Source organism: Salinihabitans flavidus (assembly GCF_900110425.1).
GTDB classification, from domain to species: domain Bacteria; phylum Pseudomonadota; class Alphaproteobacteria; order Rhodobacterales; family Rhodobacteraceae; genus Salinihabitans; species Salinihabitans flavidus.
Map to the genome: position 1 here is coordinate 1 of NZ_FODS01000006.1, position 54,017 is coordinate 54,017.

Sequence of the window (54,017 nt, forward strand, 5' to 3'; positions counted from 1 at the left end):
GTAGAGCGTAAAGACAGTCGTCCAGCGGCAGCAATGTGTGCCGCCGGAACGCGACGATCATTGCCTCCTCTTCCTCGCTGAGAACGGTTGAACGCGTGGCTCTCGGGCCGGTCTTCTGATCCTCCACCGTCGCACGCTTGCGCCACTTCGCAACGGTCTTGGGGTTGATGCCCAGCTCCTTGCTCAGCTGCGCGAGCGAAGCTTGCGATCGCTGTATTGCAGCTCTGACAGCGTGCGTGGTCGTGGCGCTCCCGTGACGAACTTGTCCCATAATGCTTCCTTCCATTCCCGAGAAAGGATCGCACCATCAAACCATGGGATCAAACAGCTACCCCGCGCGGCGGCGGTGGAGCCATTGGTCGATGGTCTTGTCGCCCCAGTACCAGGCCCGCGCGAACGGATCGATCCAGAGCGGCGCCCCCGGCCCCACCTTGTTGCGTGTGGACAGGAACGTCACCGGGCGTCCGGAACTGATGTCGATATCCGCCTCCGGCAGGGTCAGCGTGCCCTCCGCCGCGCGTGTGAGCGTGAGCGCCCCGAGAAGCGCCTGATCGTGCATGTGGCGCGGGATGCCCGGATCTGCTGGGCTGATCATGTCCGGGTCCGCGGCGAGCGTTGCCCAATCCTGTAGCAGCGTGCGGATGTCGGCCCGTCTCGCATCGAAACCGCCAATCGTGGCAACCCGTTCGGGCATGTCCCGCGCGGCAGAGGGCACGCCGAGCCGGTCCAGCACGGCGGGCGCGCAGCGCCGGCGCAGCGGCGCCTGCCCGCGCAGCAGGTAGATTCCATGCTCGCGCAGATGACCCAACATCGGGGCGGGAGTGCCGCGCGGAAGCGTCGCGCTGTCCAGCCAGATCAGGGGGGCCGCGCGTTCACCAGCCACGCGATTGATAATCTCCGGCTTCCAGGCATAGGTGCCGCGCGCGGGGGGGTAATGCGCGGGCAGGGCGGAGAAATCCAGCGTCCGGAATTCGGCCCAGGGGAAATGCCGCTCCAGCAGCGCCCGCCGATCGGATTGCAGCCCCATGTCATAGACGATCCAATCGCCCATCCGGTGCCAGCCCTTGCGCCGCGCCGCGCGCAAAAGCTGCCACAGGCAGCGCCAGTAGGGCGCGTTGGCGGCGCTCAGGAAGGTTGGCTGGTCGGGTGCGGTCATGGCACCAGTTAATCATTCACGCGCAGGGGGGCCAGTGCAATTTCCCTGCCGGCTTGCCATCGGGGGGAATTCCCCCTTACATCGCCGCGCGGGACACGGGGCATCATGCCGAGGCGGCACATGACGGAAGGCAGGGTATGATCTGGGCGACAATCGGCGCGGGCGTTCTGGCGCTGATCGCGCTTGTCATGTGGCTGCATCACCTGTTCGAGGGGGAGCGGCTGCTCCGCGATCTGTGGCGCGAATGGCGGCTGTCGCGCAAATCGCTGGCTGAGGTGGACGCGGCCTGGGCCGCCGCGCCGGACAGGTCGGATATCGAGATCAGCCTGACCACCATCCCGAGCCGGATCGGCATGATCGAGCAGACGCTCAAGGGCCTTCTGGACCAGACACGCCCGCCCAAGCGCGTGGTGCTCAACGTGCCGGAGTATTCCGAGCGAGAAAAGCGCCCCTATGAGATCCCGGAAGTCTTGCTGGGGCTGTCCGGCGTGCGGATCCGGCGCTGCCGGGACTGGGGGCCGGCCACCAAGATGATCCCCGCGCTGCTGGAGGCGGAACCCGATGCGCCGGTGCTGGTGGCCGACGACGACCGGATCTATCCCGCGCGCTTCGTGGAATGGGCCGAACGCTGGGCGGCGGAGCGGCCGGATGCGGCGTTGACCTTCGCGGGGTGGGAGGTGCCTGCCGACCTCATCGACCGGCCCACGACGATCTGGTCCAACCTCTTCATGCGTGCCCCGGCGCCGGTGCGCGGTCATCGCCTGCGCAGGCCGCGCGAGACCGATGTTTTCATGGGCGTCATGGGCTATCTGGTGCGTCCGCGATTCTACGATCTGGAGGCGCTGACCGATTTTTCGCGCACGCCGCGGGCGGGGTTTCTGGTCGACGACGTGCGGTCCAGCGCGCTGTGCCGCGCACCGCGACTGGTGATTCCGGCGGGCGGGCTGAGCTTTCTTCCCAAGGCACGCTATGGCGCGTTCAAGGAGACGGCGCTGGCCAACCTCAATCGCGGCTCTGGCGCGCCGGAGGACCGCAACAATTCCATCGCGGTCCGGCATTATGCCGACCGCTGGCGGGTGGGAGGCAGGCCCCGGCCCTGACCCCCCCGCGCGTGTCAGCCGAGCGTGTCAGCCGCGCGGGGTCTTTTCGATCAGGTGATAAAGCTGCGTGAAGGTGGCCGCGCCGAGAATCGGAATCACGAGATTGACCAGCGGCACCGAGAGCGGCATGGCCATCAGCGTTCCGGCGGCCCAGATCGTCAGCGCATGCTTGCGCCGCAGGGTCTTCGCCCCCTCGCGGCCGAGCCGCCGCATGGCCGCCAGCGTGAAATACTCCCGCCCGAGCAGAAACCCGTTCAGCCCCCAGAAGATGAAGATCGTCAGGGGGGGGAAGAGAGCGTAGAGCACGAAGGCCAGAAGGTTCGCCACGATCAGCACCCCCAGAAAGGCGAGCGTGTCGGCCAGATCGTCGAGGATGGACGTGGAGGCGATGCGCGGCAGGCTGGGGTAGTGCCGATCCTCCACCGCCTGCGCCACCTCGTCCAGAAACATCGAGCTGATGGCCGAGGCGACCGGCACCATCAGGAACATCGACAGCACGAGCATGAGCAGCAGTGACGACCAGCCCAGCAGGTCGTCGAGCCATGTCACCGGGCCGATCAGGGGCAGATGCGTCTCTTCGCCCACAAGCAGGGTCAGGCCCCAGATCACCCCGGTGGAGACCGCGATCAGAAGCGCCACCGTCAGCCCGACACCGACGAGGAGAACCTTGCGGAATCGCGGATCGCCAAGCTGTGCGAGCGCGCGCGAAAAGGCGATGAAGATCATGTGCTGACCCATTCGATCCGGGTTTTCGGATCGGGGCGGGGGCGTTCGGGCGGGACAGAAGTCTCGGTGCCGATATGGATGAACCCCGCGACCCGTTCGTGATCGTCCAGGCCCAGCCCCAGCCGCCCGAAGTCGCGGTCATGGGCGGGCCAGCCGGTGAGCCAGTTCGCCCCCCAGCCCGTCGCCAGCGCGGCATTGAGGCAGGCGAGGCAGACCGCGCCGGCGGAGTAGGTCTGTTCGATCTCGGGCACCTTGTCGGCCTTCACCGGGCTTTCGATCACCGCCACGGCGAGAGGGCTTTCCGCAAAGGCGCTGCGACTTTTCTCGATCTGGATGTCGTCGTAGCGCAATGCGAGCCCGCGTTCTGTGATAAGCCGCGCCAGACGGTGCAGGGCGGCGGGTTCCAGCACGATCAGGCGCCACGGCTCCAGCTTGCCGTGGTCGGGGGTGCGAAGGGCGGCGGTCAGGATCGGCTCCAGCGCCGCGCGGTCGGGCGCGGGCAGGCCCAGCGTGCGGGCAGGCCGCGAGCGGCGGGTGAGCAGAAAGTCGAGAGCGGCCTTGTTCGGTTGGGGCATGGGGGCATACGTGTCCTGTGGTCTGTCCATGTCATCGGCGCAGGCGGCAGGAAACCTCAGGTATTTCAAACCCTTGCGCAAGATCGCCAGAAGCCTTGCCTGCGCGCCTGTCTTGCGGCAACTATCACGGGTGGAGGCGGAAACCGCAAGGGGGCAGCAGCATGGCGGCAGAGCTGGCGCATCTGGCCGAAGCGGGCCGCGAGATCGCGGTCCGGGTGACGCCGCGCGCCTCTCGCAACCGCGTGGTGGCCGATGAGGAAGGCGGCGCGATCCGCGTCTATGTCACCACCGCGCCGGAGGGCGGCAAGGCCAATGCGGCGGTGCAGAAGATCCTTGCCAAGGCGCTGGGTGTGCCGAAAACGCGGCTTGTGCTGCTGCGCGGCGCCGCCGCGCGCGACAAGGTCTTCCGCGTGAGTTGAGCCTGAGCAGAGAATCGCACCGGAACCCTTGGTCAGGGCGCGCCGCGGGTCAGCCCGTATCGTCTTTGATCTGATAGACGCCCTCGGGCAGGTTGAGCGCGGCGGCAAGGTCGCGCGCCTGATTGAGCGACAGGGTGAGCGTGTGCACCTTGTCGAGGCGGGCATCGTACTGCTCCACCGTGATGCAATCCTCGAAGAGGTTGACGATCACGTCCTCTTTCAGGGGGCCTCCCCGTCATCGACGAGTGTGACAACGGTGGCGTCGAATTCGTGCTCTATGCTGAACATGAGCGCAGGGTAACGCAGGCGGGCCGAGTTGCAAGCCGCTTTGCGCGCCGGGGCTGCGGCCGTCTCCGGGCGGAGCGCGCGGTCCGCGCGCGCAGTGTCATTTTTGCGCTCGGGCCGCGCAGGCCCCGGGGCTCTGCCCCGGACCCCGAGGTATTTTTCCCGAAAAGATACAGGGGCGGGACGGCATGAAACGGCGTCCCGATTGGTGTCATTCCTGCGGCCGGGGCCGGAAAACCGCTGTCCTCTCTTGCCGGACATCCTCTAGGGTCGCACCCGGATCAAAGCGGAGCCGGAGCCATGCGAGCGAACTGTCCTTTGTCGCGCCTGCCGCGCCGTTCGAAGGCCGCTCTGGCGATTCAGGTATGTGTGGCGGCGGGAGCCTGTGCGGGATGAAGATCAATCAGATCGGCCATGTCGTCACTGACCGGGGGTCGAAATACGCGGTTTCGGGGGCATGGGCGCAGGACCGCGCGGCGGCGGAGGATGTGCTTCGGCGTGTGAAGAAAGCGCGCAAGTTTGCCCGCGCCACGCACAACACATGGGCGGTGCTCCTGCCCGATGGCACGCCGCTTAAGGGGGATGACGGGGAGGCCGGCGCCGGCATGGTGATTCTGCGCATGCTGGAGCGGGCAGGCCTGCGCGGTCATGTCATCGTGGTCACGCGCTGGTATGGCGGCAAACACTTGGGCGGCGACCGCTTTCGCCGGGTGCAGGACTGCGTCGCCGCCTATCTGGACGCCTTCGGCCCCTTTTGATTCAGGTCAAGGGCGGGGCCGGGGCCGCGTGGTAGCGTGACGCACAGGTTTTCACCCGCGAGGCCGCCATGACCGACCGTTCCACCATCAAACATCATGCGGATCTGTTGGATCGCGCCGCGACAAAGTTGGGCGCCGATCTGGAAGGCGCGCTTCTGTCGGGACGGATGCGGATGGATGCGCTTGGCGACGCGGTGCTGCGCTGCACCGAATGCGGATGCCCCGGCGCCTGCGTGGACTGGCTTGACGATGAACAGGCGCGCGTGGAGGCGCCGCCCCACTACTGTCGCAACGTCCGGCTTCTCACCACGCTTCGGGACGCGGCGCGATGACACGGGTTCTGCGGCTTGGCGATCCGGTGCGGCATTTCTGGATGACGCGCAGCGTGGCGCGGGTCGTCGGGCTGTCGCTCAGCGCGGCGATGGCCGACGGGCGGCTGCCTCCGCAGGAGTATGAGGCGATGGTGGCGCGCTGCCGCTGCTGCCAGCGGGTGAGCGATTGCGAGTTGTGGCTGGCCATGCAGACCGGCCGCGCGGAGACGGCGCCGGAGTTCTGCCAGCACCGGGATATTCTCGACCAGATTGGAAAACAGGCGGGCACGACCCGCGAGGAGAGGAACTGATCCATGTCTTTTTTCAAGAAGATCAACGACCGGACCGACCTTATGAGCGAAATGGCCCGCCGTGTCGGCGTGGACTGGAGCCGGATCGTCGGCGATTCGCCCGAGCGGGTGCGCGCGTTCCGCGAGGCGGCGCTGATCTGCACGCAGTGCACCGCCGAGGGGCCGTGCCGCGCGTGGCAGGCCAGCCATGACCATGCCGAGGCGGCGCCGGGCTATTGCCTCAACCGCGAGCGGCTGGCGGCGCTGAAAGACGCCTGAGCGCGGATCGGCCCGGCCCCCCGGTGTCCATGTCGTCGTAGAGCGGGATTGGGCGGGATCAGAGGCGCCGGCCCCAGAGGTCATACTCTCCCGCTTCGTCCACCTCGACGCGGACGATATCGCCGACCGTGAGGCCCTTTGTGTCCTCGTCGATGAAGAGGTTGCCGTCGATCTCGGGCGCGTCGCCTTTCGTGCGGCAGGTGGCGATGCCGTCGGCGTCGATGTCATCCACGATCACGTCGAGATGCCGACCCAGCTTCGCGGCGAGCTTTGCCTCTGAAATCGCCTGCGCCCGGGCCATGAAACGATCCCAGCGATCCTGCTTGACCTCTGGCGCGACGTGATCGGGCAGCGCGTTCGAGCGGGCACCGGCCACGTTTTCATACTGAAAGCAGCCCACACGGTCGAGCTGCGCCTCCTCCAGCCAGTCGAGAAGATGTTCGAATTCCGCCTCGGTCTCGCCGGGGTAACCGACGATGAAGGTGGAGCGCAGGGTGATGTCGGGGCAGATCGCGCGCCAGGCGGCGATCTCCTCGAGCGTTCTGGCGCCGGCGGCGGGGCGCGCCATGCGCTTGAGCGTGTCGGGGTGCGAGTGCTGAAACGGGATGTCGAGATAGGGCAGGATCAGCCCCTCGGCCATGAGCGGGATCAACTCGCGCACATGCGGGTAGGGGTAGACATAGTGGAGCCGTACCCAGGCGCCGAGGGATCCCAGTTCCCGCGCCAGATCGGTGAGATGACTGCGCACATCGCGGCCCTGCCAGGGGTGGGCGGAATACCTCCGGTCGAGCCCGTAGGCGGAGGTGTCCTGCGAGATCACGAGAAGTTCGCGCACGCCGCTCTCCACCAGCTTCTCGGCCTCGCGCAGCACCGCGTGGACGGGCCGCGATTGCAGCCGTCCGCGCATGTCGGGGATGATGCAGAACTTGCACTTGTGATTGCAGCCCTCGGAAATCTTGAGATAACTGTAGTGGCGCGGGGTCAGCCGCACGCCGGCGGCGGGCATGAGATCCACGAAAGGGTCGGGGCTGGGCGGCACGGCAGTGTGCACGGCGTCGAGCACCTGCTCATACTGGTGCGGGCCGGTCACGGCGAGCACCTTGGGGTGCGCGCCGGTGATGTACTCGGGCTCCGCCCCGAGGCAGCCGGTGACGATCACCCGGCCGTTTTCGGTCAGCGCCTCTCCAATCGCGTCGAGGCTTTCGGCCTTGGCGCTGTCGAGAAAGCCGCAGGTGTTCACGATTACCGCGTCGGCGCCCGTGTAGTCGGGCGAGATGCCATAACCTTCGGCCCGCAGGCGCGTCAGGATACGCTCGCTGTCCACCAGCGCCTTGGGACAGCCGAGGCTGACCATGCCGATGGTCGGCTGGCCGGGGCGGGTCTCGCCGCGGATGGCGGCGCGGGCAAGGTCGGGGCGAAGATCGGGGGGGTTCTGGGACATGGGCGCGATATAGGTGATCGCGGAAGCTTTGCAAATCGCGAAATGGCGCGCGCGCCCTGTCCCTTCATCTTTGTGCGAAATATTTCCGGGGTCCGGGATGGACCGAGGGGGGCCCCGCGCCGTCAGTTCGCGCCTTTGCGCAGGATATAGATGTCCATGATCCAGCCGTTCTCGGCCCGGGCGCGGGCGCGGGTGTCGACGATCTCAGGGGCCATCTTTGAGAGCGGGCCGGAGAGGGTGATCTGCTGCGCCATGCCGACATAGGCGCCCCACCAGATGTGAATCCCCTCGGGCGGCAGGCATTGAAAGGAACACTCCCCGTCGAGCATCACCGCCAGCGTTTCAGCCCCCTCGGGCCAGCCCGCCGCGCGCAGGTTGCGCCCGGTGGTGATCTGCACCGCGCCGGCCAGCGTGTTGAGCGGGATCGCATGGGCGGAGGTGAGCATCGACAGGGAGGTGATGCCGGGCACCACGTCGATCCGCATCTCCAGACCCCGCGCAATCACCCGATCGGCGATGCGCAGCGTGCTGTCATAGAGCGCCGGATCGCCCCAGACCATGAGCGCCACGCGGCCCCCGTCGCGGACATGCCGCGCGATCAGCTCCGCCCAGATGGCGGCGATGGCATCGTGCCATGCGGTCACCCCGTCGGTATACTCCGGCGTGTCCGCGTCGCGCTTGGGGTAGTCGAATTCCACCACGCGCGGCGCGGGCGAGAGCATCTCGGTGGCGATGTGGCGGCGCAGATCGGCCAGCGCCGTCTTTTCCGCGCCCTTGCGCGGCAGCAGGATCACATCGGCGCCCTGCAACTTGCGCACCGCCTCCAGCGTGAGGTGTTCGGGATTGCCGGAGCCGATGCCGACGAGGCTGAGGGTGATCATGGCGGGTCGCTCCTGCAAGCGGTTGGAAGGCGTCGGGGCGCGGGCGGCGCGGGCGGGATCACCCGTCCTGCGCCAGCTCGCCAAAGAGGATGAGGCCGGGCGCGTCTGTGACCTCGTCTCGCAGCATATCCGACAGCGCGGCGACGGTGCTGCGCGTGAGACGCTGATCGGGGCGCGAGACATTCTCGGCCAGAAGCGCGGGCGTGTCCGGCGGCAGCCCGGCGTCCATGAGCTTGCCCGCCAGCGCCGGGAAGGTGCGCTTGGGCATGAAGATCACGCTGGTGGCGCCGGGATCGGCGAGCGCGCGCAGGTCGAGGTCGCCGGGCAGGGCGCCGGCGATGTCGTGGCCTGTGACGAACTGCACCTTGCGCGCCTTCAGGCGGCGGGTGAGCGGCATTTGCGCGGCGGCGGCGGCGGCGCAGGCGGAGGTGACGCCGGGGATGATCTCGAATCCGATTCCGGCGACGCGCAGGGCCTCGATCTCTTCCTCCAGCCGGCCGAAGATCCCCGGATCGCCGGATTTGAGCCGCACCACGCGGGCGCCGGTGGCGGCGTAGTCCACCAGAAGGCGGCTGACGTGGTCCTGTTTCGGGGAGGGGCGCCCGGCGCGTTTGCCCACCCCGACAAGATCGGCCCCGGGCGGGGCATGATCGAGGATGGCGCCCGCCGACAGATCGTCGAAAAGCACCGCGTCGGCCTTTTGCAGCCGGTCCACGGCCTTGAGGGTCAGAAGCTCCGGGTCGCCGGGACCGGAGCCCACGAAGCTCACGAAACCTGTCATGCGCTGGCCTCCGAGATCAGGTGAAAGAAGGTGCCGGTCACATGGCCGCGCGCCGAGCCGGTTTCGGGCACCGGGTTGCCGTCGGCATCCGCGACCTGCGCCAGCGGGGCGTCCGGCTCATCGAGGATGGTGGAATAGTGAAACTCGTGCCCGCGCAGCCGCGCGCCTTTGGCAAAGCCGGGCATCGGCGCGCCCAGCGTGGCCTGGCGGTAGCCGAGGTGGAACTTGCGCGTCTCGTAGGAGGTGACGAGGCCAAGCAGGCCGGCCATCGCGTGCCGTGTGCCGTCCTTGTCGATGAGCGCCCGCCCCAGCGCCATGTAGCCGCCGCATTCGCCATGCACGGGCCGCGTTTGCGCGTGTTCGCGCAGGCCGGTCAGGTAGGTTTGCGCCGCCGCCAGCCGCCCGGCGTGCAGTTCGGGATAGCCGCCGGGCAACCAGACGAGATCGGCGTCCGGCGCGGGCGGCTCATCGGCGAGCGGCGAGAACGGCAGGATTTCGGCCCCCGCCTGCCGCCAGCCGTGCAGGATATGCGGGTAGGTGAAGGAAAAGGCCGCGTCCTGCGCCAGCGCGATGCGTTGTGCCGGCGGGCTGGGCAGCGCGCCCGGCGCGAAGGCGGTCGCGGGCGCGGCGGCGGCGCGGATGCGATCGAGATCGACATGCGCCCGCAGGAAGCTGGCATAGCCCGCGATGGCGGCCTCCAGATCCGGATGCTCGACCGCCTGGATCAGGCCGAGGTGGCGTTCGGGCAGGGTCAGATCGCCGCGCCGGGGCAGCACGCCCAGCACTTCGATGCCGGCGCGGTCCATGCCGAGGCGGGCAAGGCGTTCGTGGCGCGGGCTGGCGCAACGGTTGAGGATCACGCCCGCGAAGGGCAGGTCGGGATTGTAGAGCCGGAAGCCGAGCGCGGTGGCGGCGGCCGATTGCGCCTGTCCGCCCACATCGAGGACGAGCACCACCGGCCAGTCCAGACGCAGCGCGGTTTCCGCCGAAGAGCCGAAGCCCTCTTCGCCGCGGGTGGCCACGCCGTCGTAAAGGCCCATCGACCCTTCGGCCACGGTGATGTCGGCGCCCCGCGCCTGACCCGCGATCCCGGCCAGAAGCGGCGCGGGCATGGCCCATGTGTCGAGGTTGAAGGACGCCCGCCCGGCGGCGGCGCGGTGAAAGGCCGGGTCGATGTAGTCGGGGCCAGATTTGAAGGGTTGCACGGTCAGCCCGTCCTCGGCCAGCGCGCGCAGCAGGCCGAGCATCACGGTGGTCTTGCCCGTGCCCGAGGAGGGGGCGGAGATGAGCAGGCCGGGAATGCCGGCGGGGTCGGTGTCGGGGCGGTCAGTCATCGCCGTGGCTCCAGTCTGTCCAGGGGCTGCCGGCCGATTGCGGGCGGTAGCGGCGGTCGTAGTCGGCGGCGTAAAGGCGGCTTTCGTCGAAGCCCTCGCCCGCGAGGGCGGGCCCGACGAGGATCAGCGCGGTGCGGGTGATGTCCTCGGTGACGGCGGCGCGCAGGCCCGCCAGCGTGGTGCGGATCACCTTCTGGTCGGGCCAGCTTGCGCGGTAGACGACGGCGGCGGGGCACTCCGGGCCGTAGGCGGGGACAAGATCGGCCTCCACCGCGTCGAGGTTAACGATCGACAGGTGGATCGCCAGCGTGGCGCCGGTGGCGGCGAAATTGCGCAGGGTCTCGCCCTCGGGCATGGCGGAGGCGCGGCCCGGCGTGCGGGTGAGCACCACCGATTGCGCCAGCCCCGGCAGCGTCAGTTCGGCCTCGAGCGCGGCGGCGGCGGCGGCGAAGCTGGGCACGCCGGGTGTGACGGAGACGGGAATCGACAGCGCGCGCAGGCGGCGAAGCTGCTCTCCCATCGCGGACCAGACCGACAGATCGCCCGAATGCAGCCGTGCCACGTCCTGCCCGGCGGCGTGGGCGGTGCGGATTTCGGCGATGATCGCGTCAAGATCCATCGGGGCGGTGTTCACGATCCGCGCGCCGGGCGGGCAATGGGCCAGAAGCCCCTCGGGTACGAGAGAGCCGGCGTAAAGGCAGACCGGGCAGGCGGCGATCAGATCGCGCCCGCGCAGGGTGATCAGGTCGGCGGCACCCGGACCGGCGCCGATGAAATGCACGGTCATGGCGTCTCCCCCTCGGCCAGCGCGCAGGTGGCGAGCCGGTCGCAGGAAATCTGTCTCTGGCACAGCAGGCGCGCGCCGGGTCCGGCCCCGGCCAGCGCGCTGGCCTCGGCCACGGACCCGGTGCCGCGCGCTTGCAGAACGCGGGGCGCCTGGGTGGGGGTGTCGGGCCGGAGGAGCGTGTCGGCGTCGATTGGCAGGACGGACAGGCCCAACTCACAGGCCAGAGCGGTCAGGCAGGGCGCCGCCGCCTTGTCCCGCGGCGCGGCAAGCCGGTCCACGCGGCGGCCGTCGCTGGCGCGCGTGAGAGCGTCGCGCAGCGACTCGGCCGTGGCGGCGGCGCGGTATCCGAAACCGGCAACGATCATCGCGTCACGTCCCATTGCACGATGGGATAGGCCGCGCCCCATCCCCGTTTGGTGCCCAGCGGTTTGGCCTGCGACAGGGCGATGCGCAGCAGATCGCCCCCCGCGATGGTCTGCCAGCGGCTCAGCAGCGCCTCGCCTTCGAGGGTGACGGCGTTGGCGACAAGGCGGGTGCCTTCGGGGATCTGCGCCCAGAGCGCCTCCAGCAGCGCGTTGGACAGCCCGCCGCCGATGAACACCGCATCGGGGCGGTCCAGCCCGGCGAGCGCGGCGGGCGCGGCGCCGGTCACGAGGTGCAGCCGGTCGGCGCCGAGCCGGGCGGCATTGGTGCGGATGCGCTCCGCGCGGGCGGGGTCTTTCTCGATCACCGTGGCGGCGGTCGTGGGATGCGACCAGAGCCATTCGATCGCCACGGAGCCGGAGCCGCCGCCGATATCCCACAGATGCTCTCCCGGCAGGGGGGCCAGCGCCGAAAGCGTCAGCGCGCGCACCGGGCGCTTGGTGATCTGCCCGTCATGTTCGAACAGCGCATCGGGCCGGCCCGAGGCAAGCGGCACGGGCGTGCCGCCCCCCGCCACCTCCAGCCCGGCGATGACGGGGTGGTGGATGTCGGACACGGCGAAGTCTTCGGCGGCGGTGTGGCGGAGACGCTCGCGTGGGCCGCCCAATGCCTCGCACAGGTGTAGGGTCGTGGCGCCGAAGCCTTCGGAGGTGAGCCAGTGGGCCAGCTCGCGCGCCGCGTCCCCGTCGCGCAGGGTCACAAGCGCGCGGGTGCCGGGGTGCAGATGCGGGCGCATCCGGGCAAAGGGCGCGGCGTGCAGGGCCATCGTAACCACCTGCTCCAGCGGCCAGCCAAGCGCGGCGGCCGCCAGCGACAGGGCGGAGGGCGCGGGCAGGCAGCGCCATTCGGATGGGTCCAGATGGCGCGCCAGCGCACCGCCCGCGCCGTGCCAGAAGGGATCGCCCGAGGACAGCATCACCACCCGACGCCCCCGGTGCGAGAGCAGCAGCGGTATCCCGTCCGCAAAGGGCACGGGCCATTCCACGGCCTTGGCGGCCACTTCGGGCAGCAGGGACAGGTGACGCGCCGCGCCCATGACGATTTCCGCCCGCTCCAGCGCCTTGCGGCTTGCGGGGGGCAGGCCATCCGGGCCATCTTCGCCCAGTCCCACGATGGTCAGCCACGGAGTGTCAGACATGGCCCGCAATCTCCTTGTTCTTGGCGGCACGAGCGAGGCCAGCGCGCTGGCCGATGCGCTTGCGGAACGGGGGGTGCACGCCATATTCTCTTATGCCGGGCGGGTGGCGCAACCCCGCCGCCAGCCCATCCCGCAGAGGGTGGGCGGTTTTGGCGGAGTGCCCGGGCTGACCCGCTATCTGCGCGATCACGCGGTGAGCCATGTGATCGACGCCACCCATCCGTTCGCCGCGCAGATGAGCTGGAACGCCTATCACGCTTGCAAGGTGGTGGGCGTGCCGCTGGTGGCGCTGACCCGTCCGCCGTGGCGGCCGGGGCCGGGCGACGACTGGCGGCCGGTGCGGGATGTGGCCGGGGCGGTGGAGGCGCTGAGCGGGCCCGCGCGGCGCGTCCTGCTGGCACTGGGGCGGCTGCATATGGACGCGTTCGCCGCGCAGCCGCAGCATCACTACATCCTGCGGCTGGTCGATACGCCAAAGGTGCCCCCCGCCCTGCCGGATCACACGGTGGTGGTGGCGCGCGGGCCGTTCGACGTGGCCGGCGACATCGCGCTTTTCCGCGCGCATGGCGTGGAGATGATGGTGTGCAAGAACGCGGGCGGCGCTGGCGCGGTCGCCAAGCTGCACGCGGCGCGCGCGCTGGAGGTGCCGGTGATCATGATCGACCGGCCCGAATTGCCCCCGCGCCCCGAGCTTGCCCGCGTCGAGGAGGTGCTGGACTGGCTGAAGGACGGGGCGGCGGGTTTGCATCACCCCTCCACCGACCGGGGGGTATAGACGAAAGGGGCGGCCCCCCCGCGAGGGATGATCCGGGTCTGCGAGGAGCCCAGAAGCACAACGGTGCGCATGTCGGCCATGTCCGGCGCGGCCTCGCTCAGCGGGAGGATGCGCAGGCTCTGATCGGGGCGGGTGACGTTGCGGGCAAAGATCATCGGGCGCGCGTCATTGCAGGCGTCCTGAAGCGTGCGCAGCGCCTTTTCGAACCCCTCGGGGCGGGACTTCGAGCGCGGGTTGTAGAAGGCCATTGCGAAATCGGCCTCCACCGCGAGGCGCAGGCGTTTCTCGATCAGCGCCCAGGGTTTGAGGTTGTCCGACAGGTTGATGGCGCAGAAGTCATGGCCCAGCGGCGCGCCGCAGGCGGCAGAGGCGGCGAGCATGGCGGTGATGCCCGGCAGAACCGCGATGTCGAGATCGCGCCAGTGCGGCGCGCCATGCTCCACCGCCTCGAAGAGCGCCGAGGCCATGGCGAACACACCCGGATCGCCCGAGGAGACGATCACGACGCGCCGCCCGTCGCTGGCCATTTCGAGCGCGTGGCGGGCGCGGTCGATCTCCACCCGGTTGTCGGAGGGGTGCAGCGTCAGGTCGGGGCGCGGCGCGATGCGTTCGACATAGGGGATGTAGCCGACGATATCGGTGGCCTGATCGAGCGCGGCCCGCACCTCTGGCGTGATCAGGGCGTCATTTCCGGGACCAAGGCCCGCGATCACGAGGCCCCCGGTCATGGCCGCCGCCCCTGTCCGTGCACGATGATGATGGAGAAATAGGGGGTCACGCCGTCCCGCTCCGACAGGCGGCAGACCTGCTGTTTCGGCATGGTGGCATACTGCACGAGCCATGCATCGTCGTAGCGGCCGGCAGCCCGTAGCGCCGATTCCACCTTTTCGATATTGCGACCGATCTTCATCACCACCAGCGCGTCAGTTGCGCGGATATGGCGGGTGAGCGTGTCCTCGGGCAGGGTGCCCATGAGCACGGTCAGAACGTCGTCGCCCCATGTCACGGGCGCGCCCGTCGCCGTCCACGCGCCCGACATGCCGGTGATGGCGGGCACGACCTCCACCTGCACGTCATCGGCCAGCCGCGTGTAGAGATGCATGAAGGAGCCGTAGAAGAACGGATCGCCCTCGCAGAGCACGACGACATCCTCCCCGGCCTGCGCCAGCCCGCGCAGATGGTCGCAGACCTCCGTGTAGAAGGACGAGAGTATCTCGTTGTAGCGCGGATCGCTGACCGGGATCTCGGTCGTGACGGGGTATTCCATCGCGAACTCCACCGCCCCTTGCGGGATCAGCCCATCCACGATCTGCCGTGCCTGCCCCTTGCGCCCGGCCTTGCGGAAAAAGGCGACGTGGCGGGCGTTGCGCAGCAGGCGGTCGGCCTTCACGGTCATCAGGTCGGGATCGCCGGGGCCGAGGCCCAGCCCGTAGATGGTTCCCATGCTCATTCCTTGCGGCTCGCGATGGCGTTGACGGCGGCGACGGTGATGGCGGAGCCGCCAAGCCGGCCGCGCACGATCAGGTTGGGCACCGGGCTGGCCGCATGCAGGGCATCCTTGGATTCGGCGGCGCCGACAAAGCCCACGGGGCAGCCGATGATCGCGGCGGGCCGAGGGCAGTCGGGGTCTTCGAGCATGTTGAGCAGGTGGAAGAGGGCCGTGGGCGCATTGCCGATGGCGACCACAGCGCCGCCGAGCCGGTCGCGCCATAGCTCCAGCGCGGCGGCGGAGCGGGTGTTGCCCATCTTCGCGGCGAGATCGTGGATGCCGTCCGCGTGCAGGGTGCAGATCACCTCGTTCCCGGCGGGCAGGCGGGGGCGGGTGATCCCCTCGGACACCATGCGCGCGTCGCACAGGATCGGCGCGCCCGCCTCCAGCGCGGCGCGGGCGGCGGCGACCATGCCGGGGCTGAAGGCCACGTCGCGTTCGATCCCCACCAGCCCGGCGGCATGGATCATACGCACCACCACGGGTTCCTGCTCGGCAGCGAAGCGGGCAAGGTCGGCCTCCGCGCGAATGGTGCGGAAGCTTTCCTCATAGATGGCGGCGCCGTTCTTTTCATACTCAAAGGGCATCACAGGTCTCCGAGGCGGTCGGGCAGGGTGGCGGGATCGAGGCCCGTCCGGGCCGGGCTGTCCCACGGCGCGCCGTCTTTCACAAGATCGAAACGCCCCTCTCGCCCCACAAGCGTGAGTGGCGCGGTGCGGGGGCGGGCGCAGCCCTTGGCGCAGCCCGAGACATGCAGCGGGCCATGCGCGGCCAGACGGCGGGCAAGTGCGCGAGTCTCAACGCTGGCGGAGGGGCAGAACGGCGCGCCGGGGCAGGCGTCGATGTCCAGAAGCGGATCGCCGGGGCGGGTGATGAAGCCGGGCAGATCCACCGATTGCGCGCCTTCCAGCACGAACAGCCGCCACGGCGTGACGCGCAGCGCGCGCGCGGCGGTGGCGCGCAGGAGCGTGGCCAGATCGCCGGCGTCGATCTGCCCGAAGGCGGCGCCATAGACACGGCCCGCGGCGGTCGGGCCGGGCGCGAGCGGCGCCGCAGCGGTGGCGGGGGGCGTGTCGAAGCCATCGGGCAGGGGGGTCGCGGCCAGATGGGCGGCCATGCGGCGGCTTGCGTCGCCGCCGGTCCGGGCGAACCACCGGGCCAGCGCGATCAGCTCGTCAATCGCGGTCTGCGGTGTCACCGGCCTGCCGTTCGGCGCGCCGTCGGGGCGCAGGATGAGACCGCCCTGTGCCCCGCGTTCGATGCGAAAATCGGCGGAGGCGCCGGGCAACACCGGGGCGGGGCCCGCGTCGATGGCAAACCCCACCTTGGCGGGCAGCTCCGGCAGATCCGCCAGCCGACCGAGAAGCGCCGTTGCGATGCGGTGGGTGTCGTCACCGTCCCGCCAGAGCGGGGCGACGAGGATATTGCGCCGCCCTTCCAGCGCCGGATCGGCGTCAAGCAGGCCGAGGGCGTTCAACTCCTGCAACAGCGGCTCGTGATTGGCCTCTGCCACGCCCCGGATTTGCAGGTTGGCGCGGCTGGTCAGGTCGATGATGCCGCTGCCGAAGCGGCTGGCGGCGGCGCAGAGGCCAAGCGCCTGCCGCGCGCTCAGGCGGGCAAGGCGCGGGCGCACCCGCACCACAAGCCCGTCGCCCGACATCATCGGGCGGTGCGCGCCGGGACACCAGCCTTTCGCGGCGGGGCGGTTCATGCGCCCGCCTCCAGCCCGGCGAGGATGGAGTTGCGCCGCGTTTGCCACAGCCCGGCAGCATGGAGCGCGGCGAACTTGCCCCGCATCGCGGCCAGCGCCTCGGGATTGTTCTCTTCGAGAAAGGCGGTGATCTGCGGATCGCCGAGCGTGGCGTCGTGATAGGCGTCGAAGAGATGCGGCGGCACCGCCTCGGCGAGATGTGCGAAGGCGGCCATGTGGTCGAGCGTGGCGGCAATCTCCGCGCCGCCGCGAAAGCCGTGGCGCATCATGCCGCGCAGCCAGCCGGGATTGGTGGCGCGGGCGTGAACCACGCGGGCGATCTCTTCGGTCAGGGTGCGGGCGCGGGGCGTGTCGGGGTTGGTGTTGTCGATATGATAGAGCGCGGCCTTACCCCCGGTGATCCGTTGCGCGGCGGCGAACCCGGCCTCATGCGCGGCATAGTCGGCGGCCAGCAGCAGATCGGTTTCGGCCAGATCCTGAAGATGCACGAAGCCGTCGGCGCGGGCCACGCGTTCGGCAATGCCTGCGCGGTCGCGCATGGGCGTGTCGGTGTCGAGTGCCCACGCGCTGGCCGAAAGCCACGCCTCACCGGCATGGGCGCGGGCCTCCTCGGTGTAGGTCTCGATGTCGTGCCCCATGCCGAGGCCATAGCTGCCGGGCGCGGGGCCATAGACGCGCGGGGCGCTGGCATGGCCGGCAAAGGGGTTCCAGTCGGGGGACTCATCGCGTTCCGACAAGGCGCGCACCGCTTGCGAGAACAGCGCCGAGAGGCTGGGAAACACGTCGCGGAACAGGCCCGACACGCGCAGCGTCACGTCGAGGCGGGGACGCTCCAGCAGGGCGATGGGCAGGATTTCCACGCCGCTGACCCGTTCGGAGCCCTCGTCCCAGACGGGCTTGGCGCCGAGCAGGTGCAGGGCCATGGCAAACTCCTCGCCCGCCGTGCGCATGGTGGCCGATCCCCAGAGATCGACAACAAGATTCCTTGGGTAATCGCCATCCTCTTGCAGGTGGCGGCGCACCAGTTCCTCTGCCAGTTTCACGCCCTGCGCATAGGCGGCGCGCGTGGGCACGGAGCGCGGATCGGTGGTGTAGAGGTTGCGCCCGGTCGGCAGCACGTCCGACCGCCCCCGGTAAGGAGAGCCGGAGGGACCGGCGGGGATGCGCCTGCCCGCCAGCGCATCGAGAAGGGCCGCGCGTTCGGCCCTGGCGGAGGGGCCGGCGTCGAAACTGCCCTGTTCGGCGGGGGCGCGGCCATAGATATGCAGCCCGTCGCCGAACTGGCTTTCTTTGATGTCGCACACGAAGGTGTCGATGCGGGTGATCGCCTCTGCCAGAGAGGTGGCGGCGTCGAGGCCAAGCTCGTCCCCGAGGCCAAGCGTCTGCGCCTCTTCGCGGATGCCCGATTGCAGCCGGTCGCGGCGTTTGGGGTCCAGCCCGTCGGCATTGGAGAACTCGTCCAGCAGGCTTTCGAGCCGGGCGAACCGTTCGGGCGTGGCCGAGGGTTTGAGCGGTGGCGGGACATGGCCGAGCGTCAGCGCGCCGATGCGGCGCTTCGCCTGCGCGGCCTCGCCGGGGTCGTTGACGATGAAGGGGTAGATCACCGGCAGCCCGGCAATGAGCGCCTCGGGCCAGCATTCCGCCGAGAGCGCGACGGATTTGCCCGGCAGCCATTCCAGCGTGCCATGCGCCCCGATGTGGATGAGCGCGTGGATGGCCTCTGCCTGCCGCAGCCACAGGTAGAAGGCAACATAGGCATGGCGCGGGGTGCGCGACAGGTCGTGATAATCGCCCTCGCGCGTGGCGGGCGTGCCGCGTTCGGGTTGCAGCGCGACAAGCGTCGCGCCGCGCCGGGTGGCGGCAAAGTGAAAGGCGCCGCCGTGGGCGGCGGGGTCATCCTCCGGCGCGCCCCATGTTTCGGCCAACTGGTCCCGCAGCGATTGCGGCAGCGTGGCGAGGGCGAATTTGTAGGCGTCGAGGGGCCACGTCAGACGCTCCGCCGCCAGCGCCGTCTCAAGCGGGGTGCCGCGCTCGGCGCTGTGGCCCGCCGCGCGCAGATCGTCGAGGATCGCCTCGGCGCTGGCCAGCGCGTCGAGGCCGACCGCATGGGCCATGTTCCAGCCCTTGCCGGGATAGGTGGACAGGATCAGCGCCGCGCGCTTTTGCGCGGGCGGCGTGGCGGCGAGGCGCAGCCAGCCCTCCACCCGGTCGGCGATGGCGGTGATGCGATCCGGTTCGGCCCGGTGGGCGAAGCGGGCATATTCCAGCGCGGCATCCTTCTTGCCCGGTTCCTTGAACGAGGTGACGCCCGCGAAAAGCCGCCCGTCCACTTCCGGCAGGACGACATGCATCGCCAGATCGGCGGGGGAGAGGCCGCGTTCCGCCTCGGCCCAGGCCTTGCGGCGCGAGGTGGCGAGCGCGACCTGAAAGACCGGCGCGCCGGTGGCGTCGAGCGGCGAGGCCCCATCCGCGCCCTTGCCGGAGAAGGCGGTGGCGTTGATGATGGCCGCCGGCTTCAGATCGCGCAGCGTGCCGGCGATCCATTCGGCGGCGTCGGGTTGCTTCAGCGAGGGGGAAAACAGCCCGATCACGTCATGGCCACGGGCGCGGAATTCGGTGAACAGCGCCTCGATCGGGTCGGTGTCGGCGGCGCTGATATACGCGCGATAGAGGCTGACGGCGATCAGCGGGCGCGACGGATCGCGGATTTGCGCGGGATCGCAGACGCCGGTTTCCGGGGTCCATGCGCCATGCGCCGGAAGCGCCTTGGAGCCGGGAACGGGCCGGGCATAGAGCCCCGCCGCCAGCGCCAGTTGCGCCAGCGCCGCCTGCGCCGCGATGGTGCCGCCGGTGTCGCACAGGTGGCCCAGCCGGTGCAGGGTGGAGGCGGGCAGGGTCGAGACAGCATCGAGACGCGGATCGGGGCGGCTATCGGCGGGCAGCACCGCCAGTGCGATGCCCCGCTCGCGCGCCAGCGCCTCCACCTGCTGAATGCCATAGGCCCAGTAGGACACGCCGCCGATCAGCCGGATCAGGATCGCCTTCGCGCCGCAAAGCGTCTGCTCGATATAGGTATCGACCGAGAGCGGATGCTTCAGCGCCGCCAGATTGGCCAGCCGAAGCGAGGGCAGATCGCCCGCCGCCCGGTGCCAGCCCGCCGCGAAGGCGCCAAGGTCGCTGTCGGAGAAGGACAGCACCACCAGATCGGCCGGGGACTGGCCCAGGTCGGTGGGGGTTTCGGTCTCTTCAAGGCCGTGGCTTTCGCGAAAGACGACATGCATGGGCGATCACTCTAGCAGAGCGGCGCGGATCGCATCCACATTTACGTCATCGTGTTCGGCAATCACGACCATCCGGCCCCGGCGCGGCTCCTCCGGGGTCCAGGGGCGGTCGTATTGGTGGCGCACGCGGGCGCCCACGGCCTGCACCAGAAGGCGCATCGGCTTGCCCGCCACGGCGGCATAGCCCTTCACGCGCAGGATGTTCTGCGTCCGGGCCAGCGTCTCGATCCGTGCGGCGAGCGCCTGCGGGTCGGCCTGTTCGGGCAGGTCGATCACCACGCTTTCGAAATCGTCGTGTTCGTGGTCGTCGGCCCCGTCGTGATGCGAGGGGCGATTGTCGATGTCATCCTCTGCCGCAGCGTTCAGGCCAAGGATGATGCGCGGATCGACATGACCCTCTGCCACCTCGACGACGGGCAGCGGGCGGTGGGCCTCTGTCGCGATGATGTCGCGGGCCTTCTTCACGCCCTCGGGGCCGGCGAGATCGGGTTTTGTCAGCAGCACGATGTCGGCGCAGGAAATCTGATCCTCGAACACCTCCGACAGCGGGGTTTCGTGATCGAGCGAGTCGTCGGCGGCGCGCTGCGCGTCCACCGCGGCCACATTGGGGGCGAAGCGACCATCGGCGACAGCCTCGGCGTCGGCCAGCGCGATCACCCCGTCCACGGTGATCCGCGAGCGGATGCCGGGCCAGTCGAACGCCTTGAGAAGCGGTTTCGGCAGGGCCAGCCCGGAGGTTTCGATCAGGATGTGGTCGGGCCGGGGATCGAGCGCCATCAGCGCCTCGATCGTGGGGATGAAATCGTCGGCCACGGTGCAGCAGATGCAGCCGTTCGACAGCTCCAGTATGTTCTCGGCCGGGCAGTCGGGGATTGCGCAACTCTTGAGGATTTCGCCATCGACGCCGACATCGCCGAATTCATTGACCAGCACGGCCAGACGCTTGCCCTGCGGGTTCTGCATGAGCTGACGGATCAGCGTGGTCTTGCCGGAGCCGAGAAAGCCGGTGATCACGGTAACGGGCAGTTTGGACAGGTCAGTCATTGGGGGTCTCCAGCGGCGGGATGCGCGCGATACAGTTCTTGCGGAAATGGGTGGAGCGTTCGCGCCAGGGCACGAGGCCGGTGTCGGTGGCGGCGTATTTCACCGCGCCGTCATGGACCAGCGCGGCATCCTCCGCGCCGGTGAAATTGCCATAGACATAGGTCCAGCGAGCCGCGCCGCCGCGCAGCACCAAAGAGCAGCCCTGATCGCAGTTCGACAGGCATTCCACCGGGCGCAGCGTGACGTTGTCCGGCCAATCGAGCGCTCCGAGCGCGTCGTGCAGGCGCGCGCCGGGGCGGGGGCCTTCGGCATCGGTCGGCTGCCCGGCACGGCAGGTCACGCAGACCAGAAGCTCCACCGGGGCGGGCGTGGTGGTGTCCCTCGCCATCAAACAATCCTTTCTCGGGCGGGGGATAGGGCGGGGGCGTGGCCTATTTCGCTCCCGACACCGGAACACCCCGTCCGGTTTCACGTCTCATGCGCTGGCAGGTCTCCCGGCTTGCGGATGTCAGGGGGAAACCCTGGCGGTGGCCCTGCCTTCCCGGGGCGATCCCAGTGGCGTCGGGCGACCTCTCCGGTCACGGTCGCGGGGGCGGCTGCGCTTCGGGTCTGGTTGCAAACCCTTATCGCATTCCCTTTTCACCTGCTTTAGAACAGGCACCAGCATGGTTTCGAATGCGCGTCCCGCGCCGCTTTGTCAAGCACCGAAAGAGGAGAGGACATGACCGACCAGAACGCGGCCCACAAGGCGAAGATGGAGAAGATCAAGGCCGCGCGCGACCGGATGATGGCCGGCAAGACCGGCGAGAAAGGGTTGATCATCGTGCATACCGGCACCGGCAAGGGCAAAAGCTCTTCGGGGTTCGGGATGATCATGCGCGCCATCGCCCATGACATGCCCTGCGCGGTGGTGCAGTTCATCAAGGGCGCCATGGCCACCGGAGAGCGCGATTTTCTGGAAACGCATTTCCCCGAAGCCTGCCGGTTTGTCGTTTCGGGAGAGGGGTTTACGTGGGAAACGCAGGACCGCGAGCGCGACATCGCCAAAGCTGAGGCCGGGTGGGAGACCGCCAAGGAGATGATCCGCGACCCGCGCAACCGCTTTGTCCTGCTCGACGAGATCAATATCGCGCTGCGCAATGATTACCTTGATATCGACGAGGTCGTGCGCTTTCTGCTGGAGGAGAAACCCGAGATGACGCATGTCTGCCTGACCGGGCGCAATGCCAAGCCCGAGTTGATCGAAGCGGCGGATCTGGTGACGGAGATGACGCTCATCAAGCATCCGTTCCGCGACGGGATCAAGGCGCAGGCCGGGGTGGAATTCTGAAGCGGCTGGCGGGATTTCTGCCACGAAAACAAGGAGGTGCGCATGGGCAAGGCGGTGATGATCCAGGGGACCGGCTCCAACGTGGGCAAATCCCTGCTGGTGGCGGGGCTGTGCCGGGCGGCGCGGCGGCGGGGGCTGTCGGTGGCCCCCTTCAAGCCGCAGAACATGTCCAACAATGCCGCCGTCACCGCCGATGGCGGCGAGATCGGGCGCGCGCAGGCGTTGCAGGCGCTGGCCTGCGGGCTGGCGCCGGTGGTGGACATGAACCCCGTGCTGCTCAAGCCTGAGACGGATGTGGGCGCTCAGGTGGTGGTGCGGGGCCAGCGGCTGACGACGGCGAAGGCGCGCGAATATGGCGCACTGAAGCCACAACTGATGGCGGCGGTGCAGGAGAGTTTCGCGCGGCTTCGGGCGGCGCACGATCTGGTGATCGTGGAGGGCGCGGGCAGTCCGGCGGAGGTCAATCTGCGCAGGAATGACCTTGCAAACATGGGGTTTGCGCGGGCGGCGGATGTGCCGGTTGTGCTGGCCGGGGACATCGACCGGGGCGGGGTGATCGCGCAGATCGTGGGCACGCAGGCGGTGATCGACCCCGAGGATGCCGCGATGGTGGCCGGGTTCGTGATCAACCGGTTTCGCGGCGACGTGAGCCTTTTCGACGATGGCTATGCTCTGATCGAGGCGCGGACGGGCTGGCGGGGCTTCGGGGTTCTGCCGCATTTCGCGCAGGCGTGGAAACTGCCGGCGGAGGATGCGCTCGACCTTGGCGGGCCGGCGCGCGGGGCGGGGCTCAAGGTGGTCTGCCTTGGCCTGTCGCGGATCGCCAATTTCGACGATCTCGACCCGCTGGCGCAGGAGCCGGGGGTGGCGCTGACGATGCTGCACGCCGGGCAGGCGCTGCCGGGCGACACCGATCTGGTGATCGTGCCGGGGAGCAAATCCACGCGCGGCGATCTGGCGTTCCTGCGGGCGCAGGGCTGGGACATCGACCTTGCCGCGCATCTGAGCCGCGGGGGGTGCGTACTTGGAATATGTGGTGGATTCCAGATGCTTGGACAGGTGATCCGCGATCCCGACGGGATCGAGGGCGAGGCCGGGGAGATGCCGGGGCTGGGGCTTCTGGACGTGGAAACGCAGATGCTGCCGGACAAGCGGCTGAGCGAGGTCGGGGCCGTTCACGCGGCCACCGGGGCGGCGTTCCGGGGTTATGAAATCCACATCGGCCGGACCACCGGACCCGATTGCGCGCGCCCCTTTGCGCATGTGGAGGGGCGCCCCGAGGGCGCGGTGCGTGGCGACGTGCGGGTGGCGGGCAGCTACCTGCACGGCATGTTCCGCGACGACGGGTTTCGCGCGGCCTATCTGGCGGGTTTCGGGGTGGCCTCGACCGGCGGGTATGATGCCGGGATCGAGGCGGTGCTGGACGCGCTGGCCGAGCACATGGAGGCGCATCTGGACGTGGCTGGAATGCTCGCGGTGGCGCGGTGAGGGCGAATCAGGGTTAACGCGTTGAAATCGCGGAAAAACGCCTTTCGGTATTACGTCGGTAAAACGTCGGTATTACGTCGGTGCCGTTTGCCCGGTCCGGCGCCGGTACGGCCCGGTTAACGTCGCGCGCGTTGCGTTTGCGGCCTTTGGGCGCGCGGAGGCTACCTGTAGGCGAAGGCGCTGTTGTCCATCCACTGCGGCTCCGATCCCGCGGGGGCGGCGCGCATGTGCAGGCAGGCGGTGCCGAGCCGCTGAAAGTAGGTCGCCCTGAGAGGATACCAGCCGGGGGCAGGCACCGCGAGTTGAACCGTTTCGGTCGGCTCGCAGGCGTGGCGGCCGTCATGCGTCAGCACCGTCTGGCCGCCGATCTCCACCTCCAGCCCGTCGTTGGAGAGAAAATCCACGTCATAGACGCCGGGCGCGTCGAATTTTACGAATCCTTCGATCCGCGCGGCGACATGGAAGGCGCGTTTCGCGGTCAGGGTGACCTCGCCCTCTTCGGTGTCCCAGTAATCCATGCCGGCCAGCGGCGTGCCCGGCTCCGCCCCGGTTTGCAGCGCGCGCTCCGCCTGCGAGAGGGATTTGACATCGGGCGGATAGGCATAGGCCACCGACAGGCCGGGATTGAGCCCCGAGGGCTGCGGATCGGCGGGGGCCAGTTGCAGCGCACCGGCAAGGGCGCCGCCTGCGGCACAGAGGGTGAACGCGGCCAGCGCGGTCCGGACAGTGAACATCTTGGAGTCTCCGAGAGGGTGGAATCAGGGGATCATGGAAACGATACGCACCGCCGCGCGAATTGGGCAAGCGCCGTCGCATGTGATACAGATCAAGGAGGGCGGATGCCCCGCATGTTAGCGGGAAACGATATTCTCAGGATTGGAGATCGGAAATGCTTCGCCTTGCCTTTATCCTTCATCTGTTCATCGGGTCCACCATGGCCGGAATCGGGGTGATCGTCGCGCTGGTCATCGGGCAGGATACGCTCTGGCCCATCGTGATCGCCGCCGCGATCGGATTTGCCGCCGCGTTTCCGGTGACTTACCTCGTGGCGCGCAAGCTTCTGTCAATGCGCTAGCGGTTGCGGGGGCCGGAGGCGGCCCTTAGGTTGAGGCCAAACAGCATGAAAGAGAGGACGCCATGACCCTGACACTTGCCAAGATGCTCGATGCCGCCCATGCGGACGTGCCGCGCATTTCCGTGGCGGATGCGCGCGACAAGGTCGAGGCGGGGGCGCTTCTTCTGGATGTGCGGGACGCGCCGGAATTGCAGGCCACGGGCCGGGCGCAAGACTCGCACCACGTCCCGCGCGGGATGCTTGAGTTTCGCGCCGATCCCGAGTCGCCCTTTGCCGATCCGATGTTTCAGAAGGACCGCCCGGTGATCCTGCACTGCGCGTCCGGCGGACGGGCCGCGCTGGCCGGCAAGGTCCTGAAGGACATGGGATATAAAGAGGTCTACAACCTCGGCGGGTTCAAGGACTGGGTCGATGGCGGTGGCCCGACGCTGGAGCCCGTGGACCGGGGGATGTAGGCGCGGCGCCCGCGCGCTCAGCGCTCCAGCCAGGCGCGCAGGGTGGCGATGAATTCGCGCGGTTTCTCGGCATGGAGCCAATGGCCCGCGCCGTTGATCCTGAGGAACCGCGCGCGCGGAAACAGCGCCTTGATCGCCGGGCGGTGGTCCGGCGTGACATAATCGGACTCCGCCCCGGTGAGAAAGAGCACGGGGCCGTCATACTGCCCTTTGATCTCGGGAAAGCCGAGGATCTTCGGCATCTCGGCCTTGAGCACATCGAGGTTGAGGCGCCATTTCTTCTGCTTGAGGTCAAGCGACTGGGTGAAGAAGCTGCGCAAAGTGGGGTCGTCCACATGGGGCGCGAGCTGATCCATCGCGTCGGAGCGTTTTTCCACGGCCGACAGATCTACCGATTGCATCGCGTCGATGAAATGGCCCTGCGTGTGCCCATAGGCGACGGGGGCGATGTCGGCCACGATCAGGCGGTTGACCCGCGCGGGGCGCGTGAGGGCGAGCACCATCGCGGCCTTGCCCCCCATGGAATGGCCCAGAACGTCCCATTTGCCGCCCAGACGGTCCAGAACCTCGTCCAGATCGGCGGCCATGTCCTCATAGGATTGGGTGTCTTTCCAGGGGCTTTCGCCGTGGTTGCGCATATCCACCGCGACCACGCGCCGCCCGTCGGCCATCCGTTTGGCCACCGCCCCCCAGTTGCGGGCGGAGCCGTAAAGACCATGCACGATCAGAAGCGGTGGGTGGGCGCCGTCGCCCCCGTAGTCTATCAGGTTCAGCATGACAGCCTTCTAGCGTGACGGTCTGTTTCTTTCCAGCCCCGTTGAGCGGCGGGCCGGGTCAGCGTAAGCTCATATCGAAAAGGATCGGAACGATGCTGACTCCGCAGGATATCGGCAACAAGTCGGCGCGGCTTCGGGCGCTCATGGCGGAGCGGCTGGGCATTCGTGCGCGCAGCCTTGAAGAGGCGACGCGCAAGGCGGGTCGGCAGCTTCCGGGGAGGGTGCGCGCGCAGATCAACCTGATCGTGCGGGCGGAGCGGGCGGCGGGGCATCCGAAGCTGGCGCGGATGGTCAACGAGGCCGATCTCGATACCGCGTTTCGGGCGGTGCAGATGTATCTGCTTTCAGTGGACCGCAAGGAGCGGCGGATCGGCGCGATCCTTGGTGTTCTGGGATCGGTCGTGTTCAACCTGCTGCTGCTTTTCGCGCTGTTTGTCGCGGTGCTTGTGTGGCGCGGATTGCTTTGAACCGGGGCGGGCGGGCGCGTTTGCGCCCACCCGGTGCGTGGGAGACCGCGCTCTTGACGCTCAGAGCGTGGGGTAGAGCGGGAAGCGGGCGCAGAGCGCGGCCACCTCGGCCTTGACCTTCTCTTCGACCGCCGCGTTGCCGCCCGGCCCATTGGCGGCGAGACCGTCCACAACCTCTATGATCCAGTCGGCGATCTGACGGAATTCGGTCTCGGTGAAGCCGCGGGTGGTGCCCGCCGGTGAGCCGAGGCGGATGCCGGAGGTCACGGTGGGTTTTTCGGGGTCGAACGGCACGCCATTCTTGTTGCAGGTGATACTGGCGCGGCCGAGCGCCTTTTCCGTCTCGTTGCCCTTCACGCCCTTGGGGCGCAGGTCCACCAGTACGACATGGGTGTCGGTGCCGTGGGTCACGGTGTCCAGCCCGCCCTTGATGAGCTGATCGCTGAGCGCTTGGGCGTTGGCGATGACCTGCCGCGCGTAAGTCTTGAATCCGGGGCGCAGCGCCTCGCCGAAGGCGACGGCCTTGGCGGCGATGACGTGCATCAGCGGGCCGCCCTGTATGCCGGGAAAGATGGCGGAATTCACCTTCTTGGCGATCTCCGCGTCGTTGGTGAGGATCATGCCGCCGCGCGGGCCGCGCAGGGTCTTGTGCGTGGTGGTGGTGGCGACATGGGCGTGCGGGAAGGGCGAGGGGTGTTCCCCCGCCGCCACCAGCCCGGCGAAATGCGCCATGTCCACATGCAGGTAAGCGCCGACCCTGTCCGCGATCTCGCGGAAGCGGGCGAAGTCGATCTGGCGCGGGATGGCAGAGCCGCCGGCGATGATCAGCTTGGGCTGATGCTCTTTTGCCAGCGCCTCCACCTGATCGTAGTCGATCTGGTTGTCCTGACGGCGCACGCCGTATTGCACGGCGTTGAACCATTTGCCCGACTGGTTGGGTTTCGCGCCGTGGGTCAGGTGGCCGCCGGCATCGAGGCTCATCCCTAGAATGGTGTCGCCGGGTTTGATCAGCGCGGTGAACACGCCCTGATTGGCCTGGCTGCCGGAGTTGGGCTGCACATTGGCGAACTCGCAGCCGAAAAGCTGTTTCGCGCGGTCGATGGCGAGGGTCTCGGCCACGTCCACCCAGTCGCAGCCGCCATAGTAGCGGCGGCCGGGGTAGCCTTCGGCGTATTTGTTGGTCATCACGCTGCCCTGCGCTTCCATCACGGCGGCGGAGACGATGTTCTCGGAGGCGATCAATTCGATCTCGTCGCGCTGGCGGCCCAGCTCTCCGGTGATCGCGGCGGCGATCTCGGGATCGCGGCTGGCGAGGGTGTCGGTGAAAAAGCCGGGGTCGCGCGTCGGGGCGTTCATGTACGATGCTCCTGGTTCAAGGGGTCACTGGCGTGATTTCCTATAAGAAATGGGCCCGGGGGGGAAGGGTCGAATGCGACGCAGCGCCTGCCGGGAACGCCAAGTCTGGCGCTTGCCGGGGAGTTGTGTTTCTTTCGGAACCGGATGACAGGTTTCGGAAACGAAAAAGGGCGCAGCGCCATGCCGAAGAGAATCGCCTTTGTGGCCAGTGACGCGCCCGAGGCCCAGACCGCGCGCGACGCGCTCGTTGGCCGGTTTGGCGATGTGCCCCCGCAGGAGGCGGATGTCATCGTCGCGCTGGGCGGGGACGGGTTCATGCTTCGGACCCTGCACGACACGCAGGCGCTCGATGTGCCGGTCTACGGGATGAACCGGGGCACCGTCGGGTTTCTGATGAACGAATATTCCGAGAGCACCCTGCTCGAGCGGCTGGAGGCGGCGGAGGAAGAGGTGCTCAACCCGCTGTCGATGCGCGCCACGCGGATGGATGGCAGCGTGCATGAGGCGCTGGCGATCAACGAGGTGTCGCTTCTGCGGGCGGGGCCGCAGGCGGCCAAGCTGCGGATCACGGTCGACGGGCGGATTCGCATGGAGGAACTGGTCTGCGACGGGGCGCTTCTGGCGACGCCCGCCGGGTCCACCGCCTATAACTACTCGGCGCACGGGCCGATCCTGCCGATCGGGTCGGATGTGCTGGCGCTGACGGCGGTGGCGCCGTTCCGGCCCCGGCGCTGGCGCGGGGCGCTGCTGCGCAAGACGGCGCATGTGCGGTTCGATGTGATCAACCCCGAACGGCGTCCGGTGATGGCCGAGGCCGACAGCCGCGGGGTGCGCGACGTGACGGCGGTGGAGGTCTGGTCGGAGCCGTCGATCCGCCACCGCATCCTGTTCGATCCCGGCCACGGGCTTGAGGAGCGGCTGGTGCGCGAGCAGTTCGTCTGAGGCGGGAGATGCGGGCCGGGTTCGACCTTGCGGGGTGCGCGCGGGCGCGCACGCCGTTTCTCTCGTCGTTGGCCTTGCGGCCGCCTCCTCGGGTGGGCGGCTGTGGCCTGTCGTGGGGCAGGCGGGCCGCCCGCGCCGCCCGGTGGCAGGCGGTGCGGGGGGATTGACTACCGCTTGGGATAGCCGATGGTCGCCAGCGCCTCGCGCATCTCGTCGAGGATGGCCGGGTCGTCGATGGTGGCGGGCGCCTTGACATCCGCGCCGTCGGCAATGCTCACCATCGTGCGGCGCAGGATCTTGCCCGAGCGGGTCTTGGGCAGGCGGTCCACCACCACGGCGAGCTTGAAGGCGGCGACGGGGCCGATCCGGTCGCGCACCATCTTCACCACCTCCGAGACGATCTCCTCGTGCGGGCGGTTGCAGCCGGCGTTCAGGCACAGAAAGCCGAGCGGAAGCTGACCCTTCAGCTCATCTGAGACACCGATGACCGCGCATTCGGCCACGTCGGGATGGTCGGCCAGCACCTCTTCCATGCCGCCGGTGGACAGGCGGTGCCCCGCGACGTTGATCACGTCATCGGTGCGCGCCATGATGTAGAGATAGCCGTCGTCGTCGATCATCCCCGCATCGCCGGTCTCATAATAGCCGGGGAAATGCTCCAGATAGCTTTTGAGGTAACGGTCCTCGGCGTTCCAGAGCGTCGGCAGCGTGCCCGGCGGCAGGGGCAGCTTGATCGCGATGGCGCCCAGCGCCCCCTGCGGCATGGGGTTGCCGCCTTCGTCCAGAATCCGCACGTCATAGCCGGGCATCGGCACGGAGGGCGAGCCGAGCTTGACCGGCAGCATGTCCAGCCCGACGGGGTTGGCGGCGATGGGATAGCCGGTTTCGGTCTGCCACCAGTGGTCGATCACCGGCACGCCAAGCTGTTCCTGCGCCCAGACGATGGTGTCGGGATCGGCGCGTTCCCCGGCGAGATAGACGATTTCGAGGCAGGAGAGATCGTATTTCTCGACAAATTCGCCGGTGGGATCCTGCCGTTTCACGGCGCGAAAGGCGGTGGGCGCGGTGAAGAAGCTGCGCACCTTGTGCTCGGAGATGACGCGCCAGAAGGTGCCGGCGTCGGGGGTGCCGACGGGTTTGCCCTCGAACACGATGGTGGTGTTGCCGTGAATGAGCGGCGCGTAGCAGATGTAGGAATGGCCCACGACCCAGCCCACGTCGGAGGCGGCCCAGAACACGTCGCCGGGATCGACGTTGTAGATGTTTTTCATCGTCCAGTTGAGCGCGACAAGATGCCCGGCGGTGTGGCGCACGACGCCCTTGGGCGCGCCGGTGGTGCCGGAGGTGTAGAGGATGTAGGAGGGATGGTTGCCCTCCACCGGCAGGCAATCGGCCGGTTCGGTCCCATACTGGAAGGCGTGCCAGTCGAAATCGCGCCCCTCGATCAGTTCCGCCACCTCCTCGTCGCGCTGGAAGATCACGCAGAAGTCGGGCTTGTGTTTCGCCATCTCGATCGCGCCGTCGATCAGCGGCTTGTAATGCACGACGCGGCCCGGTTCGATCCCGCAGGAGCCGGCGATGATCGCCTTGGGCTTGGCGTCGTCGATGCGCACCGCAAGCTCGCTCGAGGCGAAACCGCCGAAGACCACCGAATGGATCGCGCCGATCCGCCCGCAGGCGAGCATCGCCTCCAGCGCCTCGGGGACCATCGGCATGTAGATCACCACGCGGTCGCCCTTTTCCACGCCCTTGGCGCGCAGCGCCCCGGCGAGAGAGGCGACGCGGGTTTGCAGCTCGGCGTAGGTGATCTCATGCTTGGTGTGGGTCACGGGGCTGTCGTGGATGATTGCCACGCGCTCGCCGTTGCCCGCCTCCACATGCCGGTCAACGGCGTTGTAGCAGGTGTTAACCAGCCCGTCGGAGAACCATTCGTAGAAGGGCGGGTTGTCGTCGAAGAGCGCCTTTGACGGGAACCTGTCCCAGTCGATCGACTCGGCGGCCTGCATCCAGAACGCTTCGGGATCGCGTTGCCAGCTTTCATAGACGTCACGGTAGCCCATTTCTGTCCTCCTCCTGAAACCTGTGCCAAGTGTTACGGGAGCGAGTGGTTTTGCGGCAAGCCTCCTGTGCCGCTGCGTGGCAGAATACCGCGATTTATTTGCAGTTCGGCGTGTTCGTGGGGTGCAAAGTTTTGCAAACACGCGGCAATTATGCCGTTTTCCCGTCGGGTGGCCCGGAAGTTGCAAATCAGCAAAGTTTTGCCGGGCGGTCGGGGCGACTCAGTGGCGGACGGCGGATTTTCCGGATCGGGCGAAATTCGACGTGGTCCTTGTCGAAAACGGAGCAGCGCGGCGGCGCGGCGCATGGCAGGGTGCATGTCAGGGTCCGGCATGGGGCCGGCCCGTTCCCAGAAAAGGGCTGTTGCCATGGGCGACAACAAGCAGAAGCCGGCCAAACCCGGTTCCAAGACCGTCAAGAAGTAACATCCGGCACGCCGGGACGCCGTCGACGGGCCCCCCGTCGGCGGCGTTCATATGTCAGCCGTAGTGCGCCACCGGGGTGCCGGCGATGGCGGCCATGTTGAGCAGACCGCGCGGCGTGATCGAGGGGCTGACGATATGGGCGCGGTTGCCCATGCCCATCAGGATCGGCCCGACCTCCAGCCCGTTGGCGCGCATCTTGAGGATGTTGCGCACGCCCGAGGCGGCGTCGGCCTGCGCGAAGATGAGGACATTCGCCTCCCCCTCCAGCCGGGAGCGGGGGAAGATGCGGGCGCGCAGGTCGGGATCGAGCGCGGAGTCGACCTGCATCTCTCCTTCATAGATGAAATCGCGCGGCTCGTTGTCGAGAATGGCCAGCGCGTCGCGCAGACGATCCCCGCTGTCGCAGGCGAGATTGCCGAACTGCGACTGCGAGCAGAGCGCGATGTTCGGCGTGAGCCCGAAGCGGCGCACGTGCCGTGCGGCGCCGAGCACGGTTTCCGCGATCTGGGCCGGGGTCGGTTCGGTGCGCACATGGGTATCGGCGATGAACAGCGGCCCCTGTTCCAGAATCATCAGCGACAACGCGCCATGCGGGGCGTAGGTGCCGCCGCCGAGCACCTGCCGCACGTAGTTGAGGTGCCAGCGGTATTCTCCGAAGGTGCCGCAGATCAGGCTGTCGGCCTCGTCGCGGTGGACCATGATCGCGCCGATGGCGGTGGTATTGGTGCGCATGATCGCCTTGGCCAGATCGGGGGTGACGCCGTCGCGTTCCATGATCTCGTGATAGGAGGTCCAGTAATCGCGGTAGCGCGGGTCATTCTCGGGGTTCACGATGTCCACGTCCGTTCCGGGCTTGATCGTGAGGCCGGCGCGGTCGGCGCGTTTTGCGATCACATCGGGGCGGCCGATGAGAATCGGGGTCTCGGTGGTCTCTTCGAGGATGGCCTGCGCGGTGCGCAGGACGCGCTCATCCTCGCCCTCGGCAAAGACGATGCGGCGCGAGGCGGCGCGGGCCGCTTCGAACACCGGGCGCATGAGCAGGGCGGAGCGGAACACCGACTGGTTGAGCTTCTCGCGGTAGGCGTCCAGATCCGCGATCGGGCGGGTGGCCACGCCAGTTTCCATCGCGGCGCGGGCCACGGCGGTCGAGACGATGCCCGACAGGCGCGGATCGAAGGGCTTGGGGATCAGGTAGTCGGGCCCGAAGGTCAGTTGCTCGCCCTTGTAGGCGGCGGCGGCCTCGGCGCTGGTGGTGATGCGGGCCAGTTCCGCGATCCCCTCGATGCAGGCGATCTGCATCGCGTCGTTGATTTCCGTCGCGCCCACGTCGAGCGCGCCGCGAAAGATGAACGGGAAGCACAGGACGTTGTTGACTTGATTGGGAAAATCGCTGCGCCCGGTGGCGATGATCGCGTCGGGAGAGACGGCGCGCGCCACATCGGGCATGATTTCCGGGGCCGGGTTGGCCAGCGCGAAGATGATGGGACGATCCGCCATTTTCATCACCCGTTCGGGCGTGAGCACGTTGGGGCCGGACAGCCCGAGGAAGAGATCTGCGCCGTCGATCACCTCATCGAGGGTGCGTTTGTCCGTTTTCTGCGCAAAGGCGGCCTTCTGCGGGTTCATGTCCTCTGTCCGGCCCTCAAAGACCAGCCCGTGAATGTCGCACAGCCAGATATTCTCGCGCTTCACGCCGAGTTTCACCAGCGTGTTGAGGCAGGCGATGCCCGCCGCGCCGCCGCCGGTGGAGACGACCTTGATATCCTCGAAGCTCTTGCCCGCGACGTGCAGCGCGTTGGTCGCCGCGGCGCCGACCACGATGGCGGTGCCGTGTTGATCGTCGTGAAAGACCGGGATGTTCATCCGTTCGCGGCAGATCTTCTCCACGATGAAGCAGTCGGGGGCCTTGATGTCCTCAAGGTTGATGGCGCCGAAGGTGGGGCCGAGGGCGCAGACGATCTCCGCCAGCTTCTCGGGGTCGGATTCGTCTAGCTCGATGTCGAAACAGTCGATATTGGCGAATTTCTTGAACAGGACCGCCTTGCCCTCCATCACCGGCTTGGAGGCGAGCGCGCCGATATTGCCAAGACCCAGCACGGCCGATCCGTTGGTGACCACGGCGACGAGGTTGCCGCGCGCGGTGTAGCGGGAGGCATTGGCCGGATCGGCGACGATCTCGGTGCAGGCTTCGGCCACGCCGGGGCTATAGGCGCGGGCCAGATCGCGCCCGTTTGCCATCGGCTTCGTGGGGCGTATCTCGAGTTTGCCGGGGATGGGGTACTCATGGTAATGGAGCGCCGCCTGACGCAGCGAATCCTTGGTGATGTCGGTCATGGATGCCCCTCCTGTAGTGCTTAGTTCAGCATTAAACCATTTATTCGGGCTTGAGAACCATTCCCGAACGGCGGGGGCGAACCTCTTGCAAAACCCCGTCCCGCGCCGCAGTCTCATCCGGTGGGTGAGGGCGTGGCAAGTGGCAAAGCGATAGGGGAGCAGAGGAGCCGGATGCTTGAGAAACACGCGCGCGCGGTGCGCGAGAATGCCTATGCCCCCTATTCGCAGTTCAGGGTCGGTGCGGCGCTCAGGGGGGTGAGCGGGGCGGTCTATACCGGCTGCAATGTCGAAAACGTCTCCTACCCAGAAGGCACCTGCGCCGAGGCGGGGGCAATCGCCGCGATGGTGGCGGCGGGCGAGAGACGCTTTACCGAAGTCTATGTGGTGGCCGACAGCACCGTGCCGGTGACGCCCTGCGGCGGTTGCCGTCAGAAGATGGCCGAGTTCAGCACCGGGGACGCGGTGATCGTGATGGCGAATCTGGACGGCAAGGAGCTGCGCATGACGATCTCCGAGTTGTTGCCGGGGGCGTTCGGTGGTGACCATCTGGGCCGCCGCCGGTGACGGCGCGGGCGTTCGTGGTGGTGATGGATTCGCTCGGCATCGGCGGCGCGCCGGATGCGGGGGCGTATTTCAACGGCACTCTGCCCGATACCGGCGCCAACACGCTGGCCCATATCGCCGCGGATTGTGCCGCCGGACGGGCCGACACGGGGCGAAGCGGCCCGCTGCGGGTGCCGCATCTGGATGCGCTGGGACTTGGCGCGGCGTGCCGGCTCGCCTCTGGCCGGGCGGCGCCGGGGCTCTGGGCCGTGCCGCGCGGGCTTTGGGGGGCGGCGACGGAAGTCTCACGCGGGAAGGACACGCCGTCGGGTCATTGGGAACTGGCCGGGGTGCCGGTGCCTTGGGCGTGGCATTATTTCCCCGACACGCGCCCGGCCTTTCCCGACGTGATCGTGCAGGCGGTGTGCCGCGCCGCCGGGGTGGAGGGTATTCTGGGCAATTGCCACGCCTCGGGCACCGAGATCCTTTCCGAGCTTGGCGCGCGGCATGTCGAGAGCGGATGGCCGATCTGCTATACCAGCGCCGACAGCGTGTTCCAGATTGCCGCGCATGAGGCGCATTTCGGCTTGCGCCGGCTGATCGCCCTGTGCGAAGCGGTGGCGCCGGAGCTGCACGCGATGAAGGTGGCGCGGGTGATCGCGCGGCCCTTCGTGGGCGATGCGCGGGCCGGCTTCACGCGGACGGCGAACCGGCGCGATTTCGCCATCGCGCCGCCCGCGCCGGTGCTGACGAACTGGGTGCAGGAGGCCGGGCGCAGGGTGTATGCCCTCGGCAAGATCGGGGACATCTTTTCCATGCAGGGGATCGACGCACTGTGCAAGGGACCGGATACCGCGCTGATGGGGCATCTGGGCGATCTGGTGGACGGCGCCGAGGACGGCAGCCTGACCTTCGCCAATTTCGTGGAATTCGACAGTCTTTATGGCCACAGGCGCGATGTGGCGGGATATGCCCGCGCGCTGGAATGGTTCGACGCGGGGATCGGCGCGATCCTGCCACGGCTGCGCCGGGGCGATCTGATGATCCTGACCGCCGATCACGGCAACGATCCGACGTGGACGGGGACCGATCACACGCGCGAGCGGGTGCCGGTGCTCTGTGCCGGTATGGGCGCGGGCGAGCTGGGTTTGCGCGGCTTCGCCGATGTCGCGGCGAGCGTGGCGGCGCATCTTGGCGTGCCCTCGCAAGGGCCGGGGAGGGCGTTCCTGTGAGCATGGCCGATCTTGCGAAGGTGGAGCTTCACCTGCATCACGAGGGTGCGGCGCCGCCCGATCTCATCCGGCAGCTTGCCTTCGAGAAGAAGGTGGATCTGTCGCGGGCCTTCGCGCCGGACGGCGGCTATGCCTTTCGCGGGTTCGCGCGATTTCTTGAGGTCTACGAGGCGGTGGCGTCGGTCTTGCGCACGCCGGAGGATTACTCCCGCCTGACCGCCGCGATCCTTGAGCGCAGCGCGCAGGACGGGATCGTCTATTGCGAGAGTTTCCTGAGCCCCGATTTCTGCGGCGGCGGCGATGTGGGGGCATGGCGCGAATACCTTCAGGCGATCCGGGAGGCGGCAGAGCGGGCAGAGCGCGCGCATGGCATCCTCCTGCGCGGCATCGCCTGCTGCGTGCGCCACTTCGGCCCGCAACGCGCGAGGCGCGCCGCGCTCTGCGCCGCGGAGACGGCGGGGGACTGGATCGTCGGTTTCGGCATGGTCGGCGACGAGACGATGGGCACGCAGGGCGATTTCGCATGGAGTTTCGATCTGGCGCGGGAGGCGGGGTTGCAGCGCACCACCCACGCGGGGGAGTTTGCCGGGCCGGAGTCGGTGCGCCAAGCACTTGACGATCTGGATGTCGCGCGGATCGGCCACGGGGTGCGGGCGATCGAGGACCCGGCGCTGGTGGCGCGGCTGGCCGAGCGCGGCACCGTGCTTGAGGTCTGCCCCGGCTCGAATATCGCTCTGGGGATCTACCCGGACATGGCGGCCCATCCCATCGCGCGGCTGCGCGAGGCGGGCGTGAAACTGACGGTTTCGACCGACGACCCGCCCTTTTTCCACACGACGCTGAGCCGCGAATACGAGAGGCTGCGCCATGCCTTCGGCTGGGATGAGGCGGTGTTTGCCGACCTCAACAGGATTGCCGCCGAGGCGGCCTTTTGCAACGATGCGACCCGTGCGCGGGTTCTGAAACGATTGGAGAGCACATGAAGGACCATCTGACTGTCGTGAAACACCCGCTGGTGCAGCACAAGCTGACGATGATGCGCAAGCACGACACCACCACCGGGGAATTCCGCCGCCTGCTGCGCGAGATCAGCCAGCTTCTGGCCTATGAGGTGACGGGCGAATTGCCGATGACGACCCGCCGGATCACGACCCCGATGGAGGAAATGGACGCGCCGGTGCTGGCGGGGCGCAAGCTGGCGCTGGTGTCGATCCTGCGGGCGGGCAACGGGCTTCTGGACGGGATGCTGGAGCTGATCCCCTCGGCGCGGGTCGGCTTTGTCGGGCTCTACCGCGACGAGGAGACGCTCCGCCCGGTGCAGTATTACTTCAAGGTGCCGACAGAGTTGGGCGAGCGGCTGGTGATCACGGTGGACCCGATGCTGGCGACGGGCAATTCCTCGGTCGCGGCGATCGACCTTCTCAAGGAGGCCGGCGCGCGCAATCTGCGGTTTCTGTGCCTGCTGGCGGCGCCCGAAGGTGTGGCCCGGATGAAGGAGGCGCATCCCGATGTGCCCATCGTCACCGCAGCGCTCGATGAGCGGCTGAACGAGAAGGGGTATATCGTGCCGGGGCTGGGGGATGCGGGGGACCGCATGTATGGCACCAAGTAGCGCATCTTCGCTTTACTCGAATCCGCATCTGAGGCTAGAGTGACCCCACATATTGTGGGGGCAACATGTTACGGATCAAACGACTTGCGATTGCATCAACGCTTTTCTCGCTGGGCCTCGGCGCCGTGGGTCACGCCCAGAGCAAGGAAGTGCCAGCGGAATTTCCGCCCGCCTCTTATCAGGGCAAGCAGTATGTGGACAGCCGTGGCTGTGTCTATGTGCGCGCCGGGATCGACGGCAATGTGACATGGGTGCCGCGGGTGGCGCGGAGCCGGGAGGTTGTCTGCGGCTACAAGCCGACCTTCGCCGAGGCGGTGCGCAGCACCGATTCCGCCGCGCGGCTTGGCCCGGAGGTGGAACGGATCGAACCGGACAGCCCGGCGGCTGCCACCGCGACAAGCCGCCCGAAACCCGAAACGGCGACAAAGCCCCGCGCGGCCAGCAAACCGGCCGAGAGCCCCGAGAAGGTGGTGCGCCGCAAGGTGGCACCGAAACCTCAGAGCGCACCCGCGACCCCGGCACCCGCGCCCAAGGTCAAGCCGCGCCGGAGCGCCGATCAGCCCGAGCGCGAGGCGGGCGTGGAGTCGCGCTGCCGTGGCGCATCGGAGCTTTCGCAGCGGTATATCGGGTCGGACAAATACAACGTGCGCTGCGGTCCGCAGGCCGAGTTGCCCTATACCCCGGGCACCGGCAATCCCACCGCAGAGCCGCCGATCATCCGGATCAATCGGGGCGGGCGCGATGACCACAGCAGCGCGGTGCGTCCTGGTCAACGGGTGGGGCCGGGCGACGTGGCGCCGGACCGGCGCGTGATTCCCGCCCATCTTTATCAGAGGCGTCAACTGGCCCTGGCCACGCCCGAGCCGCCCGAAGGCTACCGCCGCGTGTGGGAAGAGGACGGGCGCTTCAATCCGCTTCGCGCGGAACAGAATTTCGCCGGGAAGGCCAGGATGGACCGGACGTGGACCCGCCGTGTGCCGCGCGAGCATATCGACCGGCGCACGGGTCAATCCTATACCGAAACCGTCGTGACACGGGCCGCGCAGTCCCCCGCCAAGGCCCCGGTGGCGCAGGCCGCCCCGCGCCGCAAGGTGGCGGATGATACGGTATCCACCCGGTCGGCCCCGGCGCAAAAGGCGATCCGGCTTGCGGGGGGCGGCTTCGTGCAGGTGGCCACCTATGACGATGCCGACGCGGCGCAGGCGGCGGCGCAGAAGGTGAAACGCCTTGGTCTGCCCGCGAAGATTGGCCGGTATCAGAAGGACGGGCGCACCCTGCGCATGGTGATCGCCGGACCCTTTGCGAAAGCCGATACGCGAGCGGCGGCGCTGCGGGAGGTGCGGCGGCGCGGCTTCTCCGGTGCGTTCATCCGCAACTAGCGAGGCCCCAAGCGTCTCGGTCCCGGTTCCCGGATCGGGGCCTGAGACCTCGAACAGACACGCGCCGTTCATGACCCGGATCATGGGCGGCGCTTTCGTCTTGCGGTGTCAGCCGCCGCAGATCCCCTGAAGCGCGACCCAGTCGCCATCGCCCAGCACGGCGTCGGGCGTGGTCTCGAACGGGTCCGCCTCGATCAGCGGCAGCGTCGTCTCTCCGGTGATGTCCAGCGCATAGGCATAGGGGCTGGAGCGGAGCCGCTGCGCGGCAAAGCTTGCCAGAAGCGCCTCGTCGGAGATCTGTCTGTCCGGTGCGGTCAGCATGCGTTCGGCATAGCCCCGCAGCACATCCGGCGGAATTGCCCCCGTCGTCAGAAGGCGAAAACTGGCCACCACGCCGGCCTGCGACAGAAGCCTGTGCAGCGGATCTCCCGCCTGCATCGTTTCGGCGACGATATAGCCGGCGATCACATCGGGATCGGCGTAATCCTCGACCAGCGCGCGGTTCACAAGCACAGTGCCCCCCGGAAGGGTAACGGCATCGCGCACCCCGTCGCGCACCACGAGGACGCGAGGCACGTCGAGCCGGGCCGCCAGCCGTTTCAGCGCCCTGTCGGCCTGCGGCTCCGAGCAGGGGGGGCCGGTGAAGCGCGTGGTCTGTTCGAGCAGTTCGTTGCCGAGAGCGGTGCGTTTGGCGGGCGGCACCACCTCGACCGTATGGGTCAGAAGCGCACCGGGCAGCCAGAAGACCGCCAGCGCAGCCAGCGCCGTCAGCGTTGCCAGTAGCGACACGAGCCGCAGCCGACCGGGCCGCGCCTGCCCCCGGGTCACGGCCGTGCGCAGGGTCTCGATCGCGGCGAGCATGTCGGTCTCGTCCCCGGCCAGTTCGAGCGTCTCGCCGGGATTGCCATCGGGGTAGAACAAAGCGGGCAGTTCGTCCGGGTTGGCCCGCTGCACCGCCGGGATCGACCAATGCGCAAGGGGCCGGTCGGCCATGTCGGTGATGATCAGCGTCGAATCCCCGATTGACACGATCACGTCGCGCCGCTGTTCCTCGGGCGAGGAACGCCAGAGACCCGCAGCCTCCAGCCGGGCGTATTTTGTCAAAGCCGTCATGGAACGGGGTCTGCCCTGCCTCTTGATTGCGAAACACGATAGCACGCCGCAACGAGCGGCGGCAATGTGGGACGGGCCCCGCCGGTCCGGGGCGGGCGGCGGGAGCAATCTCGTGATCCCGGGCAGGGGCGCGGGACTGGCGGCTCAGGTATCGGGCGCCTCTGCGCGGGTGGCGGTCAGGGTCACATCGACGTTCACAGCGAAGCCGAGGGTCTTTTCATCGGAAACACCCTCGCCGACACCGAAATCGCGGCGGTTGAGGCGGGCAGCGCCTTCCATTGTCGCGGTGTCGCCGTCGATTTTCAGGGTGAAGGGCAGTGTGACGGGCACCGTCTCCCCCTTCAGGGCAAGCGTGCCGTCGGCGACGTAGGCGTCGCCATCGGCGACAATATCGGCGGTGAAACGTGCGGTCGGATGCTCTTGCGCGGCGAGAAAATCGCCTCCGAGCGCCTGATCGGTGACCGAGCCGAGGGTCAGAGAGGGGATGGAGACCGTCACCTCCACCGCGCCGTGGCGTCCATCGGGGGCGGCCTCGTCGAAGGTGATGTCGGCGGTCCAGTCGGCAAAGCGCCCCGTCACCTCGGAGCCCATCTGCCGCACGGTGATCGCGAGGGTGCCGTTCTGCACCTGCCAGTCCGACTCCGCCAGCTCAAGCTGCGGGGCGGTGGGGCGGGCGGTGTCGTCGTGCGCGAAGGCGCCCAGCCCGCTACCGATGCCGATGGCCGCGCCCCAGAGCAGCAGCGCGGCAAGCACGGGGGCGGGGCCGTGGCGTTGCGGGCCGGGGTCGGGGGCGCGACTCTTGCCCGGCAGCATCCGTTGCAGTGTCTGATCGCGGTCGACCGCCGCGTGTTTCAGCGCGCCGGCCACATGCAGGGTGAGCGCGGCGATCAGACCCCAGACGAAAACCTGGTGCAGCCCGGCAGCCGTCGCGGCGACGCCTTCGGATTGCGGCACGAAGGGCAGGGTTTGCCCGAAGGGCCACCAGATCGGCGCGAAGCCCGTGGTGGCGGCGTGGTGGACCCAGCCGCTCAGCGGGGCGAGGACGAGCGCGGCGTAGAGCATCCAGTGGATCGTTTCGGCCAGCAGCGCCTCGGCCCGGTTTTTGGCGTTGAGCAGGCCGGGGCGCGGCTGCGTCAGGGCCCAGACGATGCGCAGGAGCGCGACGAAGAAGAGGGTCACGCCCAGCGTCTTGTGCAACGAGAAAAGCCCTGCCTTGCGCGCAAGTTCCTCGCCCGTGTCGAAGGGCGCCGCGTTGGCGATGAGGCCCAGCGGAATCAGCGTCACGATGAGCAGCGCGGTGAGCCAGTGAAACCCCTTGGTGACACTGCCGTAGCGGGCGTTCGAATTGCTCAGGGGCATGGCGGTCTCCTGTGACGCATGGCTGCTCCGGAGATATACGGCGGGGCGGGACGGACAACGCGCCCGCGCGCACAGGGGCCGTGCGGAAGCGCGCAAGGGACATTGCGCCGGGGGCCGTGGCGCGGTATTGCGGCGCCATACCGACGCAAGGGGACGATCAGATGAGCCGAGCATTCGTATTTCCGGGACAGGGCGCGCAGACCATCGGGATGGGGCAGGCGCTGGCCGAGGCCTATCCGGCCGCGAAGGCGGTCTTCGACGAGGTGGACGAGGCGCTTGGCGAGCCGCTCAGCGCGCTGATCTGGGAGGGCGATCAGGAGACGCTGACGCTCACGCAGAACGCGCAGCCGGCGCTCATGGCGACATCGCTGGCGGCAATGCGGGCGCTGGAGGCCGAGGGTGTGACGATCGGCGCGGCGTCCTGTGTGGCCGGTCATTCACTGGGCGAATACTCTGCGCTGGCGGCGGCGGGGTCGCTGAGCGTGGCGGATGCGGCGCGGCTCTTGCGCACGCGTGGGCAGGCGATGCAATCGGCGGTGCCGGTGGGCGAGGGCGCGATGGCGGCGCTTCTGGGGCTGGATTTCGCCGCGGTGCAGGCCGTGGCCAAAGAGGCCGCGCAGGGCGAGGTTTGCCAGGCCGCCAATGACAACGATCCGGCACAGGTTGTCGTCTCGGGACACCGCGCGGCGGTGGAGCGCGCGATGGAGATCGCCAAGGGCCGGGGCGCCAAGCGGGCGGTGATGCTTCCGGTAAGCGCGCCGTTCCACTGCACGCTGATGCAGCCAGCCGCCGAGGTCATGCGCGACGCGCTGGCGCAGGTCGAGATCGCGCCGCCGGCGGTGCCGCTGGTGGCCAATGTGCTGTCCGAGGCGGTGAGCGATCCCGACCGCATCCGCGCGCTTCTGGTGGAGCAGGTGACGGGCGCGGTGCGCTGGCGGGAATCGGTTCTGTGGATGTCCGGGCAGGGGGTTGTCGAGGCGTGGGAGATCGGCGCGGGCAAGGCCCTGTCGGGGATGATCCGGCGCATCGACCGCGGCATGGCTTGCCGCGCGGTGGGCACGCCCGAGGATGTCGCGGCGGCGGCCTCCGCGTTTCACGGCTAGGGGCCGGTCGCGGGACGAGACTTCGAATGACCCGCGCGGCGCATCTTTCAGGGCGCGCGCGGGATGGATAAAGGGATGAGATGAATGTTTGATCTGACAGGAAAAAACGCACTGATCACCGGCGCGTCGGGCGGGATCGGCGGGGCGATTGCCACGGCGCTGCATGGCGCGGGGGCGCAGGTCGCGCTTTCGGGCACGCGGGTCGAGCCGCTGGAGGCGCTGGCGCGGGACCTGGGAGAGCGCGCGCATGTGCTGCCGTGCGATCTGAGCGACGCGGAGGCGGTGGACGCGCTTCCCAAACAGGCGGCGGAGGCGATGGGATCGCTCGATATTCTGGTCAACAATGCCGGGATCACCCGCGATCAGATATTCATGCGCATGTCCGACGAGGAATGGCAGAGCGTTCTCGATGTGAACCTGACGAGCGCGATGCGGTTGTGCCGGGGCGTGATGCGCCCGATGATGAAGGCGCGCTGGGGCCGGATCGTCAACATCAGCTCCATCGTGGGGGCGACGGGCAATGCCGGGCAAGCCAACTACGCCGCCGCCAAGGCCGGGCTTGTGGGGTTGACGAAATCCATCGCCTATGAGGTCGCAAGCCGCAACATCACCGTCAACGCGGTGGCGCCGGGGTTCATCGCGACGGCGATGACCGACAAGCTCAGCGACGATCAGAAGGGCAAGATCAATGCGCAGATACCCGCCGCGCGCATGGGCCAGCCCGAGGAGATCGCGGCGGCGGTTCTTTATCTTGCCAGCCCCGAAGCCGCCTATGTCACCGGATCGACCTTGCATGTGAACGGCGGGATGGCCATGCTGTGAGCCGAGACCGCGTGCATAGCGCGGGCGTGCGAAAGCGTTTGCCTTGCGAAAGGGATATGCTATAGGCGGCGAAGATTTCCGGGGGTGCCTGCGGGTGCGCCCACGGCTTCGTTTGACGAGGCCACAACCGCCCGCATGGGGCACAACCTAAACCCGGCGCGCTTGCACGGGGAACACCAGGGCCCGGACAACAAGGCCCGCGATGAATGAGGAACTGATATGAGCGACGTCGCAGACCGCGTGAAAAAGATCGTAGTGGACCACCTCGGCGTGGAAGAGGACAAGGTGACGGACAACGCGTCCTTCATCGACGATCTGGGCGCCGACAGCCTTGACACCGTGGAACTGGTGATGGCTTTCGAGGAAGAGTTCGGCATCGAGATTCCCGATGACGCCGCCGAGACCATCCAGACCTTCGGAGATGCCGTGAAGTTCATCACGGACGCCTCCTGAGATCACGTCGGCGTGCGCGCCGGATGACAGGCCCCCGCCCGGCAACGGGCGGGGTTTTTTCGTTGCACGGGGCGCCTGTTTCCGTGCGGTGCCCCGGAGTGGCGCGAACTGACCCGAATACGCCGATTTGGTGATATCGCGGAGATGCGATAGACTTCATCCTGTTGCAACGCTCCGACTCTGCTGTCGGGCAACACCGTTTCGGGAGAGGCCCATGATCATTTATCCCACCCTAGAACTGATGGGCGGCAAATGTGTTTCGCTCATGCGCGGGCGGCTGGAAGAGCCGACGATCTGGCATGTCGATCCGGTGGAGACCGCGCGCGGATTCGCGCGGGCGGGGGCAAGCTGGATGCATGTGACCGACATCGACGCGCTGGCCGGGACGGGCGAGAATGCGGAGCTGATCGAGCAGATCATCCGCGCGGTGGGAATCCCCGTGCAGCTTGGCGGCGGCTTCCGCTCACGCGAGCGGGTGACGCACTGGATCGACAAGGGCGCGGGGCGCGTGGTGATCGGCACGATGGGGGTGCAGGATCCCGACAAGGTTCGCGAAATCGCCAAGTATCATCCCGACCAGATCGTGCTTTCAGTCGACATCTTTCAGGGGCACGTCATGACGCACGGCTGGCGCGAGGCGAGCGCGATCGAGCCGGTGACCTATCTGCAAGCCTTCGACAAGTCACCGCTTGCGGGCGTGATCGTGACCGACATCGACGCCGATATCGAGGATCAGGAGGGCCAGCTTGGCGTGATCACGAAGCTGGCCTCCGAGACCCGTCATCCGGTGATCGCGCGCGGCACGGTGCGGGGCACCGACGATGTGGCGCGACTCAGGTATGTTTACAACATCAGCGGCACGCTTATCGGGCGGGCGCTGCTGGCCAAGGATGTCGACCTGTCGGAGGCGCTGGCGGTCGCGCAGCCCTCGGTCGAGCCCGTGGCCGGATTCCAGTAATTCGCCTGCCCGGACAGGTCGTCATTTCCGCGGATCCATCCGATCAAGAGCATTTTTCCGCCGGCTTTCATTCACGCCGCGCCGCCGCTTGGACTTGCCGACCGGGCCCATGCCGGGGTATGAGCGGGACAAAGTTCTGAGGAAGGGGCAGCAATATGCGTCGTGTCGTTGTAACCGGGCTGGGAATGGTCACTCCGCTGGCCTGCGGGGTCGAGGAAAGCTGGTCGCGCATCCTTGACGGGCAATCCGGGGCCGGACCGATCACCCGGTTCGATGCCAGCCGCGTGGTGACGAAATACGCCTGCGAAGTGCCGCTTGGCGATGGCAGCGACGGCACGTTCAACGCCGATGACTGGATGGAGCCGAAGGAGCGCCGCAAGGTGGATGACTTCATCCTCTTCGGAATCGCGGCGGCCGAGCAGGCGGTGCGCGATTCGGGCTGGATGCCGACCGGCAAGGAAGACCTCGAGCGCACGGGCGTGATGATCGGCTCCGGTATTGGCGGGCTGAATTCCATCGCCAACACCGCGATCATGATGAACGAGCGCGGCCCGCGCCGTATCTCGCCATTCTTCGTGCCCGGCGCGTTGATCAATCTGATCTCGGGGCAGGTGTCGATCCGCTATGGCTTCCGGGGGCCGAACCACGCCGTGGTGACGGCCTGTTCCACCGGCGCCCATGCCATCGGCGATGCCGCGCGGCTGATCATGCTGGGCGATGCCGAGGTGATGGTCGCCGGCGGCGCCGAAGCGACGATCTGCGAGATCGGGATTGGCGGGTTCAACGCCTGCAAGGCGCTTTCGACCAAGCGCGCGGACGATCCCAAGGGCGCCAGCCGCCCCTATGACGCCGACCGCGACGGATTCGTGATGGGCGAGGGTGCGGGCATTGTCGTGCTGGAGGAATACGAGCACGCCAAGGCGCGCGGCGCGAAAATCTATGCTGAGGTTTGCGGCTATGGCATGTCGGGCGACGCCTATCATATCACCGCGCCGAGCGAGGATGGAGAGGGCGCCGAACGGTCGATGCGGGCGGCGCTGAAGTCGGCGCGGCTTGAGCCGGGCGAGATCGACTATATCAACGCGCATGGCACATCGACCATGGCCGATGTGATCGAGCTTGCGGCGGTGGAGCGGGTGATGGGCAACGCGGCCGGCAAGGTCACCATGTCCTCGACCAAATCGGCCACCGGGCATCTGCTGGGCGCGGCGGGGGCGATCGAGGCGATCTTTTCCATCCTCGCGATCCGCGATCAGGTGGCACCGCCGACCCTCAACCTTGACAATCCGGCGGTGGAAACGCCCGTGGATCTGGCCGCCCATGAAAAGCGCGAGCGCGAAATCAGCTATGCGCTGTCCAATTCCTTCGGGTTCGGTGGCACCAACGCGAGCGTGATTTTCGGAAAGGTCTCGTAGATGTGGCGGCATATCGCCTCTAACGCGCTGACCCTGCTGATTGTCGTCACCTTCCTTCTGGGCGGGCTGATTCTATGGGGCAAGCAGCAATACAGCGGTCCCGGCCCGCTCGCCGAGGCGATCTGCCTGCAGGTGCCGCCGGGGTCGAACATGACGCGCATCTCAAGAACACTGGAGGCGGAGGGCGCGATCAGCAGCGGTCCGATCTTCCGTATCGGAGTTGACTACGACGGCAAGGCCGATCAGCTCAAGGCCGGGAGCTTCCGCGTGCCTGAAGGGGCCTCCATGCAGGAGATAGCCGACATCGTGACGGCTGGTGGAGGCAGCACCTGCGGCACGGAGATCCTTTATCGTGTGGGGGTGACCCAGACGCGGATGGAACTGCGTGAGTTTGATCCCGGGCGCGAGGTGTTCGACACGACCGTCGAGTTCACGCCGGGCGTGGATGAGGGCGAGGTTCCCGAAGCTTTTGCCGAGGCGCGCGAGCAGCCGGGTACGCGCTATCGTCTTGCCGTGGCCGAAGGGGTCACGAGTTGGCAGGTGGTCGAAGCGCTGAAGGCGGTGGAACTGCTTGAGGGCGAGGTGGAGGTGCCCGCCGAAGGCACGCTCGCGCCCGACAGCTATGAGCTTCGGGCGGGCGATACACGCGCCTCTGTCATCGCGCGGATGCAGGAGGCGCAGGAGGCTCTGCTTGCCGCCGCGTGGGAAAGCCGGGTGGAGGATCTGCCGGTGGAGAGCCCCGAGGAGCTTCTGACGCTCGCCTCCATCATCGAAAAGGAAACCGGCGTGCCCGAAGAGCGGCGGCAGGTGGCCAGCGTCTTTGCCAACCGGCTGAACCGGGGGATGCGGCTTCAGACCGACCCGACGGTGATCTATGGCATCACGCAGGGTCAGGGTGTTCTGGGGCGCGGATTGCGCCAGAGCGAATTGCGCGGCGAGACGCCCTGGAACACCTATGTGATCGAGGGGCTTCCGCCGACGCCGATCGCCAATCCGGGGCGCGCGAGCCTTGAGGCGGCGGCACGGCCGGCGCAGACCGATTGCGTGTTCTTCGTGGCCGACGGCAGCGGCGGACATGCCTTTGCCGCGACGCTGGCCGCGCATAACCGCAATGTCGCGCGCTGGCGCGCCATCGAGGACGGCGCCACCCCGCCGGAGATTGAAGGGGATGGCTGCGCGCGGTGATGTAACCTCTTGTTAACACACTGAAACTTGACATTGCGCGCGGTCTGTGGCATAAATCGTGGCAAGCTGGAAGAAGTGGGTAGCGGCCCTGGGGGAAACCTCGGGGCCGTTTTTCATTTTGCTCGTGCGGAGGGGCAACTTTGCATGAGAGGCGACGAGACGACATGACATTGAACACCCCGACCGAAGAAGAGCGGCTCAATGCCCGCATAGGGCAGCTCCGGCAGGCGCTTCGGAAACTCACCGATGATCTGCACAGATTGAATGCACAGGTGCGCGCGGGGGAGGAAACCGCGGTGCGCGACAGTGGCCGGGCACTGACAGAGATCCGGCACTGGATGCGGATCGCAATCGAAACGGAGGCGCAACTTGATGAACTCGCAAAAGAAAGGGGATGTCGTGGTGATTCCCGACCTCTCGACCTGGAACGGGCACGATCTTCGATCGGGTGCCGCATGGCTCGCCTCAGAAGGGCCCGATGTCCAGGAGGCTTTTCTTGATGAACTGACCGAGGGAGAGCTTCTGGCTCTCCCTTTTCTGTTCGAGTTCTGGGCAATGGAGCATCAACTCCCGCCCGAGGGTGAGTGGAAGACATGGATGATCCTGGGCGGGCGCGGGGCGGGCAAGACCCGTGCCGGCGCCGAATGGGTGCGCGGCATGGTCGAGGGTGCTCGGCCGGACGATCCGGGCCGGGCGCGGCACGTGGCGCTGGTGGGTGAGACCATCGAGCAGGTGCGCGAGGTGATGGTGTTCGGTGAAAGCGGTCTGCTGGCCTGCTCTCCGCCCGACCGTAAACCCGAGTGGGAGGCGGGGCGCAAGCGTCTTGTCTGGCCCAACGGCGCGGTGGCGCAGGCATTCTCGGCGCATGATCCCGAGAGCCTGCGCGGGCCGCAGTTCGATGCTGCCTGGGCCGATGAGTTGGCCAAGTGGAAGAAGGCGGAGGCGACATGGGACATGCTCCAGTTCGGGCTACGGCTGGGCGATCATCCGCAGCAATGCGTGACCACGACGCCGCGCAATGTGCCGATCCTGCGCCGCCTTCTGGATACCGGCAGCACGGTGAGCACGAGTGCGCCGACCGAGGCGAACCGGGCGTTCCTGCCGGAAAGCTTCCTTGAGGAGGTGAAAGCGCGCTATGCGGGCACCCGGCTGGGGCGGCAGGAGCTTATGGGCGAGCTGCTGGACGAGGCGGAGGGCGCGCTTTGGACGCCGGCGATGCTGCGCGCGGCGCAGGTGGAGCGGGCGCCCGATCTGAGCCGGATCGTGGTGGCGGTGGACCCGCCCGTGAGCGGACACGGCGGATCGGACGAATGCGGAATCGTGGTGGTGGGCGCGCAGGCGCGCGGGCCGGTGCGCGACTGGACCGCCTGTGTGCTCGACGATGTGAGCCTGCGCGGGGTGAGTCCGGCCAACTGGGCGCGGGTGGCGATCACGGCGATGGAAAGCTGGGGCGCCGACCGGCTTGTGGCCGAGGTCAACCAGGGCGGCGACATGGTGCAGTCGGTGATCCGGCAGGTCGATCCGCTGGTGCCGTTCAAGGCGGTCCATGCCGCGCGCGGCAAGGCGGCGCGGGCCGAGCCGGTGGCCGCGCTCTACGAGCAGGGGCGGGTGAAGCACCTGCGCGGGTTGGGCGAGCTTGAGGAACAGATGTGCGCGATGACCGCGCGCGGATTCGAGGGGCGCGGATCGCCCGATCGGGTGGATGCGCTTGTCTGGGCGCTGCACGAGTTGATCGTGGAGCCGGCGGCGAAATGGCGGCACCCGCAGGTGCGCCGGCTCTGAGCGCGGAGAGTGAGTATCTTGCAAAGATGAAGGTGGGGCGGGCCGGGGCCGGGGCGGATGCGCGCAACGGGCAGCGCACGGTGCGGTTTCGGTGGCTTAACACCGATCTGCGACAACGGTTCGCGAGACAGGCGAACAGGACCAGACAGTCAGGAGCGTCAGACGATGGTATTTGATTTCTTGCGGCGCGGTACGGCGCAGGACGCGCCCGAGCGGAAGGCCAGCGCGGCCGCGCCGGTGGTGGCCTACCACGGCGCGGGTCGGGTGGCCTGGAGCCCGCGCGACACGGTCACGCTGACCCGGACGGGATTCGCGGGCAACCCGGTGGGGTTCCGTTCTGTGAAGCTCATCGCCGAGGCGGGTGCGGCCTTGCCGCTGGTGTTGCAGGACGCCGAACGGCGCTATGAGGAGCACCCGGTGCTGTCTCTGATCCGGCGGCCCAACCCGGCGCAAGGGCGCGCGGAGCTTCTGGAGGCGCTCTACGCGCAGCTTCTTCTGTCCGGGGACGGCTATCTTGAGGCGGTGGTGGGCGACGGCGGCCTGCCGCTGGAGCTTCATGTGCTGCGGTCCGAGCGGATGCGGGTGGTGCCGGGCGCGGATGGCTGGCCGGTGGCCTATGAATACAGCGTGGGCGGGCGCAAGCATCGGTTCGATGTGAGCGCGGCGCCGGTGATCTGCCATATCCGCAACTTCCACCCGCAGGACGATCACTATGGGTTCTCGCCCATGCAGGCGGCGGCCACGGCGGTGGATGTGCACAATGCGGCCTCGCGCTGGTCCAAGGCGCTTCTGGACAATGCGGCGCGGCCCTCGGGGGCGATCGTCTATGCCGGGGCCGATGGCCAGGGGGCTGACGACGGATCAATACGACCGGCTCGTGAGCGAGATGGAAAGCCACCATCAGGGCGCGCGCAACGCCGGGCGGCCGATGCTTCTTGAAGGCGGGCTTGACTGGAAGCCGATGGGGTTTTCGCCCTCGGACATGGAGTTTCAGAAAACCAAGGAGGCGGCGGCGCGAGAGATCGCGCTCGCCTTCGGGGTGCCGCCGATGCTTCTGGGGATACCGGGGGATGCGACCTATGCCAACTATCAGGAGGCGAACCGCGCCTTCTATCGACTGACGGTGCTGCCGATGGCGACGCGCGTGGCGGCGGCGATGAGCGAGTGGCTCTCGGTCTTCACCGGCGAGGCGGTGACGCTTCGGCCCGATCTGGACCAGGTGCCCGCGCTGGCGGTGGAGCGGGACGCGCAATGGACGCGTGTCGCGGCGGCGGATTTCCTCAGCGCGGGGGAAAAGCGCGCCTTGTTGGGGCTGCCGGCGCAGCCGGACGGTGACCCGGATGGATGACGGGCGCTATGGGTTCGAGGTGTTCGATTGCGCGCCGGCGTTGCGGCTGGAGGCGCACGAGCGGGTCGCGAAATTGCAGATCGACAGCATCAACCGGCGGCTCGACAAGCTCGAGGAGGTGATGGAGCGGCTGGAGCGGCGGCTCTGGCTGACGGTGTTCGGCGTGGTGGGGGTGATCCTGGCGCAGGCGGTGCAATCGCTTCTGGAGGCCGCGCCCTGAGCGCGAGACAAGGGATGAGGGATATGGAAATGGAATGCGACAGCGGGTTGGAGCGGAAATTCGCGCGCTTCGGTGACGGGCTGGAGGTGCGCGACGGCACCGTGATCGAGGGCTATGCCTCGCTCTTCGGGGCGCGCGATCAGGGTGGCGACGTGGTGCAGACGGGCGCCTATGCGCAGTCTCTGGCGGCGCTGGCCAAGGCGGGGCGGCGGGTCAAGATGCTGTGGCAGCACGATCCGGCGCAGCCCATCGGAATCTGGGACGAGGTGCGCGAGGACGGCAAGGGGCTCTGGGTCAAGGGGCGCCTGCTTGAGGGGGTGGAAAAGGGCCGCGAGGCGGCGGCGCTGATCGGGGCAGGCGCGATCGAAGGGCTGTCGATCGGTTATCGCACGCTGCGGTCGGCCAAGACTGACAGGGGCCGCAGGCTTCTGACCGAACTGGAGCTTTGGGAGGTCTCTCTGGTGACGTTCCCGATGCTGCCCAGTGCGCGGGCGGCCGCCAAGGGGGAGACCCTGTCGGTCGGTGACCTGCGCGAACTGGCGGCGGCCTTCGAGGGCGCGCGCCGCGATCTGGCGGGCGGTGGCCGTCGCCAGACCTAGAGCAACCCAGAACAGGATCAGGACATGAGCAAGACCGAGAACGACTCTCGGGCCGGGGAAGATCTGTCTCCGGTGGCCGAGGTGAAATCCGCCGTGGCAGGTTTCACGAGCGATTTCAGAGGGTTTCAGACCGAAATTCACAAACGACTTCAAAAGCAGGAAGAACGGATGACCATGATGGAACACAAATCCCGGAGCGCGGCGCGTCCGGCGCTGGCCATGGCGAGCGATTTTGACGCGCCCCACGCCAAGGCGTTCAACGCCTATCTGCGCAGCGGTGAGGATGACGGGCTGCGCGGGCTGGAACTTGAGGGCAAGGCGATGTCCACTTCGGTCAACTCGGACGGCGGGTTTCTTGTCGATCCGCAGACTTCGGAGCGCATCAATTCGGTGTTGCACTCGGCAGCCTCGATCCGGGCTATCGCCAATGTGGTGCAGGTGGAGGCGACCTCCTACGATGTGCTGATCGATTCCACCGATGTGGGCGCGGGCTGGGCCGATGAAACCTCGGCCCGGTCCGAGACGGGAACGCCGGTGATCGAGCGGATCGCCATTCCGCTGCATGAGCTTTCGGCGCTGCCCAAGGCATCGCAGCGCCTGCTGGACGACAGCGCCTTCGATATCGAAGGTTGGCTTGCGGGGCGGATCGCGGACCGTTTCGCGCGCGCCGAGGCGTCGGCCTTCATCACCGGCGACGGGGCGGACAAGCCGACCGGCATCCTCAACCATCCGGCGGTGGACAACGGTGTCTGGACCTGGGGCAATATCGGCTACGTGCCCACGGGCGTGGACGGAGCCTTCGGCGGCGGCGAGGCGATCATAGATCTGGTCTATGCGCTGGGCGCGCGCTATCGCGCCAATGCCAGCTTCGTAATGAACTCCAAGACCGCGGGGGCGGTGCGCAAGCTTAAGGACAATGACGGTCGTTTCCTGTGGTCCGATGGGTTGGCCGCCGGAGAGCCGGCGCGCCTTCTGGGCTATCCGGTGCTGATCGCCGAGGACATGCCCGACATCGCAAGTGGCGCCGATGCCATCGCGTTTGGTGATTTCGCGGCGGGTTACACGGTGGCCGAACGCCCCGATCTGCGGGTGCTGCGCGATCCGTTCAGCGCCAAGCCGCATGTGCTGTTCTATGCCACCAAGCGTGTGGGCGGGGACGTGAGCGATTTCGCCGCGATCAAGCTGCTGCGGTTCGCGATCTCCTGACGAGGGCCGGGACGGCGGGGGGCCGGGAGACCGGGCCTCTGCCGGGCGCGCGCCGTGACATCCCGCGTTGTCTGGCTGCTCCCCTCCGTTCGAGCGACGCGGGGGCGCGCGCCCAACATTCGGAGGGGCCGGAGTATTGGAGTTATCCATGATGTTGATCGAAGAAACACAGGTGCCCGATGCGGCCCTTCCGGTCGCGGCGTTCAGAGAGCATCTGCGTCTTGGCAGCGGGTTCGCGGATGACAGCCTTCAGGACGGGGTGCTGGCCAGTTTTCTCAGGGCGGCGCTGGCAGCGATCGAGGCGCGCACCGGAAAGGCGCTTCTGGAGCGGAGCTTTGCCCTGACGGTGCAGGCCTGGCACGGGCCGGAGCGCCAGCCGCTGCCACTGGCGCCCATCAGCGCTGTTGGCGAGGTGGTGTTGGTGGACGGGGATGGCGGCGAGACACTCGTTGCGCCAAGTGCCTATCGCCTGTTGCCGGACCCGTGGCGCCCAGTTTTATATGCAGTGGGTGCGCATCTGCCACGCATCGGCGCAGAGGGCCATGCAGTGGTCTGTTTTGTCGCGGGCTACGGCCCCGACTGGAACGATCTGCCGCCTGATCTGTGCCAGGCGGTGCTGCTGCTGGCGGCGCATTACTACGAGCATCGCAACGAGACGACACTTGGCAGCGGCTGCGCGCCCTTTGGCGTGACCAGTTTGATCGAGCGGTATCGGCCGATGCGTATGACGCTGGGAGAGGGCCAATGAGTCCGAGGCTGAACCGCAAACTGCTTCTGGAATCGGCGGCGCGCGTGCCGGACGGGGCCGGGGGTTTTTCCGAGAGCTGGGCGGCACGTGGCACGCTCTGGGCCGAGGTGACGGCGCGCAGTGGGCGGCAACGCGAGAGCGGCGAGGCGCCAGTGATGCGGGTGCCTTATCGAATCGTGGTGCGCGGTGCGCCGCACAGTGGCCCGCAACGTCCCAGGCCCGGGGACCGCTTCCGCGACGGGGCGCGCATCTATGTGATCGAAGCGGTTGCCGAGCGTGACCCGGAGGGGCGGTTCCTGACCTGCTTTGCAAAAGAGGAGAGCGTGACATGAGCTATGCGGTGGCCTCGGCGCTTCAGGCGGCGGTGTATCAGCATCTTGCGGCGGATGCGGCGCTTGATGCGCTGATCGGGGATGCGATCTTTGACCAGGTGCCAAGCGGAACCCCGCCCCCGACCTATGTGGCTCTTGGGCCCGAAACGGCGCGCGACAGGTCCGACAAGACAGGCGCGGCGGCCGAGCACCGGCTGGTGATTTCGGTGATCACCGACAGCGCCGGGTTCTCGGTAGCCAAGGATGTGGCCGTGGCGGTGAGCGATGCGCTTGGCGGTGCCGATCTGGCGCTCAGCCGGGGGCGGCTGGTGTCGCTCAACTTCGACCGGGCGACGGCGAAACGAGAGGAAAGCGGCGCGCTGCGCCGGATCGACCTGCGCTTTCGGGCGCGTGTCGAGGACAACTGATTTTCAGCAAAGCGGAGAGATGCGATGGGTGCCCAGAATGGCAAGGATCTTCTGATCAAGGTGGACCTGACCGGCGACGGTCAGTTCCAGACAATCGCGGGGCTGCGAGCCACGCGGGTGAGTTTCAACGCCGAGAGCGTGGATGTGACCAGCCTTGAAAGCCAGGGGGGCTGGCGCGAGCTTCTGGCCGGTGCCGGGGTCCGCTCCGCCAGCATCGCCGGATCGGGGGTGTTCAAGGACGCCAATACCGATGAGCGCGCGCGGCAGATCTTCTTTGATGGGGAAACCCCCGATTTCGGCACCGTGGAGGGGCCATTTCAGGTCGCGTCGCTGGAATACGCCGGCAACCACGACGGTGAGGCGACCTATGAGTTGTCGCTGGCTTCGGCCGGGGCGCTGAGCTTCACCGCGCTGGTGTGATCATGCCGAATCCCTGGGCCGGAGAGGTGGAGCTGATCATGGACGGACGCGCGCATGTACTCAAGCTGACGCTGGGTGCGCTGGCCGAACT

57 protein-coding genes, 3 pseudogenes and 1 riboswitch (1 of these 61 running past the window's edge) are annotated in these 54,017 nt (G+C 67.9%); of the genes and pseudogenes, 34 read left to right on the plus strand and 26 right to left on the minus strand.

The genetic code is table 11. The annotated features are described in order from the left end of the window. Both BMW66_RS06730 and BMW66_RS06735 read right to left on the minus strand, forming a co-directional pair. Positions 1-271, minus strand: a pseudogene (locus tag BMW66_RS06730) (IS481 family transposase); the annotation flags it as partial. A 57-nt stretch (positions 272-328) separates the two neighbouring features. Beyond that, positions 329-1,156, minus strand: a complete 828-nt coding sequence (locus tag BMW66_RS06735) for a hypothetical protein (RefSeq protein WP_093116773.1) — start codon at positions 1,154-1,156, stop codon at positions 329-331. A gap of 137 nt (positions 1,157-1,293) precedes the next feature. On the opposite strand from BMW66_RS06735, the gene BMW66_RS06740 reads away from it, so the two are divergent. Then, positions 1,294-2,256, plus strand: a complete 963-nt coding sequence (locus BMW66_RS06740; RefSeq protein ID WP_093116775.1) for a hypothetical protein — start codon at positions 1,294-1,296, stop codon at positions 2,254-2,256. 27 nt (positions 2,257-2,283) lie between these two features. Here BMW66_RS06740 and BMW66_RS06745 read toward each other — a convergent pair whose 3' ends face one another. Together BMW66_RS06745 and BMW66_RS06750 are read right to left on the minus strand one after the other, a co-directional pair. Next, entirely contained in the window at positions 2,284-2,982 is a 699-nt protein-coding gene (locus tag BMW66_RS06745; RefSeq protein WP_093116777.1) for an EI24 domain-containing protein, read from the minus strand. Further along, the gene (locus BMW66_RS06750) at positions 2,979-3,557 is read right to left on the minus strand and encodes a nitroreductase family protein (protein WP_093116779.1); all 579 of its coding nucleotides are present in this window, start codon (positions 3,555-3,557) and stop codon (positions 2,979-2,981) included. Before BMW66_RS06750 ends, BMW66_RS06745 begins: the two co-directional genes overlap by 4 nt. Before the next feature lie 161 nt (positions 3,558-3,718). Between BMW66_RS06750 and BMW66_RS06755 the strand changes: the two genes are divergently transcribed. Next, the gene (locus tag BMW66_RS06755; RefSeq protein ID WP_093116781.1) at positions 3,719-3,976 is read left to right on the plus strand and encodes a DUF167 domain-containing protein; all 258 of its coding nucleotides are present in this window, start codon (positions 3,719-3,721) and stop codon (positions 3,974-3,976) included. 49 nt (positions 3,977-4,025) lie between these two features. Here the strand turns inward: BMW66_RS06755 and BMW66_RS06760 are convergent. After that, positions 4,026-4,264 (minus strand): annotated as a pseudogene (locus BMW66_RS06760) (hypothetical protein). Positions 4,265-4,653: 389 nt separating this feature from the next. On the opposite strand from BMW66_RS06760, the gene BMW66_RS06765 reads away from it, so the two are divergent. The 4 genes from BMW66_RS06765 (at position 4,654) to BMW66_RS06780 (ending at position 5,899) form a co-directional block, all read left to right on the plus strand. After that, positions 4,654-5,019 (plus strand): YigZ family protein, encoded by a 366-nt coding sequence (locus tag BMW66_RS06765; protein WP_425441314.1) that lies wholly within the window; start codon positions 4,654-4,656, stop codon positions 5,017-5,019. Between the two features lie 68 nt (positions 5,020-5,087). Continuing rightward, the gene (locus BMW66_RS06770) at positions 5,088-5,351 is read left to right on the plus strand and encodes a DUF6455 family protein (protein WP_093116783.1); all 264 of its coding nucleotides are present in this window, start codon (positions 5,088-5,090) and stop codon (positions 5,349-5,351) included. After that, positions 5,348-5,641 carry a DUF6455 family protein gene (locus BMW66_RS06775; RefSeq protein WP_093116785.1) on the plus strand — a complete coding sequence of 98 codons (294 nt, stop codon included), beginning with the start codon at positions 5,348-5,350 and terminating at the stop codon, positions 5,639-5,641. The genes BMW66_RS06770 and BMW66_RS06775 overlap by 4 nt, the downstream gene beginning before the upstream one ends. 3 nt (positions 5,642-5,644) lie before the next feature. Next, the gene (locus tag BMW66_RS06780; protein WP_093116787.1) at positions 5,645-5,899 is read left to right on the plus strand and encodes a DUF6455 family protein; all 255 of its coding nucleotides are present in this window, start codon (positions 5,645-5,647) and stop codon (positions 5,897-5,899) included. Positions 5,900-5,957: 58 nt separating this feature from the next. Here BMW66_RS06780 and rimO read toward each other — a convergent pair whose 3' ends face one another. The 7 genes from rimO to cbiE form a co-directional block, all read right to left on the minus strand. Beyond that, the gene (gene rimO / locus BMW66_RS06785) at positions 5,958-7,340 is read right to left on the minus strand and encodes a 30S ribosomal protein S12 methylthiotransferase RimO (RefSeq protein WP_093116789.1); all 1,383 of its coding nucleotides are present in this window, start codon (positions 7,338-7,340) and stop codon (positions 5,958-5,960) included. A 122-nt stretch (positions 7,341-7,462) separates the two neighbouring features. Beyond that, positions 7,463-8,221, minus strand: a complete 759-nt coding sequence (gene cobF, locus BMW66_RS06790; protein WP_093116792.1) for a precorrin-6A synthase (deacetylating) — start codon at positions 8,219-8,221, stop codon at positions 7,463-7,465. A gap of 58 nt (positions 8,222-8,279) precedes the next feature. After that, positions 8,280-9,002 (minus strand): uroporphyrinogen-III C-methyltransferase, encoded by a 723-nt coding sequence (gene cobA, locus BMW66_RS06795; protein WP_093116794.1) that lies wholly within the window; start codon positions 9,000-9,002, stop codon positions 8,280-8,282. Further along, a complete protein-coding gene (locus BMW66_RS06800) occupies positions 8,999-10,336 on the minus strand; it encodes a cobyrinic acid a,c-diamide synthase CobB (protein WP_093116796.1) in 1,338 nt (445 codons plus the stop codon). Before BMW66_RS06800 ends, cobA begins: the two co-directional genes overlap by 4 nt. Then, entirely contained in the window at positions 10,329-11,123 is a 795-nt protein-coding gene (gene cobM / locus BMW66_RS06805) for a precorrin-4 C(11)-methyltransferase (protein WP_093116798.1), read from the minus strand. The genes BMW66_RS06800 and cobM overlap by 8 nt, the downstream gene beginning before the upstream one ends. Further along, a complete protein-coding gene (locus BMW66_RS06810; protein ID WP_342741848.1) occupies positions 11,120-11,503 on the minus strand; it encodes a cobalamin biosynthesis protein in 384 nt (127 codons plus the stop codon). Before BMW66_RS06810 ends, cobM begins: the two co-directional genes overlap by 4 nt. Continuing rightward, on the minus strand, positions 11,485-12,684 hold the full coding sequence (gene cbiE, locus BMW66_RS06815; RefSeq protein WP_093116800.1) for a precorrin-6y C5,15-methyltransferase (decarboxylating) subunit CbiE: 1,200 nt from the start codon (positions 12,682-12,684) through the stop codon (positions 11,485-11,487). Before cbiE ends, BMW66_RS06810 begins: the two co-directional genes overlap by 19 nt. Between cbiE and BMW66_RS06820 the strand changes: the two genes are divergently transcribed. Then, positions 12,683-13,459, plus strand: a complete 777-nt coding sequence (locus BMW66_RS06820; RefSeq protein ID WP_175483185.1) for a cobalt-precorrin-6A reductase — start codon at positions 12,683-12,685, stop codon at positions 13,457-13,459. The genes cbiE and BMW66_RS06820 overlap by 2 nt on opposite strands. On the opposite strand, the gene cobJ is transcribed toward BMW66_RS06820, so the two are convergent. From cobJ to BMW66_RS06855, 7 genes are read right to left on the minus strand one after another with little or no spacing between them, the layout of a single operon-like run. Beyond that, positions 13,432-14,187 carry a precorrin-3B C(17)-methyltransferase gene (gene cobJ, locus BMW66_RS06825; protein ID WP_093116802.1) on the minus strand — a complete coding sequence of 252 codons (756 nt, stop codon included), beginning with the start codon at positions 14,185-14,187 and terminating at the stop codon, positions 13,432-13,434. The genes BMW66_RS06820 and cobJ overlap by 28 nt on opposite strands. Continuing rightward, complete coding sequence (locus BMW66_RS06830; RefSeq protein ID WP_093116804.1) at positions 14,184-14,909, minus strand: precorrin-2 C(20)-methyltransferase; 726 nt, start codon at positions 14,907-14,909, stop codon at positions 14,184-14,186. The genes cobJ and BMW66_RS06830 overlap by 4 nt, the downstream gene beginning before the upstream one ends. Further along, complete coding sequence (locus BMW66_RS06835; protein ID WP_093116806.1) at positions 14,906-15,535, minus strand: precorrin-8X methylmutase; 630 nt, start codon at positions 15,533-15,535, stop codon at positions 14,906-14,908. The genes BMW66_RS06830 and BMW66_RS06835 overlap by 4 nt, the downstream gene beginning before the upstream one ends. Then, entirely contained in the window at positions 15,535-16,659 is a 1,125-nt protein-coding gene (locus BMW66_RS06840; RefSeq protein ID WP_093116808.1) for a cobalamin biosynthesis protein CobG, read from the minus strand. The genes BMW66_RS06835 and BMW66_RS06840 overlap by 1 nt, the downstream gene beginning before the upstream one ends. Further along, a complete protein-coding gene (gene cobN / locus BMW66_RS06845; RefSeq protein WP_093116810.1) occupies positions 16,656-19,940 on the minus strand; it encodes a cobaltochelatase subunit CobN in 3,285 nt (1,094 codons plus the stop codon). Before cobN ends, BMW66_RS06840 begins: the two co-directional genes overlap by 4 nt. 6 nt (positions 19,941-19,946) lie before the next feature. Continuing rightward, on the minus strand, positions 19,947-20,984 hold the full coding sequence (gene cobW, locus BMW66_RS06850) for a cobalamin biosynthesis protein CobW (protein ID WP_093116812.1): 1,038 nt from the start codon (positions 20,982-20,984) through the stop codon (positions 19,947-19,949). Further along, on the minus strand, positions 20,977-21,372 hold the full coding sequence (locus BMW66_RS06855; protein WP_093116814.1) for a DUF1636 family protein: 396 nt from the start codon (positions 21,370-21,372) through the stop codon (positions 20,977-20,979). Before BMW66_RS06855 ends, cobW begins: the two co-directional genes overlap by 8 nt. A gap of 79 nt (positions 21,373-21,451) precedes the next feature. Next, a riboswitch (cobalamin riboswitch) is annotated at positions 21,452-21,664 on the minus strand. Positions 21,665-21,705: 41 nt separating this feature from the next. Between BMW66_RS06855 and cobO the strand changes: the two genes are divergently transcribed. After that, a complete protein-coding gene (gene cobO / locus BMW66_RS06860; protein ID WP_093116816.1) occupies positions 21,706-22,314 on the plus strand; it encodes a cob(I)yrinic acid a,c-diamide adenosyltransferase in 609 nt (202 codons plus the stop codon). Between the two features lie 42 nt (positions 22,315-22,356). After that, positions 22,357-23,802 (plus strand): cobyric acid synthase, encoded by a 1,446-nt coding sequence (locus BMW66_RS06865; protein WP_093116818.1) that lies wholly within the window; start codon positions 22,357-22,359, stop codon positions 23,800-23,802. 161 nt (positions 23,803-23,963) lie between these two features. Here BMW66_RS06865 and BMW66_RS06870 read toward each other — a convergent pair whose 3' ends face one another. After that, on the minus strand, positions 23,964-24,536 hold the full coding sequence (locus BMW66_RS06870; RefSeq protein WP_093116820.1) for a PA14 domain-containing protein: 573 nt from the start codon (positions 24,534-24,536) through the stop codon (positions 23,964-23,966). A 155-nt stretch (positions 24,537-24,691) separates the two neighbouring features. Here BMW66_RS06870 and BMW66_RS06875 point away from each other — a divergent pair, with 155 nt between their 5' ends. Both BMW66_RS06875 and BMW66_RS06880 read left to right on the plus strand, forming a co-directional pair. Continuing rightward, positions 24,692-24,877: a CTP synthetase gene (locus tag BMW66_RS06875; protein ID WP_093116822.1), complete on the plus strand. Its 186-nt coding sequence runs from the start codon at positions 24,692-24,694 to the stop codon at positions 24,875-24,877. A gap of 62 nt (positions 24,878-24,939) precedes the next feature. Next, positions 24,940-25,332, plus strand: coding sequence for a rhodanese-like domain-containing protein (locus tag BMW66_RS06880; RefSeq protein WP_093116824.1), 393 nt, complete (start codon positions 24,940-24,942; stop codon positions 25,330-25,332). Positions 25,333-25,349: 17 nt separating this feature from the next. Here the strand turns inward: BMW66_RS06880 and BMW66_RS06885 are convergent, their stop codons facing one another. Continuing rightward, a complete protein-coding gene (locus BMW66_RS06885; protein ID WP_093116826.1) occupies positions 25,350-26,108 on the minus strand; it encodes an alpha/beta fold hydrolase in 759 nt (252 codons plus the stop codon). A 92-nt stretch (positions 26,109-26,200) separates the two neighbouring features. Here BMW66_RS06885 and BMW66_RS06890 point away from each other — a divergent pair, with 92 nt between their 5' ends. Continuing rightward, the gene (locus BMW66_RS06890; protein ID WP_093116828.1) at positions 26,201-26,575 is read left to right on the plus strand and encodes a hypothetical protein; all 375 of its coding nucleotides are present in this window, start codon (positions 26,201-26,203) and stop codon (positions 26,573-26,575) included. Between the two features lie 60 nt (positions 26,576-26,635). On the opposite strand, the gene glyA is transcribed toward BMW66_RS06890, so the two are convergent. Beyond that, entirely contained in the window at positions 26,636-27,931 is a 1,296-nt protein-coding gene (gene glyA / locus BMW66_RS06895) for a serine hydroxymethyltransferase (protein ID WP_093116830.1), read from the minus strand. Positions 27,932-28,111: 180 nt separating this feature from the next. Between glyA and BMW66_RS06900 the strand changes: the two genes are divergently transcribed. Next, positions 28,112-28,873 carry an NAD kinase gene (locus BMW66_RS06900; protein ID WP_093116832.1) on the plus strand — a complete coding sequence of 254 codons (762 nt, stop codon included), beginning with the start codon at positions 28,112-28,114 and terminating at the stop codon, positions 28,871-28,873. Between the two features lie 167 nt (positions 28,874-29,040). On the opposite strand, the gene prpE is transcribed toward BMW66_RS06900, so the two are convergent. Beyond that, positions 29,041-30,933, minus strand: a complete 1,893-nt coding sequence (prpE, locus tag BMW66_RS06905; protein WP_093116834.1) for a propionate-CoA ligase PrpE — start codon at positions 30,931-30,933, stop codon at positions 29,041-29,043. Positions 30,934-31,410: 477 nt separating this feature from the next. Then, positions 31,411-33,690: an NADP-dependent malic enzyme gene (locus BMW66_RS06910; RefSeq protein WP_093116836.1), complete on the minus strand. Its 2,280-nt coding sequence runs from the start codon at positions 33,688-33,690 to the stop codon at positions 31,411-31,413. Between the two features lie 150 nt (positions 33,691-33,840). Here BMW66_RS06910 and BMW66_RS06915 point away from each other — a divergent pair, with 150 nt between their 5' ends. The 5 genes from BMW66_RS06915 (at position 33,841) to BMW66_RS06935 (ending at position 38,456) form a co-directional block, all read left to right on the plus strand. Next, on the plus strand, positions 33,841-34,254 hold the full coding sequence (locus BMW66_RS06915; RefSeq protein WP_281242629.1) for a cytidine deaminase: 414 nt from the start codon (positions 33,841-33,843) through the stop codon (positions 34,252-34,254). After that, positions 34,251-35,465: a phosphopentomutase gene (locus BMW66_RS06920; protein WP_281242628.1), complete on the plus strand. Its 1,215-nt coding sequence runs from the start codon at positions 34,251-34,253 to the stop codon at positions 35,463-35,465. The genes BMW66_RS06915 and BMW66_RS06920 overlap by 4 nt, the downstream gene beginning before the upstream one ends. Positions 35,466-35,467: 2 nt before the next feature. Further along, positions 35,468-36,448 carry an adenosine deaminase gene (locus BMW66_RS06925; RefSeq protein ID WP_093116840.1) on the plus strand — a complete coding sequence of 327 codons (981 nt, stop codon included), beginning with the start codon at positions 35,468-35,470 and terminating at the stop codon, positions 36,446-36,448. After that, a complete protein-coding gene (gene upp / locus BMW66_RS06930) occupies positions 36,445-37,077 on the plus strand; it encodes a uracil phosphoribosyltransferase (protein WP_093116842.1) in 633 nt (210 codons plus the stop codon). Before BMW66_RS06925 ends, upp begins: the two co-directional genes overlap by 4 nt. A gap of 65 nt (positions 37,078-37,142) precedes the next feature. Continuing rightward, a complete protein-coding gene (locus BMW66_RS06935) occupies positions 37,143-38,456 on the plus strand; it encodes an SPOR domain-containing protein (RefSeq protein WP_093116844.1) in 1,314 nt (437 codons plus the stop codon). Between the two features lie 108 nt (positions 38,457-38,564). Here BMW66_RS06935 and BMW66_RS06940 read toward each other — a convergent pair whose 3' ends face one another. Further along, a complete protein-coding gene (locus BMW66_RS06940) occupies positions 38,565-39,569 on the minus strand; it encodes a hypothetical protein (RefSeq protein WP_093116846.1) in 1,005 nt (334 codons plus the stop codon). Between the two features lie 144 nt (positions 39,570-39,713). Beyond that, positions 39,714-40,928, minus strand: a complete 1,215-nt coding sequence (locus BMW66_RS06945) for a cytochrome b/b6 domain-containing protein (RefSeq protein ID WP_093116848.1) — start codon at positions 40,926-40,928, stop codon at positions 39,714-39,716. A 161-nt stretch (positions 40,929-41,089) separates the two neighbouring features. On the opposite strand from BMW66_RS06945, the gene fabD reads away from it, so the two are divergent. The 16 genes and pseudogenes from fabD to BMW66_RS07025 form a co-directional block, all read left to right on the plus strand. Then, a complete protein-coding gene (gene fabD, locus BMW66_RS06950; RefSeq protein ID WP_093116850.1) occupies positions 41,090-42,031 on the plus strand; it encodes an ACP S-malonyltransferase in 942 nt (313 codons plus the stop codon). 84 nt (positions 42,032-42,115) lie between these two features. Then, positions 42,116-42,853, plus strand: coding sequence for a 3-oxoacyl-[acyl-carrier-protein] reductase (gene fabG / locus BMW66_RS06955; protein WP_093116852.1), 738 nt, complete (start codon positions 42,116-42,118; stop codon positions 42,851-42,853). 219 nt (positions 42,854-43,072) lie between these two features. Beyond that, entirely contained in the window at positions 43,073-43,306 is a 234-nt protein-coding gene (locus tag BMW66_RS06960) for an acyl carrier protein (protein WP_093116854.1), read from the plus strand. A 214-nt stretch (positions 43,307-43,520) separates the two neighbouring features. Beyond that, on the plus strand, positions 43,521-44,264 hold the full coding sequence (locus tag BMW66_RS06965) for a 1-(5-phosphoribosyl)-5-[(5-phosphoribosylamino)methylideneamino] imidazole-4-carboxamide isomerase (RefSeq protein ID WP_093116856.1): 744 nt from the start codon (positions 43,521-43,523) through the stop codon (positions 44,262-44,264). Between the two features lie 155 nt (positions 44,265-44,419). Further along, positions 44,420-45,679 (plus strand): beta-ketoacyl-ACP synthase II, encoded by a 1,260-nt coding sequence (gene fabF, locus BMW66_RS06970; RefSeq protein ID WP_093116858.1) that lies wholly within the window; start codon positions 44,420-44,422, stop codon positions 45,677-45,679. Next, on the plus strand, positions 45,680-46,864 hold the full coding sequence (gene mltG, locus BMW66_RS06975) for an endolytic transglycosylase MltG (protein ID WP_093116860.1): 1,185 nt from the start codon (positions 45,680-45,682) through the stop codon (positions 46,862-46,864). A 372-nt stretch (positions 46,865-47,236) separates the two neighbouring features. Next, the gene (locus tag BMW66_RS06980; protein WP_093116862.1) at positions 47,237-48,646 is read left to right on the plus strand and encodes a DNA-packaging protein; all 1,410 of its coding nucleotides are present in this window, start codon (positions 47,237-47,239) and stop codon (positions 48,644-48,646) included. Between the two features lie 165 nt (positions 48,647-48,811). Next, positions 48,812-49,994: pseudogene (locus BMW66_RS06985) on the plus strand (phage portal protein). Next, a complete protein-coding gene (locus tag BMW66_RS06990) occupies positions 49,987-50,214 on the plus strand; it encodes a GTA head formation protein, RCAP_rcc01685 family (RefSeq protein WP_093116864.1) in 228 nt (75 codons plus the stop codon). The pseudogene BMW66_RS06985 and the gene BMW66_RS06990 overlap by 8 nt, the downstream one beginning before the upstream one ends. 29 nt (positions 50,215-50,243) lie before the next feature. After that, the gene (locus tag BMW66_RS06995; RefSeq protein WP_093117129.1) at positions 50,244-50,813 is read left to right on the plus strand and encodes an HK97 family phage prohead protease; all 570 of its coding nucleotides are present in this window, start codon (positions 50,244-50,246) and stop codon (positions 50,811-50,813) included. A 24-nt stretch (positions 50,814-50,837) separates the two neighbouring features. Continuing rightward, the gene (locus BMW66_RS07000) at positions 50,838-52,019 is read left to right on the plus strand and encodes a phage major capsid protein (protein ID WP_093116866.1); all 1,182 of its coding nucleotides are present in this window, start codon (positions 50,838-50,840) and stop codon (positions 52,017-52,019) included. Positions 52,020-52,167: 148 nt separating this feature from the next. Next, positions 52,168-52,767 (plus strand): head-tail connector protein, encoded by a 600-nt coding sequence (locus tag BMW66_RS07005; protein ID WP_093116868.1) that lies wholly within the window; start codon positions 52,168-52,170, stop codon positions 52,765-52,767. Next, positions 52,764-53,099, plus strand: coding sequence for a head-tail adaptor protein (locus BMW66_RS07010; protein ID WP_093116870.1), 336 nt, complete (start codon positions 52,764-52,766; stop codon positions 53,097-53,099). The genes BMW66_RS07005 and BMW66_RS07010 overlap by 4 nt, the downstream gene beginning before the upstream one ends. Then, on the plus strand, positions 53,096-53,506 hold the full coding sequence (locus tag BMW66_RS07015; protein WP_093116872.1) for a DUF3168 domain-containing protein: 411 nt from the start codon (positions 53,096-53,098) through the stop codon (positions 53,504-53,506). The genes BMW66_RS07010 and BMW66_RS07015 overlap by 4 nt, the downstream gene beginning before the upstream one ends. Positions 53,507-53,530: 24 nt before the next feature. Next, a complete protein-coding gene (locus BMW66_RS07020; RefSeq protein ID WP_093116874.1) occupies positions 53,531-53,926 on the plus strand; it encodes a phage major tail protein, TP901-1 family in 396 nt (131 codons plus the stop codon). 2 nt (positions 53,927-53,928) lie between these two features. Then, positions 53,929-54,017, plus strand: the 5' end (the start) of a protein-coding gene (locus BMW66_RS07025; RefSeq protein WP_093116876.1) for a gene transfer agent family protein. 238 nt of this gene lie beyond the right edge of the window; only the first 89 of its 327 coding nucleotides appear in the window; its start codon is at positions 53,929-53,931; its stop codon lies off the right edge, out of view.

Excerpts from the sequence above, each read along its gene's own strand:
- BMW66_RS06735 (WP_093116773.1), bottom strand. The coding sequence starts at position 1,156 with ATGACCGCACCCGACCAGCCAACCTTCCTGAGCGCCGCCAACGCGCCC.
- BMW66_RS06740 (WP_093116775.1), top strand. The coding sequence starts at position 1,294 with ATGATCTGGGCGACAATCGGCGCGGGCGTTCTGGCGCTGATCGCGCTT.
- BMW66_RS06745 (WP_093116777.1), bottom strand. The coding sequence starts at position 2,982 with ATGATCTTCATCGCCTTTTCGCGCGCGCTCGCACAGCTTGGCGATCCG.
- BMW66_RS06750 (WP_093116779.1), bottom strand. The coding sequence starts at position 3,557 with ATGCCCCAACCGAACAAGGCCGCTCTCGACTTTCTGCTCACCCGCCGC.
- BMW66_RS06755 (WP_093116781.1), top strand. The coding sequence starts at position 3,719 with ATGGCGGCAGAGCTGGCGCATCTGGCCGAAGCGGGCCGCGAGATCGCG.
- BMW66_RS06765 (WP_425441314.1), top strand. The coding sequence starts at position 4,654 with ATGAAGATCAATCAGATCGGCCATGTCGTCACTGACCGGGGGTCGAAA.
- BMW66_RS06770 (WP_093116783.1), top strand. The coding sequence starts at position 5,088 with ATGACCGACCGTTCCACCATCAAACATCATGCGGATCTGTTGGATCGC.
- BMW66_RS06775 (WP_093116785.1), top strand. The coding sequence starts at position 5,348 with ATGACACGGGTTCTGCGGCTTGGCGATCCGGTGCGGCATTTCTGGATG.
- BMW66_RS06780 (WP_093116787.1), top strand. The coding sequence starts at position 5,645 with ATGTCTTTTTTCAAGAAGATCAACGACCGGACCGACCTTATGAGCGAA.
- rimO (WP_093116789.1), bottom strand. The coding sequence starts at position 7,340 with ATGTCCCAGAACCCCCCCGATCTTCGCCCCGACCTTGCCCGCGCCGCC.
- cobF (WP_093116792.1), bottom strand. The coding sequence starts at position 8,221 with ATGATCACCCTCAGCCTCGTCGGCATCGGCTCCGGCAATCCCGAACAC.
- cobA (WP_093116794.1), bottom strand. The coding sequence starts at position 9,002 with ATGACAGGTTTCGTGAGCTTCGTGGGCTCCGGTCCCGGCGACCCGGAG.
- BMW66_RS06800 (WP_093116796.1), bottom strand. The coding sequence starts at position 10,336 with ATGACTGACCGCCCCGACACCGACCCCGCCGGCATTCCCGGCCTGCTC.
- cobM (WP_093116798.1), bottom strand. The coding sequence starts at position 11,123 with ATGACCGTGCATTTCATCGGCGCCGGTCCGGGTGCCGCCGACCTGATC.
- BMW66_RS06810 (WP_342741848.1), bottom strand. The coding sequence starts at position 11,503 with ATGGGACGTGACGCGATGATCGTTGCCGGTTTCGGATACCGCGCCGCC.
- BMW66_RS06820 (WP_175483185.1), top strand. The coding sequence starts at position 12,683 with ATGGCCCGCAATCTCCTTGTTCTTGGCGGCACGAGCGAGGCCAGCGCG.
- cbiE (WP_093116800.1), bottom strand. The coding sequence starts at position 12,684 with ATGTCTGACACTCCGTGGCTGACCATCGTGGGACTGGGCGAAGATGGC.
- cobJ (WP_093116802.1), bottom strand. The coding sequence starts at position 14,187 with ATGACCGGGGGCCTCGTGATCGCGGGCCTTGGTCCCGGAAATGACGCC.
- BMW66_RS06830 (WP_093116804.1), bottom strand. The coding sequence starts at position 14,909 with ATGAGCATGGGAACCATCTACGGGCTGGGCCTCGGCCCCGGCGATCCC.
- BMW66_RS06835 (WP_093116806.1), bottom strand. The coding sequence starts at position 15,535 with ATGCCCTTTGAGTATGAAAAGAACGGCGCCGCCATCTATGAGGAAAGC.
- BMW66_RS06840 (WP_093116808.1), bottom strand. The coding sequence starts at position 16,659 with ATGAACCGCCCCGCCGCGAAAGGCTGGTGTCCCGGCGCGCACCGCCCG.
- cobN (WP_093116810.1), bottom strand. The coding sequence starts at position 19,940 with ATGCATGTCGTCTTTCGCGAAAGCCACGGCCTTGAAGAGACCGAAACC.
- cobW (WP_093116812.1), bottom strand. The coding sequence starts at position 20,984 with ATGACTGACCTGTCCAAACTGCCCGTTACCGTGATCACCGGCTTTCTC.
- BMW66_RS06855 (WP_093116814.1), bottom strand. The coding sequence starts at position 21,372 with ATGGCGAGGGACACCACCACGCCCGCCCCGGTGGAGCTTCTGGTCTGC.
- cobO (WP_093116816.1), top strand. The coding sequence starts at position 21,706 with ATGACCGACCAGAACGCGGCCCACAAGGCGAAGATGGAGAAGATCAAG.
- BMW66_RS06865 (WP_093116818.1), top strand. The coding sequence starts at position 22,357 with ATGGGCAAGGCGGTGATGATCCAGGGGACCGGCTCCAACGTGGGCAAA.
- BMW66_RS06870 (WP_093116820.1), bottom strand. The coding sequence starts at position 24,536 with ATGTTCACTGTCCGGACCGCGCTGGCCGCGTTCACCCTCTGTGCCGCA.
- BMW66_RS06875 (WP_093116822.1), top strand. The coding sequence starts at position 24,692 with ATGCTTCGCCTTGCCTTTATCCTTCATCTGTTCATCGGGTCCACCATG.
- BMW66_RS06880 (WP_093116824.1), top strand. The coding sequence starts at position 24,940 with ATGACCCTGACACTTGCCAAGATGCTCGATGCCGCCCATGCGGACGTG.
- BMW66_RS06885 (WP_093116826.1), bottom strand. The coding sequence starts at position 26,108 with ATGCTGAACCTGATAGACTACGGGGGCGACGGCGCCCACCCACCGCTT.
- BMW66_RS06890 (WP_093116828.1), top strand. The coding sequence starts at position 26,201 with ATGCTGACTCCGCAGGATATCGGCAACAAGTCGGCGCGGCTTCGGGCG.
- glyA (WP_093116830.1), bottom strand. The coding sequence starts at position 27,931 with ATGAACGCCCCGACGCGCGACCCCGGCTTTTTCACCGACACCCTCGCC.
- BMW66_RS06900 (WP_093116832.1), top strand. The coding sequence starts at position 28,112 with ATGCCGAAGAGAATCGCCTTTGTGGCCAGTGACGCGCCCGAGGCCCAG.
- prpE (WP_093116834.1), bottom strand. The coding sequence starts at position 30,933 with ATGGGCTACCGTGACGTCTATGAAAGCTGGCAACGCGATCCCGAAGCG.
- BMW66_RS06910 (WP_093116836.1), bottom strand. The coding sequence starts at position 33,690 with ATGACCGACATCACCAAGGATTCGCTGCGTCAGGCGGCGCTCCATTAC.
- BMW66_RS06925 (WP_093116840.1), top strand. The coding sequence starts at position 35,468 with ATGGCCGATCTTGCGAAGGTGGAGCTTCACCTGCATCACGAGGGTGCG.
- upp (WP_093116842.1), top strand. The coding sequence starts at position 36,445 with ATGAAGGACCATCTGACTGTCGTGAAACACCCGCTGGTGCAGCACAAG.
- BMW66_RS06935 (WP_093116844.1), top strand. The coding sequence starts at position 37,143 with ATGTTACGGATCAAACGACTTGCGATTGCATCAACGCTTTTCTCGCTG.
- BMW66_RS06940 (WP_093116846.1), bottom strand. The coding sequence starts at position 39,569 with ATGACGGCTTTGACAAAATACGCCCGGCTGGAGGCTGCGGGTCTCTGG.
- BMW66_RS06945 (WP_093116848.1), bottom strand. The coding sequence starts at position 40,928 with ATGCCCCTGAGCAATTCGAACGCCCGCTACGGCAGTGTCACCAAGGGG.
- fabD (WP_093116850.1), top strand. The coding sequence starts at position 41,090 with ATGAGCCGAGCATTCGTATTTCCGGGACAGGGCGCGCAGACCATCGGG.
- fabG (WP_093116852.1), top strand. The coding sequence starts at position 42,116 with ATGTTTGATCTGACAGGAAAAAACGCACTGATCACCGGCGCGTCGGGC.
- BMW66_RS06960 (WP_093116854.1), top strand. The coding sequence starts at position 43,073 with ATGAGCGACGTCGCAGACCGCGTGAAAAAGATCGTAGTGGACCACCTC.
- BMW66_RS06965 (WP_093116856.1), top strand. The coding sequence starts at position 43,521 with ATGATCATTTATCCCACCCTAGAACTGATGGGCGGCAAATGTGTTTCG.
- fabF (WP_093116858.1), top strand. The coding sequence starts at position 44,420 with ATGCGTCGTGTCGTTGTAACCGGGCTGGGAATGGTCACTCCGCTGGCC.
- mltG (WP_093116860.1), top strand. The coding sequence starts at position 45,680 with ATGTGGCGGCATATCGCCTCTAACGCGCTGACCCTGCTGATTGTCGTC.
- BMW66_RS06980 (WP_093116862.1), top strand. The coding sequence starts at position 47,237 with ATGAACTCGCAAAAGAAAGGGGATGTCGTGGTGATTCCCGACCTCTCG.
- BMW66_RS06990 (WP_093116864.1), top strand. The coding sequence starts at position 49,987 with ATGGATGACGGGCGCTATGGGTTCGAGGTGTTCGATTGCGCGCCGGCG.
- BMW66_RS06995 (WP_093117129.1), top strand. The coding sequence starts at position 50,244 with ATGGAATGCGACAGCGGGTTGGAGCGGAAATTCGCGCGCTTCGGTGAC.
- BMW66_RS07000 (WP_093116866.1), top strand. The coding sequence starts at position 50,838 with ATGAGCAAGACCGAGAACGACTCTCGGGCCGGGGAAGATCTGTCTCCG.
- BMW66_RS07005 (WP_093116868.1), top strand. The coding sequence starts at position 52,168 with ATGATGTTGATCGAAGAAACACAGGTGCCCGATGCGGCCCTTCCGGTC.
- BMW66_RS07010 (WP_093116870.1), top strand. The coding sequence starts at position 52,764 with ATGAGTCCGAGGCTGAACCGCAAACTGCTTCTGGAATCGGCGGCGCGC.
- BMW66_RS07015 (WP_093116872.1), top strand. The coding sequence starts at position 53,096 with ATGAGCTATGCGGTGGCCTCGGCGCTTCAGGCGGCGGTGTATCAGCAT.
- BMW66_RS07020 (WP_093116874.1), top strand. The coding sequence starts at position 53,531 with ATGGGTGCCCAGAATGGCAAGGATCTTCTGATCAAGGTGGACCTGACC.